This window comes from Baaleninema sp. (genome assembly GCF_049974805.1).
In the GTDB taxonomy this organism is placed as follows: Bacteria; Cyanobacteriota; Cyanobacteriia; order Cyanobacteriales; family Geitlerinemataceae; genus Baaleninema.
Genome location: NZ_JBNGCO010000001.1, coordinates 90,008 through 147,678, shown reverse-complemented (window position 1 = coordinate 147,678; position 57,671 = coordinate 90,008). Strand labels below are relative to the sequence as shown.

At 53.7% G+C, this 57,671-nt stretch carries 50 protein-coding genes and 1 pseudogene (1 of these 51 cut by a window edge); 23 read left to right on the top strand and 28 right to left on the bottom strand.

The genetic code is table 11. From position 1 onward, the window contains the following. Nucleotides 1-393, bottom strand: the start of a protein-coding gene (gene csaB, locus ACP5D4_RS00600; RefSeq protein WP_428009667.1) for a polysaccharide pyruvyl transferase CsaB. 654 nt of this gene lie to the left of the window's left edge; the window shows 393 of its 1,047 coding nt (coding positions 1-393); it begins with the start codon at nt 391-393; its stop codon lies beyond the left edge, outside the window. Nucleotides 394-832: 439 nt separating this feature from the next. Here csaB and ACP5D4_RS00595 point away from each other — a divergent pair, with 439 nt between their 5' ends. From ACP5D4_RS00595 to ACP5D4_RS00585, 3 genes are all read left to right on the top strand, one after another. Continuing rightward, a complete protein-coding gene (locus ACP5D4_RS00595) occupies nt 833-1,144 on the top strand; it encodes a DUF2499 domain-containing protein (RefSeq protein WP_428009666.1) in 312 nt (103 codons plus the stop codon). Nucleotides 1,145-1,232: 88 nt separating this feature from the next. Next, nucleotides 1,233-3,038, top strand: a complete 1,806-nt coding sequence (locus ACP5D4_RS00590) for a hypothetical protein (protein ID WP_428009665.1) — start codon at nt 1,233-1,235, stop codon at nt 3,036-3,038. Nucleotides 3,039-3,040: 2 nt separating this feature from the next. After that, nucleotides 3,041-3,319, top strand: coding sequence for a Precorrin-3B methylase (locus ACP5D4_RS00585; protein WP_428009664.1), 279 nt, complete (start codon nt 3,041-3,043; stop codon nt 3,317-3,319). 338 nt (nt 3,320-3,657) lie between these two features. Here ACP5D4_RS00585 and ACP5D4_RS00580 read toward each other — a convergent pair whose 3' ends face one another. The 9 genes from ACP5D4_RS00580 to ACP5D4_RS00540 all read right to left on the bottom strand — a co-directional run bounded on the left by ACP5D4_RS00580 (nt 3,658) and on the right by ACP5D4_RS00540 (nt 12,614). After that, on the bottom strand, nt 3,658-3,879 hold the full coding sequence (locus tag ACP5D4_RS00580; RefSeq protein ID WP_428009663.1) for a hypothetical protein: 222 nt from the start codon (nt 3,877-3,879) through the stop codon (nt 3,658-3,660). A gap of 151 nt (nt 3,880-4,030) precedes the next feature. Further along, on the bottom strand, nt 4,031-7,147 hold the full coding sequence (infB, locus tag ACP5D4_RS00575) for a translation initiation factor IF-2 (protein ID WP_428009662.1): 3,117 nt from the start codon (nt 7,145-7,147) through the stop codon (nt 4,031-4,033). A 5-nt stretch (nt 7,148-7,152) separates the two neighbouring features. Then, complete coding sequence (locus ACP5D4_RS00570; RefSeq protein ID WP_428009661.1) at nt 7,153-7,488, bottom strand: YlxR family protein; 336 nt, start codon at nt 7,486-7,488, stop codon at nt 7,153-7,155. Further along, entirely contained in the window at nt 7,485-8,795 is a 1,311-nt protein-coding gene (gene nusA, locus ACP5D4_RS00565; RefSeq protein ID WP_428009660.1) for a transcription termination factor NusA, read from the bottom strand. Before nusA ends, ACP5D4_RS00570 begins: the two co-directional genes overlap by 4 nt. A 100-nt stretch (nt 8,796-8,895) precedes the next feature. Further along, complete coding sequence (gene rimP, locus ACP5D4_RS00560) at nt 8,896-9,348, bottom strand: ribosome maturation factor RimP (protein WP_428009659.1); 453 nt, start codon at nt 9,346-9,348, stop codon at nt 8,896-8,898. A 401-nt stretch (nt 9,349-9,749) separates the two neighbouring features. Continuing rightward, on the bottom strand, nt 9,750-11,177 hold the full coding sequence (locus ACP5D4_RS00555; protein ID WP_428009658.1) for a hypothetical protein: 1,428 nt from the start codon (nt 11,175-11,177) through the stop codon (nt 9,750-9,752). 93 nt (nt 11,178-11,270) lie between these two features. Beyond that, nucleotides 11,271-11,777 (bottom strand): DUF948 domain-containing protein, encoded by a 507-nt coding sequence (locus tag ACP5D4_RS00550; RefSeq protein WP_428009657.1) that lies wholly within the window; start codon nt 11,775-11,777, stop codon nt 11,271-11,273. A 10-nt stretch (nt 11,778-11,787) separates the two neighbouring features. Beyond that, a complete protein-coding gene (locus tag ACP5D4_RS00545; RefSeq protein ID WP_428009656.1) occupies nt 11,788-12,153 on the bottom strand; it encodes a YtxH domain-containing protein in 366 nt (121 codons plus the stop codon). 77 nt (nt 12,154-12,230) lie between these two features. Beyond that, complete coding sequence (locus tag ACP5D4_RS00540) at nt 12,231-12,614, bottom strand: hypothetical protein (RefSeq protein WP_428009655.1); 384 nt, start codon at nt 12,612-12,614, stop codon at nt 12,231-12,233. Nucleotides 12,615-12,896: 282 nt separating this feature from the next. On the opposite strand from ACP5D4_RS00540, the gene ACP5D4_RS00535 reads away from it, so the two are divergent. The 8 genes from ACP5D4_RS00535 (at nt 12,897) to ACP5D4_RS00500 (ending at nt 26,567) form a co-directional block, all read left to right on the top strand. Further along, nucleotides 12,897-14,612, top strand: coding sequence for an ABC1 kinase family protein (locus tag ACP5D4_RS00535; protein WP_428009654.1), 1,716 nt, complete (start codon nt 12,897-12,899; stop codon nt 14,610-14,612). A gap of 84 nt (nt 14,613-14,696) precedes the next feature. Beyond that, nucleotides 14,697-15,104 carry a hypothetical protein gene (locus ACP5D4_RS00530; RefSeq protein WP_428009653.1) on the top strand — a complete coding sequence of 136 codons (408 nt, stop codon included), beginning with the start codon at nt 14,697-14,699 and terminating at the stop codon, nt 15,102-15,104. 396 nt (nt 15,105-15,500) lie between these two features. Then, a complete protein-coding gene (locus ACP5D4_RS00525) occupies nt 15,501-16,352 on the top strand; it encodes a hypothetical protein (RefSeq protein WP_428009652.1) in 852 nt (283 codons plus the stop codon). Nucleotides 16,353-16,464: 112 nt separating this feature from the next. Further along, nucleotides 16,465-18,495, top strand: coding sequence for an ATP-binding protein (locus tag ACP5D4_RS00520; RefSeq protein WP_428009651.1), 2,031 nt, complete (start codon nt 16,465-16,467; stop codon nt 18,493-18,495). A 26-nt stretch (nt 18,496-18,521) separates the two neighbouring features. After that, complete coding sequence (locus ACP5D4_RS00515) at nt 18,522-21,149, top strand: DNA translocase FtsK (protein WP_428009650.1); 2,628 nt, start codon at nt 18,522-18,524, stop codon at nt 21,147-21,149. 122 nt (nt 21,150-21,271) lie between these two features. After that, nucleotides 21,272-23,563, top strand: a complete 2,292-nt coding sequence (locus tag ACP5D4_RS00510) for an ATP-binding protein (RefSeq protein WP_428009649.1) — start codon at nt 21,272-21,274, stop codon at nt 23,561-23,563. Nucleotides 23,564-23,585: 22 nt separating this feature from the next. Beyond that, the gene (locus tag ACP5D4_RS00505) at nt 23,586-24,014 is read left to right on the top strand and encodes a response regulator (RefSeq protein ID WP_428009648.1); all 429 of its coding nucleotides are present in this window, start codon (nt 23,586-23,588) and stop codon (nt 24,012-24,014) included. A gap of 246 nt (nt 24,015-24,260) precedes the next feature. Then, complete coding sequence (locus tag ACP5D4_RS00500; protein WP_428009647.1) at nt 24,261-26,567, top strand: EAL domain-containing protein; 2,307 nt, start codon at nt 24,261-24,263, stop codon at nt 26,565-26,567. A 16-nt stretch (nt 26,568-26,583) separates the two neighbouring features. On the opposite strand, the gene clpX is transcribed toward ACP5D4_RS00500, so the two are convergent. The 3 genes from clpX to tig form a co-directional block, all read right to left on the bottom strand. Further along, nucleotides 26,584-27,912, bottom strand: coding sequence for an ATP-dependent protease ATP-binding subunit ClpX (gene clpX, locus ACP5D4_RS00495; protein ID WP_428009646.1), 1,329 nt, complete (start codon nt 27,910-27,912; stop codon nt 26,584-26,586). 160 nt (nt 27,913-28,072) lie between these two features. Continuing rightward, a complete protein-coding gene (gene clpP, locus ACP5D4_RS00490) occupies nt 28,073-28,705 on the bottom strand; it encodes an ATP-dependent Clp endopeptidase proteolytic subunit ClpP (protein WP_428009674.1) in 633 nt (210 codons plus the stop codon). 188 nt (nt 28,706-28,893) lie between these two features. Further along, nucleotides 28,894-30,294, bottom strand: coding sequence for a trigger factor (gene tig / locus ACP5D4_RS00485; protein WP_428009645.1), 1,401 nt, complete (start codon nt 30,292-30,294; stop codon nt 28,894-28,896). 553 nt (nt 30,295-30,847) lie between these two features. Between tig and ACP5D4_RS00480 the strand changes: the two genes are divergently transcribed. The 3 genes from ACP5D4_RS00480 to ACP5D4_RS00470 all read left to right on the top strand — a co-directional run bounded on the left by ACP5D4_RS00480 (nt 30,848) and on the right by ACP5D4_RS00470 (nt 34,936). Continuing rightward, on the top strand, nt 30,848-31,903 hold the full coding sequence (locus ACP5D4_RS00480) for an aspartate-semialdehyde dehydrogenase (protein ID WP_428009644.1): 1,056 nt from the start codon (nt 30,848-30,850) through the stop codon (nt 31,901-31,903). An 8-nt stretch (nt 31,904-31,911) separates the two neighbouring features. Beyond that, nucleotides 31,912-32,799 (top strand): 4-hydroxy-tetrahydrodipicolinate synthase, encoded by an 888-nt coding sequence (gene dapA / locus ACP5D4_RS00475; protein WP_428009643.1) that lies wholly within the window; start codon nt 31,912-31,914, stop codon nt 32,797-32,799. A gap of 304 nt (nt 32,800-33,103) precedes the next feature. Continuing rightward, a complete protein-coding gene (locus ACP5D4_RS00470) occupies nt 33,104-34,936 on the top strand; it encodes a ribonuclease J (RefSeq protein ID WP_428009642.1) in 1,833 nt (610 codons plus the stop codon). Nucleotides 34,937-35,049: 113 nt separating this feature from the next. Here ACP5D4_RS00470 and ACP5D4_RS00465 read toward each other — a convergent pair whose 3' ends face one another. Next, nucleotides 35,050-35,538: a hypothetical protein gene (locus ACP5D4_RS00465; protein ID WP_428009641.1), complete on the bottom strand. Its 489-nt coding sequence runs from the start codon at nt 35,536-35,538 to the stop codon at nt 35,050-35,052. A gap of 30 nt (nt 35,539-35,568) precedes the next feature. Between ACP5D4_RS00465 and ACP5D4_RS00460 the strand changes: the two genes are divergently transcribed. Further along, complete coding sequence (locus tag ACP5D4_RS00460) at nt 35,569-36,564, top strand: aspartate carbamoyltransferase catalytic subunit (protein ID WP_428009640.1); 996 nt, start codon at nt 35,569-35,571, stop codon at nt 36,562-36,564. 40 nt (nt 36,565-36,604) lie between these two features. Here ACP5D4_RS00460 and ACP5D4_RS00455 read toward each other — a convergent pair whose 3' ends face one another. Both ACP5D4_RS00455 and ACP5D4_RS00450 read right to left on the bottom strand, forming a co-directional pair. Next, the gene (locus ACP5D4_RS00455) at nt 36,605-37,852 is read right to left on the bottom strand and encodes a hybrid sensor histidine kinase/response regulator (RefSeq protein WP_428009639.1); all 1,248 of its coding nucleotides are present in this window, start codon (nt 37,850-37,852) and stop codon (nt 36,605-36,607) included. 537 nt (nt 37,853-38,389) lie between these two features. Beyond that, the gene (locus ACP5D4_RS00450) at nt 38,390-40,102 is read right to left on the bottom strand and encodes an alpha/beta hydrolase (RefSeq protein ID WP_428009638.1); all 1,713 of its coding nucleotides are present in this window, start codon (nt 40,100-40,102) and stop codon (nt 38,390-38,392) included. Between the two features lie 348 nt (nt 40,103-40,450). Here ACP5D4_RS00450 and ACP5D4_RS00445 point away from each other — a divergent pair, with 348 nt between their 5' ends. The 3 genes from ACP5D4_RS00445 to ACP5D4_RS00435 are packed head-to-tail and all read left to right on the top strand — an operon-like array spanning nt 40,451 to nt 43,267. Continuing rightward, the gene (locus tag ACP5D4_RS00445; protein WP_428009637.1) at nt 40,451-42,301 is read left to right on the top strand and encodes an ATP-binding protein; all 1,851 of its coding nucleotides are present in this window, start codon (nt 40,451-40,453) and stop codon (nt 42,299-42,301) included. Nucleotides 42,302-42,336: 35 nt separating this feature from the next. Continuing rightward, the gene (locus tag ACP5D4_RS00440) at nt 42,337-42,504 is read left to right on the top strand and encodes a hypothetical protein (protein ID WP_428009636.1); all 168 of its coding nucleotides are present in this window, start codon (nt 42,337-42,339) and stop codon (nt 42,502-42,504) included. A 55-nt stretch (nt 42,505-42,559) separates the two neighbouring features. Further along, nucleotides 42,560-43,267 (top strand): DUF3318 domain-containing protein, encoded by a 708-nt coding sequence (locus ACP5D4_RS00435; protein WP_428009635.1) that lies wholly within the window; start codon nt 42,560-42,562, stop codon nt 43,265-43,267. Here ACP5D4_RS00435 and ACP5D4_RS00430 read toward each other — a convergent pair. The 10 genes from ACP5D4_RS00430 to hoxE all read right to left on the bottom strand — a co-directional run bounded on the left by ACP5D4_RS00430 (nt 43,264) and on the right by hoxE (nt 51,653). After that, a complete protein-coding gene (locus ACP5D4_RS00430; RefSeq protein WP_428009634.1) occupies nt 43,264-43,746 on the bottom strand; it encodes a hydrogenase maturation protease in 483 nt (160 codons plus the stop codon). The two genes, ACP5D4_RS00435 and ACP5D4_RS00430, sit on opposite strands and share 4 nt — an antisense overlap. Nucleotides 43,747-43,781: 35 nt before the next feature. Continuing rightward, the gene (locus tag ACP5D4_RS00425) at nt 43,782-44,981 is read right to left on the bottom strand and encodes a SpoIIE family protein phosphatase (RefSeq protein ID WP_428009633.1); all 1,200 of its coding nucleotides are present in this window, start codon (nt 44,979-44,981) and stop codon (nt 43,782-43,784) included. A gap of 105 nt (nt 44,982-45,086) precedes the next feature. Continuing rightward, nucleotides 45,087-45,605: a PAS domain S-box protein gene (locus ACP5D4_RS00420; protein WP_428009632.1), complete on the bottom strand. Its 519-nt coding sequence runs from the start codon at nt 45,603-45,605 to the stop codon at nt 45,087-45,089. Nucleotides 45,606-45,698: 93 nt separating this feature from the next. After that, nucleotides 45,699-45,977, bottom strand: a complete 279-nt coding sequence (locus ACP5D4_RS00415) for a (2Fe-2S) ferredoxin domain-containing protein (protein ID WP_428009631.1) — start codon at nt 45,975-45,977, stop codon at nt 45,699-45,701. A gap of 141 nt (nt 45,978-46,118) precedes the next feature. Beyond that, complete coding sequence (locus ACP5D4_RS00410) at nt 46,119-47,549, bottom strand: Ni/Fe hydrogenase subunit alpha (RefSeq protein ID WP_428009630.1); 1,431 nt, start codon at nt 47,547-47,549, stop codon at nt 46,119-46,121. Between the two features lie 138 nt (nt 47,550-47,687). Continuing rightward, on the bottom strand, nt 47,688-48,236 hold the full coding sequence (locus ACP5D4_RS00405; protein ID WP_428009629.1) for an oxidoreductase: 549 nt from the start codon (nt 48,234-48,236) through the stop codon (nt 47,688-47,690). Beyond that, a complete protein-coding gene (hoxU, locus tag ACP5D4_RS00400; protein WP_428009628.1) occupies nt 48,224-48,940 on the bottom strand; it encodes a bidirectional hydrogenase complex protein HoxU in 717 nt (238 codons plus the stop codon). The genes ACP5D4_RS00405 and hoxU overlap by 13 nt, the downstream gene beginning before the upstream one ends. Nucleotides 48,941-48,995: 55 nt before the next feature. After that, entirely contained in the window at nt 48,996-49,358 is a 363-nt protein-coding gene (locus ACP5D4_RS00395) for an antibiotic biosynthesis monooxygenase family protein (RefSeq protein WP_428009627.1), read from the bottom strand. Beyond that, nucleotides 49,355-50,992, bottom strand: coding sequence for an NADH-ubiquinone oxidoreductase-F iron-sulfur binding region domain-containing protein (locus ACP5D4_RS00390; protein ID WP_428009626.1), 1,638 nt, complete (start codon nt 50,990-50,992; stop codon nt 49,355-49,357). Before ACP5D4_RS00390 ends, ACP5D4_RS00395 begins: the two co-directional genes overlap by 4 nt. A 109-nt stretch (nt 50,993-51,101) precedes the next feature. Next, nucleotides 51,102-51,653 carry a bidirectional hydrogenase complex protein HoxE gene (gene hoxE / locus ACP5D4_RS00385; protein WP_428009625.1) on the bottom strand — a complete coding sequence of 184 codons (552 nt, stop codon included), beginning with the start codon at nt 51,651-51,653 and terminating at the stop codon, nt 51,102-51,104. Nucleotides 51,654-51,970: 317 nt separating this feature from the next. Between hoxE and hypE the strand changes: the two genes are divergently transcribed. The 5 genes from hypE to folE all read left to right on the top strand — a co-directional run bounded on the left by hypE (nt 51,971) and on the right by folE (nt 56,058). Beyond that, nucleotides 51,971-53,008: a hydrogenase expression/formation protein HypE gene (gene hypE / locus ACP5D4_RS00380; protein ID WP_428009624.1), complete on the top strand. Its 1,038-nt coding sequence runs from the start codon at nt 51,971-51,973 to the stop codon at nt 53,006-53,008. Between the two features lie 159 nt (nt 53,009-53,167). Further along, a complete protein-coding gene (locus ACP5D4_RS00375; protein WP_428009623.1) occupies nt 53,168-53,641 on the top strand; it encodes a 6-pyruvoyl trahydropterin synthase family protein in 474 nt (157 codons plus the stop codon). A 224-nt stretch (nt 53,642-53,865) separates the two neighbouring features. Next, nucleotides 53,866-54,324, top strand: coding sequence for a SufE family protein (locus ACP5D4_RS00370; RefSeq protein ID WP_428009622.1), 459 nt, complete (start codon nt 53,866-53,868; stop codon nt 54,322-54,324). An 8-nt stretch (nt 54,325-54,332) separates the two neighbouring features. Beyond that, nucleotides 54,333-55,310 carry a CobW family GTP-binding protein gene (locus ACP5D4_RS00365; RefSeq protein ID WP_428009621.1) on the top strand — a complete coding sequence of 326 codons (978 nt, stop codon included), beginning with the start codon at nt 54,333-54,335 and terminating at the stop codon, nt 55,308-55,310. Between the two features lie 85 nt (nt 55,311-55,395). Then, nucleotides 55,396-56,058, top strand: a complete 663-nt coding sequence (gene folE / locus ACP5D4_RS00360; RefSeq protein WP_428009620.1) for a GTP cyclohydrolase I FolE — start codon at nt 55,396-55,398, stop codon at nt 56,056-56,058. A 107-nt stretch (nt 56,059-56,165) separates the two neighbouring features. On the opposite strand, the gene ACP5D4_RS00355 is transcribed toward folE, so the two are convergent. Next, entirely contained in the window at nt 56,166-56,975 is an 810-nt protein-coding gene (locus ACP5D4_RS00355; protein WP_428009619.1) for an MORN repeat-containing protein, read from the bottom strand. A gap of 51 nt (nt 56,976-57,026) precedes the next feature. Then, nucleotides 57,027-57,671: pseudogene (locus tag ACP5D4_RS00350) on the bottom strand (hypothetical protein); the annotation flags it as partial.

Genomic DNA, 57,671 nt, shown 5'->3' with positions numbered 1-57,671 from the left:
GCTGAAACATTCTCGGGCAACCCACCGGGTCAGCGATCGATTCAACGGACCGATGCCTTGCGCCCAAGCGACGGTGGTCAGTCCCAGTTGTTGGGCGACTCCCATTAAACCGCCATAATACAGGGGGTTGAGGGCGCTGGTGGCGTCTTGCATGAGGCTGCCGCCGCCCCAAATGAAAATGTCGGCTTGACGCAGGGCGTTCCACACGCTTGGGGTGGATTTGCGGGGTACGGCGTCGATATTGTGGCGTTTTCGCGTCTGTTGGGGATTTCCGGACAGGGCGATGGCTTCGATGCTAGGGGGGAGCGCATCGACGAGAGACGCGAGTAACGCCTCGTCGCCGCCGTTGCCCATACCGTAGTAACCACACAGGATCGCTCGTCGTTTGGTCATGATGCTCGATTGTGGTTCGCGTCGTGCCGTCGCTGAGACAGAATTCGATCTAGAGGGTCTAGATGGGAGGTGACGGAGAACCTTCGCCAGGTTTTTCGTCAGAAATCGCCTCCGGCAACCCTAGAATAGACGAAAGTGGCGGTCGTTTTTTTCGGACTCTTCTGTCGAACTCGGTGTTCTCAGAGTCGATCGATGGGGATCGATCGACTCTCGGGTTGGGCTGGACTCTACAGGTGGAAAGCCTGATTTCTGGGAATGCCTCAGTTGTGGGGGTTCCGTCTCTCGGAGATAGGGCGTTTCTGAGGGTGTATCTTTTTGAGAGGTGGTTCGATCGCGCTCCGTCGTTCGATTCGAGTTGTGAAATGTGACCGATGCGATCGATTCGTCTGATGCGGCCGGTCGATCGCCCCCTTTGCAGTTTCTAAACGAGAAAGTTTCTATGCACGCTCTTTCTATTCCAACTTGGATGATTCACATTTCGAGCGTTATCGAGTGGATTGCTGCCATTTGGCTGGTGTGGCGTTACGGTGAAGTGACGGGAAACCGCGCTTGGCATTGGCTTTCGGTGGGAATGTTACCCGCCCTCGTCAGTGCTATGTGCGCTTGTACTTGGCACTTTTTCGATAACACGGAGACGTTAGAATGGCTGGTGATGGTGCAGGCGACAACAACGGTCGTTGGAAACTGCACGCTCTGTCTGGCGGCGTGGTGGATTTGGCGTCGCGCTCGTATAACGTCGGCAGAGCGGTAACGAGCCTGCGCGAGCTAATTCCTAGAGAATTCTTCTCCAGCGAAATCAAAACTGCGACGAGATTGGGACGCGAGGCGCGAGGTGTCACATGCAAGATTGGGAATTTTTGATTCAGCGCGAGGGCGAGCGAGTCTGGCGCCCGGTGCCGTCGGACGGGAACGCGATCGCGCCAGGGCAATATCGTATTGTGGCGAGAACTCCCCTGAGAAACGCTCTGGCTGAAATTCGGGTGTTCCATAGACCCCCCAAGACATCTCAACCGGGGCAAACGTCCCCTTCTGCACCGCAGCTGTTCGATTCCCGCGTTCGCCAAACGGAGGAGGACGGTTCGCTTTTGATTCTGCCTCCGACAGGGTTACAACCGGGCGGTTGGGACTTCAGTTGTGCGGCTCCCGTGACAGCAGAACGTCCGGAACCCGCCCGCCAAGTGACAGTCTCTTTACGGGTGGAAGGGGAAGCGGTGACGCCTTCCCCCACAGCGGAATCCCCGACGGAAGAGCCTTCTTCGGTGTCGCCCCCCTCGGAGTTGCCGATGCGATCGAGTCGCTTGCAGTTGAAGCTCGATCGAGAAGCGCTGACGGTAAAATCGGGGGAACCTCTCACCGTCTCGGGAACGATAATCGCCCCTGACGGCGCAGCGAACGACACCCCGATTCGAGGCTTGCATTTACGAATTCGACTGCGAGAACCGCAAAGTTTGCGGGTGGTATCGGCAGCGCAACGGTTGCTGTCGGGGCAGATACTACCCCTGTCGTTTTCCTACGAGATGGAGATTCCTGACAGTTGCACGAGTCGCTTGATTTTGGGCGAGGTGTTGCTGTGCGACGCGGTTCCCAACGTGCTGTCGAAGCAGTCGTTTACGGTGACGGCTCGTTTGGACGCGCTACTCGAGGCGATCGCCGGAGGACAGTTCGACGAGTCGATCCTACAGCGATCGAGCCTTGCCCCGGAACCCTATCACTCTCCCAAACGACCGCAACCGCCTCCGCCTCCGACTCCCCTAGACGAGAAAACTGCGGAAGCTTTGCCCCCGCAGTTAAGCACCCCCTCCTCGAAATCGGGTAAGGGCATCGATTTACCCAGTTTCGGCAACCGGATACCCTCTGCAAATTCGCCTTGGCCCACCTCGGATACAGCGTCCCCGGACATCCCTGAAAATCCCTTTGGCAGCTTCGACGCGGAACCGATAAGGACACCGCCGGAACATCCCGCACTGCCCCCCGATCTCTCTTCGACGCCCTCGGAACCGCCTCCGACACCGCCTCAACTCTCTCCGGTCGATCGGGCGTTTCAAGCTCTGGATTTGCCCAATCGCTTTGCTTCCCGCCTCAACGACTTCGCCAGAGACGATGATTTGTCGGCCTGGCTGGCGTCGGGGGTCGATCGTCGCCACAATCCCTTTGACAGCGAAGAGAACGCTTCGGAACTCTCGCAATGGGAAGCTCAAGAGGTGGTGGTCGAGGACGATTTGGAACTGGCGTTGCCCGACTTCGGACAAGCGGAACTGTCCGCCCAGACCGATTTGGACGCGCCGCCTCTGCCTACGCCGGAATTAGATCTGCCGATAGGGGATTTGACGGTGGGACGCCCCCTCGTGGTGCGGGTGCGACTGCCAGAATCCTCGGAAGGGGTGGTGGTGAAACTCTGGATTCGCGATTTGCAGAACCAAGCCCTCGTGGACGGACCGCGCTGGCTCACGGATTTTTTCCCCCTCGGCGACGGACAGTTGGAATCGTCGATTCAGCTTTCGATCCCTCGCGGCGGTTTGGACGTTCAGTTTGAGGCGATTGCGGTGGAATTGGATACGGAACGGGAAAGTTATAAGGCGACGGTATCGCGCCGCGTCTTGTCCTCGGGTTCGCCGACGTTACCGTTGACGCAAGGGGAGGGTTAGCGATGGCTAAGCCGGACAAACCCCTGACGGGAGAGGCGCTGGTGAAGGAAGTCTGTCGCCGGATTCGCGTCGCCCGCAGCTATTGGGACGCTCACAATAACGCCGCCTGTCGCGGGGAACGGGAACGGGCGCTGGCGCTGTACAACCAGCTTTCTAAGGAGCAGAAAGACCAAATCCCGCAACAGTTGCGGGTTTGGTTGCGCTATCGAAGTGAAAAATATTTTGGGGCGCACCGCACGCCGCCGAAGTCGAAACGGAAGGGAAAACGCCGTAAGTCTTGAGGTGCAAGGTTAAGGGGGGTTTCAACACACCAGAGCTTGAGGACGCGGCGAAAAAAATTTTTTATACTCCTTGACAAATACAGATTTTTGTGGTAATAATCGATTCCTATCGACTGCCCAGGGTGGGCTGTAGCGAGAACGGGAGACGGAGTTGGCGTCGAGAGAAATCTGAGAAATTCCTGAGCCAGAAATCTGAGAAATTCCTGATAAAAGGTTGAGAAATATCTCGAAACTGAGAAAGAAAACGGGCGAAGCCGGGGGAACGCCACCGGGAAAAGAGCCGTGAGCGGAGGTCGCGATCGCTACCCGTGCATCGCCGTCAGTGGAACTGGTATCGGTTAGTACGCTAGGGTTTCCAGGGTTTCGCGAAGGTAATCGCAAACTTGACTGTCGAGATTTTGTCGGTCGATCGAACGGCGCTCTTGTCGTTCGAGTTTCCAGCGTTGGAATCCAGAACTGGCGGCGATCGCAGTTTTCAGGTTTTCCCAAACTCGAGTTGGGCGTTCGCCGTTGGGAGTCGCCGATGCAGAACCGTTATAGGCCGATGCAGAACTGGCCATATTGCACCTCACTTGGAACGCTAATTGTTTCGCTCTGTTAATTTTCAGTCTAACACTGACTTCGAGTTCGCTGCCATTTCACCGGAGACGCCCCCAACGACAAGAGGCGCGTGAGCCGCGCCTCTGTCTGACCTTGACGGATTTTTAGCAATTAACGGGACGAGGACGAGAGCGTCCGACGCTTGGTCGCCATGCGGAAGGCGTAGATAATATCGCCTTCCTTCCAGTTGTTGAAGTTATCGAGGCGAATTCCGCACTCGTAACCACTGTTAACTTCCTTCACGTCGTCGCGAACCCGGCGCAAGGAGTCGAGGATACCTTCGTACACCACGTTGGAGCCTCGCAGGATGCGAACCTTGCAGTTGCGCACCACCTGACCGGAAAGCACGTAGCATCCCGCCACCTGACCGCGTCCGGAGGGGAAGATGGCGCGAACTTCGGCTTGACCGAGTTCTTCTTCGACCAGTTCCGGTTCGAGGAGACCTTCCATCGCCCCTTCGATGTCGTCGAGCAGCTTGTAAATCACGCTGTACTCGCGCACGTCCACCCCTTCGCGATCGGCCGCTTGACGCGCACCGCTGGCTAAGGTGGTGTTAAACCCGAGGATAACGGCGCTACTGGCGGCCGCTAAGTCGATGTCAGTTTCGGTGACTTCGCCGGGAGCGGCCAACAACACCCGCAATTGAACTTCGTCTTGAGGGAGTTGGTTCAACGCCCCGAGAATCGCTTCAACAGACCCCTGTACGTCAGCTTTGAGAACCAAGTTGAGTTCCTTGAGTTCCCCTTCGCTGGCGCGAGCCGAGAGGCTGTTGAGGGTGACGCGGCGAGAGGCCATGGTCTGCTGCAAGCGAGACTGACGTTTCGCTTCGTTGCGTCGGTCGGCTTCGGACCGGGCTTCTTTTTCGTTGGTGAAGACCTCGAACTCGTCGCCGGCCTCGGGAACGTCGTTCATCCCCAACACTTCTACGGCGAAAGACGGTTTGGCTTCTTCGACGCGATCGCCGCGATCGTCGAGCATGGCGCGGACTTTGGCGAATACAGAACCCGCCACGAGAACGTCGCCGACGCGCAGCGTCCCGTTTTGCACCAGCAGGGTCGCCACCGGACCGCGCGCTTTGTCCAAGTGCGCTTCGATGACGGTTCCTTTGGCCGGACGGTCGGGGTTGGCCGAAAGTTCTTCAATTTCGGCCACGAGCAGCAGCGTTTCGAGCAGCGTATCCAGGTTTTCGCCGCTAATGGCGCTCACTTCCACCATTTCACAATCGCCGCCCCATTCGACGGGAACGAGATTGTGTTCCATCAACTCCTGTTTGACGCGATCGGGGTTGGACTCTTCTTTATCGATCTTGTTGACGGCCACCACCATCGGGACGCCTGCGGCTTTCGCGTGGCTAATGGCTTCGAGGGTTTGCGGTTGCACGCCGTCGTCGGCGGCCACCACCAGAATGGCGATATCCGTCACGCGAGCGCCTCGAGCCCGCATCGCGGTAAAGGCTTCGTGACCCGGCGTATCGAGGAAAACGATCTGTTGCGTTTTTCCTTCTCGTTCCACGTCCACGTGGTACGCCCCAGTATGTTGGGTAATGCCTCCGGCTTCCCCTTGGGCTACCTTGGTCTTGCGAATGGAGTCCAACAGGGTGGTTTTCCCGTGGTCGACGTGACCCATGATGGTGACGACGGGCGGACGCAGTTGCAGGTTTTCCAAATCTTCTGCGTCGAGCATTTCGGTCGTCTTGCGGGCTTCCGATTCGGCTTCGGGGGTGCTGACTTCCACGCCGAGTTCTTCGGCCACCATGCTGGCAGTGGGAACGTCCAGGGTTTGGGTGACGTTGACGGCAATTCCTTGCATGAACAGCCGTTTGACGATTTCCGTTTCGGGAACGCACAGCACGTCTGCTAGTTCCCGCACGGTCAAGCTGTTGGTCAGCTCCACTTCCGAGGGACGCTCCGGCTTGACGGCTCGCTCTCGGCGATCGCGTCGCTGGCTCCGTTGAGAGCCGCCGTCGCCACCGCCACCGCGAGAGGGGGTCGGTCGCTTGCGGGCGCTGGGGGTCGGCCGGCTTTCCGATTTGGGTTTCGGCGCTTTAGGCGGCCGGGCGATCGATCGACTGACCTCGACAGCCCCTTGACTGGCGTCCTGTAGGTCGGCCTCGAAATCTTCGTCGTCGTCTTCGATGGGACGGGTACGACGCTTCGATTTGGACGGTTTGCTGGGTTTTTCGGGAAACTCGACGGTTTCGTCCTCGTCGCTGCGGCGTTTTTTGGTTTTCGCCTTGCGAGGGGGTTTCGGACGTTTGAGGGTGAGGCTGTCCACCTCGTCCTCGTCGTCGCCGCTCTGGTCTTTGGCCTTGCCTTTGGTATCTTCTTCCTCGCTGCTCTCGCCCTTGTCGGCTTTGGCGTTCAGGCGCACCAATTCCGGCGGACGTTTGAGTTTGGGAACGGGGCGTTTGGGTTCTGTATCGTCCTCGCCCTGTTTTTTGGCCGCCGGCCTCGAGGGTTTCGCTTTGGGTTTCGGCGGTGTCGGAGCCTCTTGTTCTTGGGGAGGCTGAGGTTTTTCGACCCGTTTTCGAGGTCGCGACGATTCCGAAGCGCCTCCTCGGGCGGGCGTGGTTTTTTCCGTCTTGGGTTTGCGAGGCTGCGGCCGGGGCGGCGGACCGATGAGTTTCGGCACTTCTGCCTCGTTGTCTGAAGCGTCTGACGGCGACTCCGAAGACGGCTCGGGAGACGGCTCGGGAGACGACTCGGGAGACGACTCCGAAGACGGCTCTGAGGGGGGTTCTGAAGACGACTCTGAAGCGATCGCTTCCGGTTCGGGCGTCGGTTGGCTCGGACGCTTGGGCGGCGCGACGACCTCCGGCTCGGAAGAGGCGGCCGGCGCGTTCGCGTCGTTGGGGGACGAAGGCGATTGAGGTCGCACGGGTTTGTCAACCAATTCAGGCGTTACCTTGTTGGGGGAAGTAGCGTTAGCAGCCGGTCGCTCGGTGTCGTCCGACTCGATCGGTTGGGAGTTACGCGGTTTGTGCTCGATTTTCAAGATTTGCTGCTTTTTGCGATTCGGTTTGGGGGAGGATTTGGGTTGACGGGGAGGTGGAGCATTGACAACGGCATTTCCGGCCGCTTGGCGAATTCGATCGGCGTCTGCCTCCGTGATGGTACTACTATGACTTTTATAGGCAATGTCGAGTCGATCGCAAAACGCTAATATCTGTTTGTTGTCTACGTTTAACTCCCGAGATAAATCGTACAGTCTCACTTTGCCGTTGTTCATCCAATCTAACCTCTTATGTCATCATTTGCTTGTCCCTGGCGAATGGTGGATTCGTCTTGTGGTTGGTCGTGGTTGGGCGGGCATGGTTCCCGTGTCTCTGACAGACGCTGCCAAAGGGCTTCATAAACCGATGGGGGTACACTGGCTCTGAGCGTGCGTCCGAGTCTGTTCTTTTTCTGGGCGGCTTTTAGGCAGTCGGCTCGGGGACAAATATACGCCGACCGCCCCATCCCTCGATCTAATTGTAGCTGATGGGATGGATGGACTCGAACGACCCGCCAAAAGGCATCTTTAGGGGCGACTTTTCCACAACTGATACACCGCCGAAGGTTGGGTTTCATGCTGGAGATTCGGTCAGGGGTTCTCGATCGTTTTCCTCAACTTCAGGGTCGGCCTCGGGTACGGTTTCCTCGACAAGGTTCTCGTCTTCCACGGGGGCTTCCGCCACGGAAACGGCTTCCGATTCGGGGGTTTCGTCGGTTTCTGGAGTCGCCTCGTGAGAGGCTTCGAGGTCGCGCAGGTACTTGGCCGTATCTTTAATATCGATTTTCCATCCTGTCAACCGTGCGGCCAGGCGCACGTTTTGTCCTTCTTTCCCGATCGCGAGGCTGAGTTGGTTCTCGGGGACGAGGACGTGAGCTTGTCGGGCTTCTGGATCGACGAGGCGCACTTCGTCTACGCGAGCCGGAGATAGGGCGTTGGCGATGTAGGTGGCGGGGTCGGGCGACCAGCGAATGACGTCGATTTTTTCGCCTCGCAGTTCGTTCACCACTACTTGAATGCGCGATCCCCGCGCCCCGATGCAAGCGCCGACGGGATCGACATCTCGCTCGAGGGTATCGACGGCGATTTTGGTGCGCGGTCCGACGTAGCGAGAGGGGGGATTGGCTTCTCTGGCTACGGCCACGATGCGCACCACTTCGTCTTCGATTTCGGGGACTTCGTTCTCGAACAGGTACACGACCAGTCCGGCGTCCGCCCGAGATACTTGCAGTTGAGGACCGCGATGGGGACCTTCGCAAACCCGCTTGAGTAACACTTTAAAGGTGGCGTTGGCGCGGTAGTTGTCGTTGGGGAGTTGTTCCCGTTTGGAAAGTTCGGCTTCGACTTCGGGACGGCCGAAGCCGCTGCTGACGGCGACGATGGCCGATTGACGCTCGAAGCGCAACACTCGGGCTTGTAAGATGTCCCCTTCGAGGTCTTGGAATTCTTCTTGAATGAGTTTTCGTTGTTGGTCGCGCAGTTTTTGGGCGAGGACTTGTTTGGTTTGGATGGCGGCCATGCGCCCGAAGTCGTCTCGTTCGGGGGTTACGTCGAGGACGACGGTATCGCCGAGTTGGGCTTCGGCGGCGACTTCTCGCACTTCTTTGAGGGAAATTTCGCGATCGGAAACGCTGACTTCTTCGACGATGGTTTTGGTGGCCAGGACGCGAAAGCCTTCTTCTTCGATGTCGAGTTCGACTTCGACGTGGTCGAAATAGGTATCGTCGAATTGGGTGCCGTCGAGGCGTTGGGTGCGGCGAAAGCGTTCGTAGCCTTTGAGGAGGGCTTCTCGCAGTGCGGCTTGGACGGCAGGTTTGGGCAGGTTGCGCTCTTGGCTGATGTTGTCGATCATATCTGCCAGTCCGGGCAAGCTAACCATAGACATAGTGGATATCCTCCAGGTTTTAAGGGTACGAGCGATCGCGCGTTAACTGGGGTTAACGCACGGCGGTTGGGAAACGAGTGATGTACGGGAGCGCGTCGCTTCAGTCGAGACGGACTTCGACGATCGACTCTCGGGGAACGGATACGATCCGGCCTTTACAACTTAGCTGAACGCTGGTGTCGTCTCGCCGGACGAGTTGGCCGTTCCATTGGGTGTGACCTTTGTAGGGTTCGGTGGTGGTAACGGTCACGGAAAATCCTTTGAAGGCGACGAAGTCTCGATCGCTGGTCAGGGTATCGGACAAACCGGGACTCGAAATTTCTAGCACGTAAGCGTCGGGAATGACTTCGCTGGCGTCTAGGGCGGCTTCGAGGGCGCGGCTCATGGCTTCGCAGTTGTCGAGACTTGTATCGCCGTCGGGGTTGCGAATGTCGACGCGCAGCACGGGCGGCCGCTGGTTCGTTTGGAAAACCGCCCCGACGAGTTCTAAGCCTAAATCTTCGGCTACGGGGGTTGCTAATTCTAGGATTTTGGGGATCGGGGATTGGGTCATAAAGCGAACTGCAACAAAAAAAGTGGGTACGCACCCACTTCACCAAATTTCGGCGACTTCGAGGGGTTCCCGACCTCGAGACCGAGGAATTCCTTCGACCTGTCACACCGGACAAAGGAAGACGATCGATCCGGCGGCCGTCTTTTGACCTCGCCTGCCGACCGCCTGCGGTCAGCCCGACCGTCTGGGTTGTTGAATACCTGGTGTCTCGCACGGACGCCGTCGGTTTCGCGGCTCGATCGCCAGTGCGGCAGACTGGCCGACGTACTTCAACTCACGGGTGAACCCACAATTAGTTCTAGCTTATCAAAAAGTTTGCGGCAACGGAGATGAGATGATTGGTAATTGGCAATTGATAATTGACAATTTCTCTCTATCCCATCACCTCATCATCCCATCATCTATTTCTGTGCGGCTTCCCGCAATCGCTTGCTTTCTTGGACGATCGCTTCGATATCCTCGATTTCCGCTCGACGCACGTAATTTATCTTGACTTCTTCGAGGAAATCTGATAAAAGAACCTGGATTTCGTCGATGTTCTCGGGTTTACCCACTTCGCTGCCCAAGGAGTCGGCGAATTTCTGCACGAGATTCTCGAACAATTTCGCCCCGACGGGATCTTCGATCGCCCCTCGGACGATACTGTACAGGGTATCGGTGATTTGTTCGACCAGTTCTTTGGCGATGCGATCGGGGGCATCTTTCAACCCCGGAACGCTTTGAATACTGGTATAAAACGCCGTCCCTTTCAACCCCACGGTGATACTGTGATGCAACAAGGCTTCGAGATCGGGTTTGATGCGCGGTAAGACTTCGTACACGCTGAGATTGACGAAGCGGTTGGATAGTACCTCAATTTCGTTGACGTTGTTGAGGTCGATATATTGTGGCTTGGGGGACTGCAAGAAGTTCGCGATCGCGTCTTCTTCAATGGCGTCCTGTAACTGGTCGATAATGCGAATAACGACGGTTTCTGTAATCTCTCCAGCGAGCGCGGCGACGATACCTTGATTGATTTGGGCGCGAAGGGGTTTGAGATTGACTAATTCAGATTGGTCGAGACGGAAAACCAGGGGAACGATTCGCGACAATCCTAACAGAGGAACCCCCAAGCCGGAGAAGGGAACTAACCAGAAAATATCGTACCAGCGAAACAGCCACGCTTCTTTCCACGGAATACCGACTCGTCTGGAAATCAGCCAGGTGCGGGCGATAAATTCTAAGCCGAACAAGCCGATAAACCAAATGTCGATCAGCCAAAAGCGATCGGTAAAGGTTCCACGAACGCTGAGAGACCGATAGTAATTGGTCTCCATTTTTCGGGCGATTTCTTTGTTGAAAAACTGGATTTCTTGTCGCCAAGTTTGTGGGGTTAAATGGTCTTGGCTCCAAAATTGGCGAAAGGCATCTTTGGCGGACTCTTCGTCCATGCGATCGCGCATTTCGTTTTTGATTTTTTCGAGGGTTCCGGTTTTATTGGCAATTTGAAAGGGGTTTTCGTCGATGGTGGCAACGCTTTGCTGTCTCAGTTCTTGGAGAATCGGCTCGACTTGGGGAGACTGTACGCCCGTTGCGGCCACTTGTTCTTCGAGGTTCTCGACGAGTTCGAGATATTGTTGGGTATCGCGATGGGGTTCGATCCCTTTAATTTTGTCGTAAGTTTCGTGGAACGCCTCGGGCAAGTAACGGTAATAGACATCTCGCCAGGGAACGTAACTGAGATCGAAAAGTACGAAGCCCACATCGAGAATTGCCACGATCGCCATGAGTTTTTCAAACCAGAGCGATCGAGGTTTGCGCTTTCGAGAAAGACGCGATCGAGAAGCCATAATGAGAGTTGATAATTGATAATTGATAATTGATAACGGGTTTCAGGAGGGTTGGCAAGGGAGCCGCCCCCATGTCCTGACCTCATCATCACATCATCTCATCATCTCCTCATCCACGTGCGTCTCGGCTTCGGAGACGGTCTGGGAATTGCCGTTTGGTGGATCGTCGGAACGTTCGGTGAAGGAGATAGGGGAAGTGGAAGGGGAAGACGATTCGCTAGGGGAGACAGGTCGATCGCCGTTTCGCCAAACTTGCCATGCGGCTTTGACGCCAGCCACGAGACCTCGCGTCGTTCCGCGCACGCGCTGGGTTTGCTGTTTGACGCTAGAAACGCTCTGGTTGACGTGACCGACGACTTCGCCAGCGTTTTTGACCCCCGTACTCACTTCGTCGGTCAGTTCGCCGAGTTCTAATCCAGTTAGGCGAAAGACTTCGAGGGTTGGGGGCAGTTCTCGCGAAAGGGTATCGGCGAGTTTTTCAATGCTGTTGGCGGCGCGTTGGAGTTCGCGGACGGCGGGAATTAAGGTCAGGCTTACAGCGACGAGGCTGAAGGCGACCATTCCCAGGGACAATCCTAGCCAGAATACGGGTTCGGTCACGGGTTTGCGGTTAGGTCGATCGATCGCTGAGGACGGAGGATTGGGAATTCTGAGCGTCTGCGGGGGGGTCTGAAATCTCGGCTTCAGCTGCTTGAGCGGCGGCTTGGGATGCGGCGATTCCGGCGGCGACGGCCTCGCGCAGTCTGCCCAGGGTGTCTTCCCAGTTCCGCAGGGCCGATTCGGAAAGGCGATCGGCTTTCAGTTGGACGTTGGAGGTCAGGTCTTCGGCGAGTTCGGGCATGGCTTGGGCGGATTTTTTCAGGATTTTCCGCGTTTCGCGTCCCGATCGCGGTGCGAGTAATACGCCAGTGACAGCGCCGACGACGCTACCGAGTAACATTCCCCCGATGAACGTGCCTGTTTGGTTGTTCGGCATGGGTTTCGATCGAATGAGTCTCGCTCTTTATTGTACGTGGATTTTCCTGGCTTTTCTGGGGCTGGAAGTTTGGACGGCTATCGATGGGAGGAGTCTGTGGAGGGGTTGAGGCGGTTGTTTGGGCGCGTCAGGCGCAGCAGCCAACGGCTTAATTTCAGCAGTTGTTGGAGGAGGGAGAGGTATTCGAGAAGGCGGCGGTAGCGATCGCGGGTGTGGTGGATTTGCTGGTGTTGCTGGCGCAGCAAGTGGGGAACTTGGGGCAAGTTTTCGGCGGCGCGACGTTCGGCGTCGGATACGGTGTCGGCCAACTGCGACAGGCGCGATCGCACTTGCCAGAGAGAGACGGCCAGGGCAAAGCCAATAAGCGACAGGGAAAGGTTAATGCTGACAACGGTAACGAGTTCGGGGGTAACGAGTTCGGGGGTAACGAGTTCGGGGCGATCGAACGGCAGGGAAAGCATTGCGGAAACTCGGTGGGGATCGATCGAGAAACGATGCGAGATCGTTGCGATCCTAGCGAAGTCGCCGGGTTCCAGCAATAGGAAACCCCCTCGCTTCGAGAGTTTGACGCCCCGTCGTCGAGGCCGATTTCGCTCCCAAAGATTCTGTAGTTTTGTATACTTTAATTAAGGAACTGTTATATCGATCTCCAAATTCCTTAATGTGAAGACACTTCTTAGCAACAGGAGTTTCGTCCCTTCAGTTCCCGACCGTCGTTCGTTTTTTAAGAGGCAAAAGTTAGCGTGAATCCTCACCCTTTAGCTGAGTTACGGTGCTATAACGCCAAAGCGATCGCCCGTTACTACCAGCGTCGTCCCTGGGAAGCGATTTGGCGTGCGATCGTAGTTCTCTGGCTCTTAGCTGGATTTTTCATGGGCTTAAAATTAGATGAATGGTTCGATCGCACCGAGCGTAACAAAGCCAAACGCGCCAAACAACTGCGAGAAACCCTCACCCATCTCGGCCCCACCTTCATCAAAGTCGGCCAAGCCCTTTCGACACGACCGGATTTAGTCCGCAAAGACTTTCTCGAAGAACTCGTCAAACTTCAAGACCAACTTCCGCCCTTTGATAACAACACCGCCTTACGGATTATCGAAGCGGATTTGGATTTGACGCCGGAAGAGATTTTCCGCGAACTCTCGCCTTCTCCCATCGCGGCGGCCAGTTTGGCGCAAGTGTACCGCGCCCGTCTCCACAGTGGGGAAGAAGTGGCGCTGAAGGTTCAACGTCCCAATCTCCTCCCCATTCTCACCCGCGATTTATACCTGATTCGCTGGGCGGCCACCTGGATCGATCGATTTTTACCCTTAAACTTGGGTCACGATTTAGTTTTAGTTGTTGATGAATTCGGCACGAAACTGTTTGAAGAAATCGACTATATCAACGAAGGTCACAACGCCGAAAAATTCGCCCACAATTTCCGCAACAACCCCCGCGTCAAAGTTCCCGATATTTACTGGCGCTATTGCAGCAAACGGGTTTTAGTTCTTGAGTGGATTCACGGATACAAACTCACCGAAACCACCAATTTAGAACAGGCGGGAATCGACCCCCAAGCCATTATTGAAGTGGGCGTGACCAGCGGCTTACAACAACTGCTCGAACATGGGTTTTTTCACGCCGATCCCCATCCTGGGAACCTGTTCGCTACGAAGGACAATCAAATGGCGTACATCGACTTCGGGATGATGGATCAACTCGAAGAATGGATGAAAGAAACCCTCGTCGATGCCTTGGTTCACCTGCTGAATAAAGATTACGAAGACCTCGCCAAAGATTTTGTAAAACTGGGATTTCTCGCCCCAGAAACAGACATTCAACCTATCGTTCCGGCGTTGGAAGAAGTCCTCGGGGACATTTTGGGGAAAAGCGTTCGAGATTTCAATATTAAGACGGTCACCGATCGCTTCTCGGAATTGATGTACGAGTATCCGTTCCGCATTCCCGCGAAGTTCGCATTAATTATTCGATCGGTGGTGACTCAAGAAGGTTTAGCCTTGAGTCTCAATCCCAACTTTAAAATCGTCGATATCGGCTATCCCTATTTAGCCCAGCGTTTGTTACGGGGAGAATCGCCCCAGTTACGTCGCCGTTTGTTAGAGGTGTTGTTTAAAGACGGACAGTTCCAATGGCACCGATTGGAAAACTTAATTCAAATCGCCCAAACGGACGGAAATTTCGATATCGTTCCCACGGCGCAATTGGGATTGCAATATCTATTATCCGACGAAGGGAAGTTTTTGCGGCGTCAGTTGTTGGTGGCGTTGACGGAAGACGATCGCCTTCACACGGAAGAGGTACAGCGTCTTTGGAATTTGGTGAAAGAAGACGTGAAACCGGAAAAATTGTGGGATGTGGCGGTTGAAGCGATTTCAGAGTTTTCTATGCGCCGCGTCTCGGAGGTGGCGCCAGATTGGTTTCCGGAGGCTGCTTTTGCTGCTTTTCAACAACGTTAAGCCCGTTTAAGGTATAACTTGGGAAAGTTCGCGAGTCTTTCCCATTTTTTTTTGGTCAATTTTACATTTAGGCGGTTTGTGACGATGTTTTATTCCGATCCTCCTTACGTTTTGATGGCGGTTAGCTTGGTAGCGGCGGCGATTTGCGGGTATACGTTCTATGTGACGTTGGTGGGTACGTTGAAGCAATGGTCGAAGTCGCGATCGAGTCGCTTGTTGGCGTCCCTGCGCGGTTCGCAGTTGTTGTTCCCGTTTACTGGGATGGCGATCGCGGCGGTGGGGTTTTTGTCGGCGGCGTTGCTGTTTTTTGCGATTCCCGATCGCGTTGCTTACGGCTTTTCGGCGGTGGTTTCGCTGCTGTCGGCGGTGTTGGTGTGGAATCAACTGATGACGTTGTTAGGTCGTTTGGAAAAAGGCGGGACGAAAGCCTTGAAACTCGAGGAGTTTAGTTTGGGAGAAATTCGCATTCTCGGCGGAGATTCGGACAGTTAACGGACGGTTTTCAGAGGACGCGCGATAAGACCCCCGGTATCTTCTAGATACTGGGGGTCTGGTTTTGAGGAATAGCTTTGAGTAGCCACTCAATCGAGTAGGTCAGCTTGTCTCCGAGGAATTTACCTTTTTGAAATCCCCTCCCATTTTGTTAATCTGACTGACGATTTTTTAAAAATTTTAAATAATTGCAAATAATCGTAAATAAAGCTCAAATTTTATTGCATAATTCAGGATTTTATGTGTCACTTCGGTAAAAGCACAGGAGACTCGAGTTAAGTCTATAGGGAGTTCCCCAAAATTACGGAATTTGGAAAATTGACGTTGCACGATGGCGATCGATCCGTTTAGTATAAAAGGATAGATAAAAAAAATAGAGCATAGAGGAATTCGCGTATGGAAACGAAAGAACTGAAGGTTTTACTCAAAATCTTAGGTCATAAAGGATATCAAGCAAAAATAAGCGAAATTAAGCCCACGTCTAAAGCCACAGTTAAAGAGACGATTTCTCTGTGTAAAAAACTGGGCGATCGCGAACTTCTGGAATTACAGTCGGAAATTACTCGCTTCAAAATCGAAGCCGCTGGAAAAACGTTATTGGAGTCCGACATCGAGAATTTACCCTTATCGCAAGACAGCGTAAAAGCCCTCAAAGCTTGTGCGGAAAAAACGGCGAAACCGGGAGATATTAGAATCGCAGCGGCGAAGCGTCAGGCGGTTCTTCACGATTTGGTCGATCGCGGGTTTGTAAAAGCGGTTGAAACCAAGATTATCGGCGCGAGGTTAAGCGAGCGCGGTAAGGTTTTCTTGCGGGATGAATACGCCGACACGAGTACCCGGAGAAACTTGCAACTGATGGCGTCGCAGTTGACAAACTATATTCAGTTTATGCGGAGTTGTCTGACAGAATCAACGCCCGTTGTTTATGCTACGGGCGAGAAAATGGCTGAGGCGAAACCAGCGGCGAGACTGACGGAAAAACCCAGCGATGAGGAGATTTTAGCGTGGATTCGCAAGCTCGATCGCGAACTGAATACCGATAATTATCTCCCCATTTATCACCTTCGCGAAAAGTTAGAACCTCCCCTGACGCGAGACGAGTTTGAAAACGCCTTGTATCGCTTGGAACGCCACGATAAAATCCAGTTGAGTTCGCTACAAGAAAGTCGCAATTACACCCCCGAACAAGTGGCTGCGGGAATTCATCAGCCCGTCGGTGGAATTTTGTTTTTTATTGTTCTCAATTGATGGGGCTTGAGATGGTTGTTTTAAAGCCATTTCAATTTATCTCAATTCAGTCCCTGTGACTTGAACTGTCGCACTCCGATTTCCTAAATTTACGTGAAACTCAAAAATTGTTATGTCTTCAATAGTCGAGCTTGTTAAGCAGGAATTTAACCCTTTTGACCCCGTTACGTCTTATAGTGGTAACTTTTGGGAAGAAAACCAAGAAAAAGCATTAACGGTTGATTCGATTCACGAAAAAGAACTCGCCTCGATTATTGACGTGATTCGACGAGTTGCTCGCGATCGCATGACGCGGACGGTTCTCGTTCGGGGGGATAAAGCCTCGGGAAAAAGTTATTTATTAGGACGCCTAAAAAAGCAGGTCAATCGCGAGGCGTTTTTCGCCTATATTGGCCCTTGGTCTCACGAAGATTATATTTGGAGACATTTTTTACGCCATATTGTCGATAGCTTAATGCACGTTCCGGAAGGAGAGACGGAATCTCAGTTAAGTCTGTGGCTAAAAAGTTTATCGGCGTTTCACGATAACAGTTTGACCAAAAAAATCCTCGGAGAACGAAAACTTTTTATTCAAAACCAAAAAAGTACGCATCCGACGGGAATTTATAGACCTAACGAGTTTTTTGGCGTTCTCTACCACCTTACCAATCCCGATTTGTACGATCTCGCCTGCGATTGGTTGAAGGGGGAAGATTTAGACAAGTCAGATTTAAAACAACTGAACGTTAGAAGTTCCATCGATAGTGAAGATGCGGCTCAAAATATCATTGCGAATATCGGGCGAGTCGCGGCGAAATCTCCGTATCCCATCGCGATTTGTGTCGATCAGGTCGATGGACCTTTCAGTAAAAATCCTAACGGTTTGATGACGCTGTTGGATTTAAATACGACGATTCACAACGAGCGGCTGAAGAACTTTTGTATTATTATCAGCTTGATTAACGATACGTGGAACAGCAAAAAGCATCAAGCGGCTGTGGAAGCCATGCTCGATCGCATTGATGGGGAAATCCAGCTAAAACGCATTACCACCGAACAAGCAGCGCAAATTTGGGAAAAACGACTGGCTCCCCTTCATGGAAAAGCCAACCCCAAACCGAAATATTCTCTCGAACCGCTCGATCGCAACAGCCTCGAACAAAGTTTTCCCAGTGGAAAAACGACACCTCGGGCGACGATTCAGCTTGGCTATAAACTGATTCAAGCGATAAACAATGACGGAAATATAGTTCCCACTGATTTAACGGCCGCATTTGTACAGGTTTGGGACAAAAAATTTGGAAAAACACAGCATCGAATCGAAAAAATTCGCCATCTGTCTTCGCCAGACTTGGCTTTTGCGCTGCAACGCATCCTGAATACGCTCGAAATTCCGGACGTGACACGGGGATATTTACAAAGTCCCACCTATCGCAATTACTCCTTTACATTCACCCATCCGAAAACGAAAAAGAAAGTGGCGGTATTTTGGGATGAAAACCCCAATCTGAGGAGTTTTTGCAATGCGATGAAGGCTTGTCAAAAACAACTCAATAAAGGGGATTGCGATTCGCTGATTTTGATTCGCGCAGAAACGATGGGAGATGCACGAAATCAGGGATATAAGCTGTTTCAAAAAATATTCGGACAGGAGAACAGCCATCGCCATATTACACCCCATCTGGATTCGGTGCATTATCTCGATACCCACAGTTCGCTGTTGAACGCTGCGTCTTCGGGAGATTTGACAGTGGGCGATCGATCTCCGAACGAAGACGAACTCAAAGCCTTATTTCGGGATTCAAATATTTTAGAACAATGTACGTTACTCCAAGAACTTGGGGTGGTGACGACATCCCCTGAAAATGGCACAAAACCCGATCCCAAGCCGAATCTTGGGCTTCAGCAGGCGAAAGCCAAAATCATCAACATCATGAAAACCCAGAATTTGATGGGGTTGAAAGTCGTGAGTCAGGAAGTTCGGGAAAAATTCGATCGTCTCACTGAAGAAGATTTTCAAACTCTGATTCAAGAATTAGTCCAAGAAGACTGCATCGATATCATCGGAAAAGACACCCAACCCGAAGGTCAGTTTTTACGCTGGATTCCCGAATCACAACGAAAATCACAACGAAAATCACAACCCAAATCACAACAAAAATAAACCCCAAAATCTCAGGAGATGTTCTCGTGTACCTCTCCCAACGGAGTGAAATTCAATCCGCCATAAAAAAACTCTCCCACTTCTCTCGTTTGTGGGTAGACACCGAGACGGCGGATTGGAACACCAAACACCCCAAACTCTCCCTCATTCAAGTCTCCGCGACTCCCGACGACACCACGGGAGAGTCGGTTTATCTGTTCGACGTTCTTCACCAACCCGAAAGCGTCGAACAGTTCGTTCGTCAAATTATGGCGAACCCCAATATCGAAAAAGTCTTCCACAACGCCAGTTACGACTTGCGATTTCTCGGGAAATCTCAATCTCAAAACGTCACCTGTACCTATCAACTGGCGCGAAAACTGGCCAAACTAGACCGCCTCAAACTCGACAGAAACGGCGGTTCGAGATTGCAGCGTCTACCGAATCTCAAACTTAAAACCCTCGCCAGAGAACTCTGTCACTTCACCGACATCGACACCGACTCCCAAAGCAGCGATTGGCGACGGCGTCCCTTAACCGCCGAACAACTGCGATATGCCAAACTCGATGTAGTGTACCTGTCCCACGTTCATCGTTCTTTGTTAGATTTGTCTTCGCCGATGTCTCCTCATTTCACCGCTACCGATGTTCGAGTCGCTTTGGAATGTCCGCGTTTGTTTTACCTCGGACATCGCTTGAACCGTAAAACCCTCTTTCTCCCCGATACGCAATACGCCGGAATTGGAAACCCGTTTCATCGGTTGGCGCATCAGTTTATTAATTTGGCGTTGGAGGATTCGCGATTTCAGGCGCTTCTGTCACCGTCAGCGGAAAATCTCAACGCTGACGATTTGGCGCAACAGATGCAACACCTGTTTTACGATCGCGTGTTTTACGACTATACCAACGCCGAAATCGCGAAAAATCCCGATTTCGTGGGGACGTTACCACAGATTTGGCTGGGTTTACAGGGGTTAATTCGTCATTACGCTGAACTTTTGATTCGCAATCGCTACCACTGTCACGGAGATTCGGTGTTGGCGGAAACCTTCATTGGAAGCGAGTTAAAGTTACACGGAACTTATCGGCTTCCCGATGGTACTCAGCAGGAAATTCGGGGACAGTTTGATAATTTAATTTACGATTTCGATGGCCAGCGGCTTCGGGTGGTGGAGTACAAAACCTATCAAGGCGCCGATCCTTCGGCGCAAGTGTTACAGGTGGGATTGTACGCTGATTTGCTACACCAGCAGAAGCAACAACCCATCGACGCGGCGGTGTATTGCGTCCTTCCGCAGTTCCAAGCCTATCGCTATGACTGGGAGGAATTGCGGAGAGTGGTTCGGAATTTCCTTCCTCAACGGTTACAGGAGATGCGGGAGTGGGTGCGCTGGGAGTTCGATTCCCCCAATCCCCCGCCGAAAACGGCGAATCGCCATTTGTGTGAAATTTGTCCGCAGCAAAAATCTTGTCAAAACGATTTCGGAGTGGAGGAGGTGAGAGACTCTGAAGTTTTGCGGGATATTTCTTCTGAAAATATATCGAAATCCCCCTCAGCGGTTTCATCTACGTCTTCAGAGAAACCCTCGTCCGAAGTAACACTGACGCCGAAACCCGAACCGACTCCCGAACCGGATGCGGATGAATGGGGAACGCGGCTTGTGGAGGTGTTTCGCGCTTTTGGTGTTGATGTTTCTTATCAGGGTTCGGCGGTGGGGCCTTCGTTTGTGCGGGTGAAGTTGAAGCCTCAGTTGGGGGTGAAGGTGTCGTCGTTGTTGAGACTGTCGAACGATTTGCAGGTGCAGTTGGGTATTGAGTCGCCGCCGATGATTTCTCCGCAGGCGGGTTTCGTGAGTGTGGATTTACCCCGCAGCGATCGACAATTTGCGTTGTTCGAGCAGTATATCCGACGGGAAAGCTTTTTGCCGACTGCGCCAGTTCGCATCGCCATTGGCGTGAATTTAGAGGGGAAACTGGTCGAGGCGGATTTGTCCGATCCCAATACTTGTCATTTTTTGGTGGGGGGAACTACGGGAAGCGGAAAAAGTGAGTTTTTACGGGCGATGTTGTTGAGTTTGATTCAGCGTCGATCGCCCCAATATTTGAAAATTGCGCTGGTCGATCCGAAGCGGGTCACGTTTCCGGAATTCGAGAAAATGCCTTGGCTGTTATCTCCTGTTGTTAAAGATAGCGATCGAGCGGTGGAATTGATGTCGGAACTGGTGGACGAGATGGAGTCTCGCTATCAAAAATTCGAGGCAAGCGGCTGTAACGATTTGCCGAAATACAATCAATATCGATTGAAAACAGGGAAAGAACCGGAGCCGCCGATTGTTTGTATTTTTGATGAATATGCTGATTTTATGGCGGATTTGGAAGTTCGGAAAACTCTCGAATATTCTATTAAACGCTTGGGCGCAATGGCACGGGCGGCGGGAATTCATTTGATTATTACCACACAACGACCGGAAGCGCAAGTGGTTACACCGATTATTCGATCGAATTTACCGGGTCGCGTGGCGTTGAGAACCTCCAGCGAAGCGGATTCTGATATTATTTTAGGGGCAAAAAAAACGCAGGCGAACAATCTTCTCGGTAAAGGCGATTTGCTGTATTCAAGAGGTTCAAAGTTTTATCGGCTTCAAAGTTTGTTTGCTCGGAAAGTTGAGTTTTAGCTTATATAATAATAGTGGCTATTTTATCTAAAATATGAATTTTTGAGTACAATTGAAGAGATTTAGCCGGGTCGCTCGAAGAATTTGAGTGACTTGAATTCGCAGGAGGAGCGATCGATCGCGTGAGTTCAACGCCCAACCCCCCACAACCCCGTTCGTATTCCGATGTCGATCTTGAAGATGTCGATCTTGAAGATAATTCACCCATCGAATATTACGATCGCGTCGGATCTCACGGCGTTCTCGTGGTCGTAGACGAAGCAAACTGGACGGTCGTACAGGTGAGTGAGGCGATCGAGTCGTTTTTCGGCGTCCCTCCCGAAGCGATGGTGGCGCAACCCCTGTCCCAACTGCTGAACGCTTCCCAAATCGAACGGCTCCAAAACGAGCTTCCCGAACTGACGCCCTACACTCCCCTCGTCCTCGATTTCGAGATTCCCAGTCCCGAGAAACCTCGCAACTACCACGCCCGCGTTCACCGCAACAGCGAGGGCTTTCTCCTGTTGGAATTCGAGCCAAACGGAACCAGCAGTCAAGGGATGAATTTTTCCCGTTTTTACCAACAGGTGCGATCGATCGTCAGCCAACTCCAACAGTCGGCCACCCTCGAAGATCTTTGTCAAACCACCGTCAACGCCGTGCGCCAGTTGACCGGGTTCGATCGCGTCATGGCCTACCAATTCGACGAAGAGGGTCACGGTTGCGTCATCGCCGAAGCCAAACACCCCGACCTCGAGTCTTACGTAGGACTCCATTTCCCCGACGCCGATACTCGTTCCTGTCGCCACCTCTTTGCGGCGAACTATCTGCGGTGGATTCCTGACGTTCGCGCCCCGGAATCCGCCCTCGTTCCGCCAACGCCCCAGGGAACGGACAAACCCCTGAATAATGGTCAATCTTGGCTGCGCGGCGTCGTTCCCTGTCACCAAGTCTATTTGGAAAATATGGGAAGTCGATCGACCTTGGTGATGTCTTTGACGAAACAAAAACGGTTGTGGGGGTTGATTTCCTGTCACCACCGAGAACCCACGCAACTGTCTCCGGAAATCCGCGACGCTTGCGAGTTTATCGCCCGCACCACCTCCATCGAACTGTCCGTTAAAGAAGACCGCAGCGCCTACGACGACCGGGTTTCGGCTCAAATCAAGCTCTCGCAACTCGTCGAAGCCATGTCGGAGGCGAAAGATTGGGTGCGGGGCGCGACGGATAACGCCAGCGTTCTGTTGGGAATCGTTAAGGCGTCGGGGGCGGCGATTTACCTTAGCGGAACCTGTCAGATGGTGGGGGATACTCCCTCTCATGAGCAGATTCGCGAGATCGTTGCTCAACTGGAGCCTCATTTTCAACAGGATTTGTTTTACAGCGATCGCCTCTCGGCTTGGATTCCCCAAGCCGAAGAGTTCCGTAACGTCGCCAGCGGGATTTTGGCGGTGGCTATTTCCCAAAACTTGGGTCATTATTTGCTCTGGTTTCGCCCCGAAACCTTACAAACCGTGCGCTGGGCGGGAAATCCCCACGATGTCGTGGAGGAAACGCGAGAGGGTGACGGAACGGTATACCTGTCCCCTCGGCGATCGTTTGCAGAATGGCGGGAGTTGGTGCGCGGAAAATCCCTTCCTTGGCGATCGAGTTCCATTGAAGCGGCCTTAGCCTTGCGAGATGCTATTTTTAAAATTGTTTTGCGTCAGGCGGAAGAATTGGCGAAACTCACGCGAGAACTGGAGCGATCGAACGCAGAATTGGAAAAATTTGCCTATGTCGCCTCTCACGACCTCCAAGAACCGCTAAACTTGGTTTCGAGTTACGTGCAACTGTTAGAGATGCGCTACGGCGATCGCCTCGACGACGACGCCAAGGAATTTATCGATTTTGCGGTGCAGGGCGTCACCCACATGCAGCGCCTGATCGAAGATTTATTAGCCTATTCGCGGGTTGGCTCTCGGGCTAAACCCTTCGCGGAAGTCTCTGTCGAAACGGTTTTAGAACGAGTGCAGATGAACCTGCGGAGTCGCATCCAAGAAACGGGAGCGCGATTTTCTTACGATGCCCTTCCGGTGGTTATGGCTGACGAAATCCAACTGACGCAGGTGTTTCAGAATTTGCTGGGAAACGCCCTCAAGTTCCGCAGCGATCGACCCTTAGAAATTCACGCCAGCGCCCAAGAGGAGAAGGACTGTTGGGTTTTTTCCCTACGCGATAACGGAATCGGTCTCGACCCGCAATTTGCCGATCGCATCTTCTCGATTTTCCAACGCCTGCACACGCGAGACGAATACCCCGGAACGGGTATCGGTTTGGCGATTTGCAAGCGGATTGTCGAGCGACATGGCGGACGGATTTGGGTCGTCTCCCAATTGGGAGAAGGGGCAACGTTTTATTTTACACTTCCAAAAAAACAAACCCCGACCGCTTGAGTTCGATTGGGACACCACCACCATGAAACGCCGAAACATTTTGCTGGTTGAAGACAATCAAGCCCACGTGCGCTTGATTCGCGAAGCCTTTCGGGAAAGCCAGCTTTTACACGAAACCATCGCCGTCAAAGACGGGATCGAGGCCATGGCCTATTTGCGTCGAGAGGGAGACTATGCCAACGTCCCGCTTCCCGATGCGATTTTACTGGATTTGAATTTACCTCGAAAAGACGGACGAGAGGTGTTAGCGGAACTCAAAAGCGACCCGACACTTCGACATATCCCGGTGTTGGTGTTGACCACTTCGGGAAACGAACAGGACGTTCGGGAAAGTTACGAGCTTCATGCCAACTGTTACATTAAGAAACCCCAAAATTTACGGCAACTGCTCTCGATCGTTGATAGAATTCAGCAATTTTGGCTCGAGACCGTAACGCTTCCCTCCGATTAACTCGAGTTAACAAATGACAAGTTGTCAGGGCAAATACTTTCTGGCTCTTTGCGATTCCGTGGTACTCAAAGCCCTTATCTGTCCGCGTTCGACGCCCGAACTTCCCCAGTAGTTAGGGTTCGGGCTGATGTTATGTATTTTTAACAAATACTAAGTTTTGTATTGTTTGAGGTGACTTTTTATACAAAGCGCGAAGTCAACTTGCATAATAGAAGGAAGACTTTAAGATACATAAACTTTTATATAATGTCCGAAAACTCTGTCACGATCTTGTTGGTCGAAGACAATCCCGCCCAGGCGAGATTGCTCCAAGAGCATCTAAAAAGCGTTCGTCACACGGCGTTCGAGTGGACGAGCGTTTCTCGTTTAGAGGGGGCGATCGAGGCGTTAAACGCCCGTCGTTTCGAGGTGATGTTGCTAGACTTGACGTTACCCGACAGTCAGGGGTTGGAGTCCCTCGATCGCATCGTGGCGGTGGCGCCGGAACTGCCCGTAGTGGTGTTGACCAACGCCGACGACGACAGCCTTGCCTTAGACGCTGTGCGTTTGGGCGCTCAGGATTACTTGGTCAAGCGCCACGTTAACAGCGAACTGCTGGCGAAATCCCTTCGCTATGCCATCGAACGCAAACAAGCCTCGGAAGCGCTGCGCCAGGCCAACAACGCCTTAGAAGAACGGGTGCGGGAACGCACCTTAGAACTGGCCCGGGCCAACGAACAGTTAAAACGAGAAATTCACGAGCGACAGGGCATCGAACAAGCCCTGATTCACGAAAAAGAACTGGCGCAAGTCACCCTGCATTCCATTGGTGACGCTGCCATTTCCACGGACGCCGAAGGGCGGGTGCAGTCTCTCAACCCCGTGGCGGAAACCCTGACGGGGTGGACGTCGGAGGCGGCGAAGGGGCAGGCTCTCGAAACGGTGCTGCGTCTGTGGGACGAAGTGACGCGCAATCCCGTGGAAAACCTGCTCGATCGTGTGTTGCGAGACGGCGCCTATCTCGATCCCTTAGACCATCGCTTGGTGGGCAGCAACGACACGCAAGAGTTTTGCGTGGAACTGTCAGCGGCGCCGATTCGCCTCCACAACGGCGAAACCCTGGGAGATATCGTCGGGGCGGTGTTGGTCTGTCGAGACGTGACCCCGGCGCGATCGCTGGCCCGCCAACTGTCTTGGCAAGCCAGCCACGACCCCCTGACGGGATTGGTCAACCGCCGGGAGTTCGAGCGTCGGTTGGAACGGGCGATCGAAGACGGACGCAGCAGCGAGGAAAGTCACGTGATGTGCTATCTCGACCTCGATCGCTTCAAAATCGTCAACGACACCTGCGGTCATTCGGCGGGGGACGAACTGCTTCGTCAAATCAGCGTCCTGTTGCACAGCAACGTCCGCAAAACTGACCTGCTGGCGAGATTGGGCGGCGACGAGTTCGGACTGTTGTTGTATCGGTGTTCCCTCAAAGAAGCGCGATCGGTGGTGGAAAAACTGATCGATCGCGTGCGGGCGTTCCGCTTCCTCTGGCAAGATAAAACCTTCACCATCGGTGTCAGCATCGGCTTAGTGGAAATCGACAACCGCGCCGAAAGCCGCGCTAAAGTGCTGAGCGCCGCCGATACCGCCATGTACGCCGCCAAAGAGGGCGGCCGCAACCGCTTCCACGTTTATCAACGGGACGATCGCGACATCGTGCGGCGTCACGGCGATATGGAATGGGTCTCGCGCATCGTCAAAGCCCTGGAAGAAGACCGTTTTTGCTTGTACGCCCAGCGCATCGCGCCGAGCGACCTCCAACGTCGATCGCGCGATCGATACGAACTGTTACTGCGGATGCAGGACGAAGACGGCAACCTCGTCTCTCCCGGCGAGTTCATGCCCGCCGCCGAAGCCTACGACTTGATGCCGGCCATCGATCGCTGGGTGGTGCGGACGCTCTTTGCCAAACTGGCGATCGCCGGAGAGTCCCCCAGCGACCTCAAACCCCTGTACATGGTGAACCTGTCCGGAGCGAGTTTCAACGACGAACAGTTTTTAGCCTTTCTGCGAGAGCAGTTTTGGCTGCACCACGTTTCCCCGGCCACCATTTGCTTCGAGATTACCGAAACCGTCGCCATTCGCAACCTCAACCAAGCGGCGCAGTTTATCTACCAACTCAAACAACTCGGCTGTTGCTTCGCCCTCGACGACTTCGGAAGCGGGATGTCATCGTTGAACTACCTGAAAAACCTACCCGTAGATTATCTGAAAATCGACGGTCACTTCATTAAAAATATCGAACACGACGTCATCGACGCCGCCACCATCGAAGCCATCAACCACATCGGCCACGTCATGGGCTTGCAGACGATCGCCGAATTCGTCGAAAACGATGCCATTCTCGAAAAAGTGAGACTGCTAGGGGTCGATTTCGTCCAAGGGTACGGCATCGACAAACCCAAACCCTTCGAGTGTCAGTATGCTACCCCTCGCAAAACGCGATCGCTAAAGTCCCCCCTTCGATCGAGTAAAAAAAGACCCGCGCTCGTGGCGCGGGCCGAACCGGCTATCGATGTGTGAGTGCTTAAGCCAACCCCTAAGCCGATTCGGGTTTCGGTAAAGAAGACGGGTGCATCAACACTTCCGAAGTCGATCGTTTCTCCACCATTTCCCGCGTAATCGTACAGCGAGTCACGTCCTTGCGGGAGGGGAGTTCGTACATAATATCGAGCATCAACTCTTCCACGATGCTGCGTAACGCCCGCGCCCCCGTCTTGCGGCGATAAGCCTCCTTAGCGATCGCCCGCAGCGCCTCCGGACGGAATTCCAACTTCACGTTGTCCATTTCCATCAACTTCTGATACTGCTTGATCAGCGCGTTGCGCGGTTGCGTCAAAATCGCCACCAGAGCTTCCTCATCTAACGGTTCCAGAACCGCTTCAATGGGAACCCGACCGATGAACTCCGGAATCAGACCGAACTTCACCAAATCTTCCGGTTCTAGGTGTTTCAGCAAATCAGAAGCTCGCTTGTCGCGGCCTTTGCCATCTCCGGGTTGAACGAAGCCGATACTTTTCTTCCCGAGGCGCTGTTCGACGATTTTTTCCAACCCGACAAACGCACCGCCGCAAACAAACAGGATGTTGCGCGTGTCGATTTGGATACAATCTTGATAGGGATGCTTGCGTCCCCCTTGGGGCGGCACGTTGGCCACCGTGCCCTCGAGCATTTTCAACAGAGCTTGCTGAACCCCTTCCCCCGAAACATCGCGGGTAATGGAAGGATTTTCGCTCTTGCGGGCGACCTTATCGAGTTCGTCAATGTAGATAATGCCCCGCTGGGCTTCTTCCACGTCCAAATCGGCCACTTGCAGCAGGCGCAGTAAGATGTTTTCCACATCTTCGCCCACGTATCCCGCTTCCGTGAGGGTTGTGGCGTCAGCCACCGCAAAAGGAACGTCGAGGATGTTCGCCAAGGTTTGCGCCAACAGGGTTTTACCGCAGCCCGTCGGTCCAATGAGTAGAATGTTCGACTTTTGAAGTTCGATATCCTCGCTGCCCTGCGCCGCTTGATTGACGCTGAGGCGCTTATAGTGGTTGTAAACTGCCACCGACAGAACCTTTTTCGCTTCGTCCTGGCCGATGGCGTGTTCGTCAAGATACCGCTTGATTTCCATCGGCTTGGGAATCTGCCCCAAAGACAGCTTCGCCGAACGCGGCCTCCGTCGTTCGGGGGGTTCCGAGCGTGGCGTCGGTTGGGGCGCGGCCGCCCCGGAATCGTACAGCTCCTCATCGAGGATTTCGTTGCACAAGTCCACGCATTCATCGCAAATGTACACGCCGGGTCCTGCGATTAACTTGCGAACCTGCTCCTGGGACTTGCCACAGAAGGAGCATTTGAGGTGGGAATCGTACTTATTCGGCATAAGCTGTCTCGTGCGAGAATTCGGCCAGGATCGGTGAGCGTGTTGTTCAAACAAAAGCGAACGTGACGTTCGGAGAAGAGCGAGACGAGACACATCGGCTGAAGGCGCTTCAGCTTATGCCCGACGGTTCGATCCGCGCCGCGTCCGTAGGGATCGAGCCTCAAGCAACAGCGAGGGCGGGTTGGGAAATGACCTGGTCGATCAAACCGTAGTCTTTCGCCTCGTCTGCCGACATGAAGAAATCCCGTTCGGTGTCCGCCTCGATGCGTTCGAGGGGTTTGCCCGTATGGTGGGCCAGCAGGCGGTTGAGGGTGTTTTTGTGGTAGAGGATTTCTTTCGCCTGAATTTCGATATCGACCGCTTGCCCTTGGGCGCCGCCGAGGGGTTGGTGAATCATGATGCGGGAATTGGGCAGGGACATCCGTTTGCCCGCCGCACCCGAGGCCAGCAAGAACGCCCCCATACTCGCCGCCAGTCCGAAGCAGATGGTGACGACATCAGGGCGAATTTGCTGCATCGTGTCGTAAATCGCCATACCAGCAGTTACGGAACCGCCGGGGGAGTTGATGTAAAGCTGAACGTCTTTTTCGGGGTCTTCGGCGTCGAGATAGAGCAGTTGGGCGACAATCGAATCGGCCACCGCGTCATCGACGGGAGTTCCGAGGAAGATAATTCGCTCTCGCAACAGTCGGGAGTAAATATCGAAGGCACGTTCGCCCATCCCCGACTGCTCGACCACCATTGGGATCGTCCCTTGGGCGCTAGAGTAAATTTGAGGGTGGGACAAACTCATCAAGTCGCGATCGAAGGGTTGGGATTTCAGCATAGACTCTCGGCTGTGATGGCGTGGGTTCGAGGGTCGGAACGGGGAACCGCCCCGAGGACACGATCGGTGTTCCTTACATTATGCCTTAGATAGTTGGCGACTGGCAGCGCCAATACACCGCTACTGCCGCCGCCGACCTCGGCATTTTCGAGGAATTACTCGGCAGATTCAGACGCTTCAGCGTCAGGATCTGCGGCGTCGGTGTCTGCCTCGGCTTCGTCCTCCTCAGATTCGGACAGAGTTCCTTCGGGGACTAATTCGATCTTAGCGCGTTCTCGCAGCCAGTCGAGGGCTTTTTGGGAAACCAATTCGTCTTCGACGAAGCTATGCAGGCGGGTTTCGTCGATGTCGCGATCGCTGAGTTGGTCGCGCACTTCCGCCATGCGGGTTTTAATCTCCTCGTCGCTGGGCTGGAGTTGCTCGACTTCGGCGATTTTTTTGAGCGCCAAGTCTTGTTTGAGTTTTTCGATCGCTTCGGGACGAGAGCGTTCGCGTAATTGCGGCAGGTTTTCCGGGGTGTAGAAGCTTTGAACGTCCAAGCCATACTGCTGTAATTGCATGGCCGTTTGCGTCAACATCACGTCAACTTCCTGTTTGACCATGGTTTCGGGCAGTTCCACCTCGACGCGATCGATCAGGGCTTCGACGATGGCTTTTTCGATGTTGGCCGTCGTTTGGCTTTCGGCTTCCTCTTTGAACTGCTTTTCGATGGACTCGCGCAACTCCTGCATGGTGTCGTAGTCACTCAGGGTTTGAGCAAAGTCATCGTCGAGTTCGGGCAGTTCTTTTTCCTTGATGTCTTTGACCGTGACCGTAAACCGCGCGTGTTCGCCAGCGAGGTCTTCATTAGGATAGTCTTCAGGGAAGGTGACATCGAAGGTTTTGGTTTCGCCGGCGTTGAGACCCACGAGGTTTTCCACGAAGCCAGCGATGAAGCGACCTTCGCTCAGTTCCACTTGGGTGTCTTCGGCCGAACCGCCGGGGAAGGGTTCGGATTCTTCGCCTTCGGGGGAAACCGTTTTTCCTTCATAATCGACGGTTAGCACGTCGCCCATTTGGGAGGGACGGCCTTCCACCGGGATGACGTTGGCGTGTTCGGAGCGTCGCTCTTCAAAGAACGCCTCGACTTTTTCCGGGTCGTAGGGGATTTCTTCGGCTTGGATTTCCAGTCCCGTGTAGTCGTTGACGTTGACTTCCGGCGGTACGTCCACCGTCGCCGAAAAGGTCAGGGTTTGGCCGGGGGTGTAGTTGGCCACGAGTTCCTCGAAGGAATTGCTCAGTTGATAGTTACCCAAAGCGTCGATCTGTTCTTGTTCGATCGCCTTTTCGAGACTCGATTGAATCATTTCTTCGAGTGCTGCCGCTTTCAGGCGATCGGCGCCCAACCGACGCACGAGAATTTGTTGGGGGACCTTGCCCTTACGAAATCCGGGGATGTTGGCCGATTGCTTGAATTTGGCCAGGGTGCGATCGTAGGTCTGTTGCGATACGTCAGAGGGGATTTCGATTTCCAGGCTGAGTTGAGACGCGGGCAGCTTTTGCTGGGTAACTTTCATGCTGTGCTTCGATGTTGGACGACTGAATTGAAACCGTTCGGTACGGACATCTCTCGCAACGGTTTTCTGTTATTGCCGTTGTGAGGCTTGCGAGTCCAATCTATCATTGTTGCATCGATCGCTGGGTTCGATCGAGCCTTTGGGTGAGGAGATGATGGGGTGAGGAGATGATGGGATGATGAGGTAAGGGGATAATTGACAATTGGAAATTTCTCCCCATCTCCCCATCTCCCCGGCTCCCCGGCTCCCCGGCGCCAGAAGCTCCGGATCGAAAGCGGCCGCTTCTGTGGTAAATTGAGTCAGCGAGAGTAAATTCGTTAGAATATTAAGGACGAATTGCATCCGTGCTGTTAAAGCGCATCCTAACCTGGTAAGATTCAAGACGCTCAGCTTGCTATTTGACTGACCTTACACAATCGTCATATCAGTTTCTAACTATCGAAGCCGTCTTCGGCGCCCTCATGGGGGTTCACCTTATAAATACCGTTAAGTCCGAACCGTTGGAAAACGTTCGACATTCGATCGCTAACAGAAGGTAGTGGAGGAAAACAACTTGCCCAAATCTTATCGAGTTGCCATCTTGGGAGCGACGGGAGCGGTAGGAACCGAACTCCTGAAACTCCTCGAAAGCCGGAACTTCCCCGTTTCGGATCTCAAACTGCTGGCCTCGTCCCGTTCGGCGGGACGCACCCTGTCGTTTAAGGGCGAATCGATTCCCGTTGAAGCTGTCGCCGACGGGTGTTTTAAAGATGTCGATCTGGTGTTGGCCTCGGCGGGAGGCTCGACCTCCCGCGCCTGGTTGCCGCAAGCCGTGGAAGCGGGAGCCGTTTGCATCGACAACTCGAGCGCCTATCGTCTCGATCCCACGGTGCCGCTGGTGGTGCCGGAAGTCAATCCCGAGGCCGCCCAAAACCATCAAGGCATCATCGCCAACCCCAACTGCACGACGATTCTGATGGCGGTGGCAATTTGGCCGCTGCATCAAGTGCAACCGATTCGCCGAATCGTCGTGGCCACGTACCAATCTGCCAGCGGTGCGGGCGCTCGGGCGATGGAAGAGTTAAAACGCCAAGCTCGGGCGATTTTAGAAGGCGATACGCCGACGCCGGAAGTGCTGCCCTATCCCTTGGCGTTCAACCTGTTTCCTCACAATTCCCCGATAGGCGATGGGGGATATTGCGAGGAAGAAATGAAGATGGTCAACGAAACGCGCAAAATTTTCGGAGCGCCCGAGTTGCGGGTGACGGCCACTTGCGTGCGCGTTCCCGTGTTGCGAGCCCACTCCGAAGCCATCAATCTGGAGTTCGATCGACCCTTCGATCGCGCTCGCGCTCGCGAGATCCTCAGCCGCGCCCCCGGCGTGAAACTCGTGGAAAACTGGCAATCGAACTACTTCCCCATGCCCATCGAAGCCACCGATGGCGATCCGGTTCTGGTGGGGCGCATCCGCCAAGACATTTCCCATGCCAACGGGCTGGAACTCTGGCTCAGCGGCGATCAAATTCGTAAGGGCGCAGCCCTCAACGCCGTACAGATCGCCGAACTGCTGGCGTCCGAGGCGCAAACCGCGCAACAGACGCCTCTGTCTTCGACAACCTCGACGAATTAGGGGGTTGCGTGGTCGATTTCGGACGAGTGATTACAGCAACGGTCGTCCCGTTTGACGAAAACGGGAACGTGAACTACGCCGTGATGGAAAAACTGGCGGTTCACCTGGCCGAACGGGGCAGCGATACGCTGCTCGTGTGCGGCACGACGGGAGAATCTCCCACCTTGACTTGGGAAGAAGAATACGAGCTGTTTCGCGTGGTGAAAAACGCAGTGTCCGGCCGCGCCAAAGTGATGGCAGGAACGGGGTCGAACTGTACCCGCGAAGCCATCGAAGCCACGAGTAAAGCCGCTGCGCTAGGGCTAGACGGTTCGTTGCAAGTGGTGCCGTACTACAACAAACCCCCTCAAGAGGGGCTGTATCGACATTTCCGCGCCATTGCCGAAGCCTGCCCGGACTTCCCCTTGATGCTGTACAACGTTCCCGGTCGCACGGGGGCCAACCTCGCCCCGGAAACGGTGGCGCGACTGGCAGAACTCTCGAACGTGGTGGCGATTAAAGAAGCCAGTGGCAGCACCGAACAAGCGGCCCAAATCCGCCGTCAGACGCCCCCGGAATTTGCCATCTACTCGGGAGACGACGCCATGACCCTGCCCCTGTTGGCGGTAGGCGGTTGCGGTGTCGTCAGCGTGGCCAGCCACCTCGTTGGCGATCGATTGCAAGAGATGATTCGCGCCTTTGAAGCCGGCCGTCATCAAGAGGCTACAGAAATTCACGTGGATTTGCTGCCGTTGTTTAAGGCGCTGTTTTTGACCACCAACCCGATTCCCGTCAAATGCGCCCTCGAGCATTGCGGTTGGAACGTGGGAACGCCGCGTTTGCCCCTGTGCGAAGCGCCGGAAGCGGTCAGTCAAGCCATCGCAGAGGTTCTCGATCGATTGGGGTTGCGAGCTTGACCCGGAATCGAAATCCTATTCGAGGCCACCTCTGTGGAAGCGTCGCCTCACCCCTGCCGTTGGGGCATCGAAACCTTCGTCGAGATTAAACGGGAGATTAAAGGAGAAAGGAGAACTGGCACGGTCGATCGCGTCGATCGCGACGTCCGAGGACACCGCAGGCCGTGCCGCCGACCTCGACAGGTTTGCCGAAATTGAATTGAAATCCAGTTCTGAAACCCGCTCCGATTCGAGCTTCACTGCGAGTTTCGATCGAAAAAATTTCTTAAGAAAACCCATTCACTAAAGGACAACAAGGACAACTATGCCTAGAACCACCAACAACACTCGTAAAGTCCGGACCAAGAAAAAACAAGCCACCTCCTCAGAGCCGACATTGCGCGTCATTCCTTTAGGAGGACTGCACGAAATCGGGAAAAACACCTGCGTGTTTGAATACGACGACGAAATGGTTCTCGTCGATGGCGGACTGGCCTTTCCCACGGACGCCATGCACGGGGTCAATATCGTACTGCCCGATATGGAGTACCTCAAGGCCAACAGCCACAAAATCAAAGGGGCGATCGTCACCCACGGTCACGAAGACCATATCGGCGGCATTCCCTACCACCTCAAACAGTTCGAGATTCCCGTCATCCACGGTCCGAGACTGGCCATGGCACTGCTCGGAGGCAAACTAGAAGAAGCCGGCGTCGCCGATCGCACCGAACTCAAAACCGTACAACCGCGCGACGTGGTGCGCCTGGGCAAACATTTTTCCTTTGAATTCATCCGCAACACCCACTCGATGGCGGACAGCTTCACCCTGGCGGTGACGACTCCCGTAGGGGTGGTTATTTTCACCGGAGACTTCAAATTCGACCATACCCCCGTTGACGGCGAACGGTTCGACATCCAAAAACTGGCCGAATACGGCGAAAAAGGCGTGTTGTGCCTGTTCAGCGACTCCACCAACGCCGAAACCCCCGGTTTTTGCCCCTCCGAACGGTCGGTGTATCCCAACTTAGACCGCGCCTTCAGCCAAGCCAAAGGGCGCATCCTGGTAACGACCTTTGCTTCCTCCGTGCATCGGGTGAACATGATTTTGGAGTTGGCGAAACAACACGATCGATACGTGGCTGTATTGGGTCGATCGATGCTCAACGTCATCGCCCACGCCCGCAACCTGGGATATGTCAAATGCGAAGACAGCCAGTTCAAATCGATTCAAGAAGCCCAAGGCTTACCGGACGATAAAGTTTTGATTCTGACCACGGGTTCCCAAGGCGAACCTTTGGCGGCCTTGAGTCGCATCGCCCGCTGCGAACACCGTCAAATTAAAATTCGCCAAGGGGATACGGTGGTGTTTTCTGCCAACCCGATTCCCGGTAACACCCTGGCCGTGGTGGATACCATCGATCGCCTGATGATGCAAGGTGCCAACGTCGTTTACGGCCGTCACCAAGGCATTCACGTTTCCGGCCACGGCTGTCAAGAAGACCACAAACTGATGTTGGCCTTGACCCGCCCCAAATTCTTCGTTCCGGTTCACGGCGAACACCGGATGCTGGTCAAACATGGTAAAACCGCTGAAAGCATGGGGATTCCCTCCGAAAACATCCTCATCGTGGATAACGGCGACGTGGTGGAACTGACCCCCGACAGCATTCGCTTGGGCGATCGCGTTCAGTCCGGTATCGAACTGGTGGACTCCTCCCACGCTGGAACCGTCCACGATCGCGTCCTCAAAGAACGCCAACAACTGGCCGAAGACGGCGTGGTGACGGTCGCCGCCACTATTGGCCTCGATGGCTCGCTGCTGACTCAACCCGATGTTTGCGTCCGGGGTGTGGCCGCCAGCGTCAACGGAGAGCGATTGAACGAAGAAACCGCTGCGACTCTCGAAGGAGTCTTGCGAAATCGTTGGTCTGACTACAGCCGCACTGAAAAGGGTAAAGTCGAAGTGGACTGGGCGGGTTTGGAATCCCACATCGAGCGGAACTTACAACGGATGCTCCGTCGCGAACTGCGCTGCGACCCGCTGTTGGTGATTTTGCTGCAAAAACCCGACACTTCGGGCGCCGTGGCGTCTTCTTCCAACGGTTCGACCCGGCCGGGACGCCGCCGCACGCGATCGACCGCTCGCGTTGCCTCGTAGAAGGGTCGTCGATGGCTCTGAAGTGGTGAAAATCCCCTCTTAAAAACTCTCGTAGGGACGTTGTATCAACGTCCCTACGTTTTTGCCGGCGTTGTTGGGTTTTGAGAAAATCTCTAAAACGCCAACGGTTCCCCTTGGCTGACGAACTCCACGGTCTGAGTTTGCAGGCGAGAATTTTGCATGAGGGTCGATCGCAAACTGCCGAAGAGGGCAAACTGTTCGCAAGTCGAGAGCGAAGTCCACTGACGGGGAGCATCTGGGGCAACGCGCAAATCTACCGTGACGATTCCCGTTTCAGCATCGCGAGAGGTGCGATATCCAGCAATGCGGAACTCGCCTCGCGCCCAGTCTTTCAAAATATGACCCACTGCCCCCTCTAGGGCATTACCTCGCGGCACTTCCACCGTTTCCGGCAACAGGGTTTCGCAGAACAAATCGGGACGGTATACCGTGAGTTCGACGGTATCTCGCGTCATCTCCGAGGCGGTTGTGGAAGAGGGTAACGAGGTGAGCGTCGGTTCGGCCAGGGCCGACCCCGAGACGCCGAAACAGAGGGCTGTCCCCGTAACGACCGATAACAGATATGATTGGATACTGTGCATGAGACGACCTCCGCAATTGATTTTTCGGCAATGGCTACAACCCCTTGGACGCGACGCCATATCCTTTCGTTAGAAGATTTTTCGGTGTCGGAATACGACATCGTGTTGAGAACCGCCGCGAGTTTTCGGGAGGTGTTATCCCGACGCACGAAGAAAGTCCCCACGCTTCAAGGACGAGTGGTGACGAACTTGTTTTTCGAGCCGTCTACCCGGACGCGCAGCAGTTTCGAGTTAGCGGCGAAACGCCTTTCTGCCGATACTCTTAATTTTGCCCCCGGTTCTTCGTCTTTGACGAAGGGAGAGACCATTTTAGATACTGCCAAGACCTATCTTGCGATGGGGACTGACATGATGGTAATTCGCCATCGGGAGGCTGGGGTTCCCCAGGCCATCGCGCGGGAGATGGAACGCCTCGGGACTCACGTGGGGGTTCTCAACGCGGGAGACGGACAACACGAGCATCCGTCACAGGGGTTGTTAGATCTGTTTACGATCTGTCGGTTTCTCGATCCCGAACAGCCGCGAACGGAGTTGTTGCTGGGGAAGAAGATCGCCATCGTCGGGGATATTTTGCATTCGCGGGTGGCTCGATCGAATATTTGGAGTTTGACGGAAAGCGGGGCTGAGGTACATTTGGCAGCACCGCCGACGTTGTTGCCGAAGTTGTTGGTCGAGGCCATGGGAGTGCATCATCCGGAACGGCTGCATTTACATTGGACGATCGAACCGGCTTTGGAAAACGCCGATTTCGTGATGACGCTGCGCCTGCAACAGGAACGGATGACGGAACATTTGCTCCCCAGTTTGCGGGAGTATCACCATCATTTCGGGATTACGCGAGAGCGCCTGAAAGCCTGTCGTCCGGAGGTGCGCCTTCTCCATCCGGGGCCGGTGAATCGCGGCGTGGAACTGAGTTCGGAGGTGATGGACGACGCAGCGTTGAGTTTGATTCAAACTCAGGTGACGAGCGGGGTCGCGGTTCGTATGGCTCTGCTGTATTTGATGGGAGGCGGGGGGAGTTCGTGAAGATGATGGGATGAGGGGATGATGAGAGGGGGAGAAATTTTCAATTATCGACGATCGTCGCCTCGTTGGAGCGGGGGAGGGTAACGGTGAAGGTGGTGCCGCGATCGATTTCGCTCTCGACTTCGATCGAACCGTTACAGAGATCGACGCACTTTTTCACGATCGTGAGTCCTAAGCCAGTTCCGCGAATGTTTTGCGAGTTTTTGCCGCGATAAAACAGCTCGAACAAACGTTCTAAATTTTCGGGAGCGATTCCTACTCCTTTATCGCGAATCGCGAATTGAATTGAGTCTTCTTTTTCGATTAAATTCAATTCAATAATTTTGTTTTCTGAGGAAAATTTAATAGCATTTAAAAGTAAATTGTTTAGGATTTGGAGTAAAATATGTTTGTCCCAATAGTTGGATATTTTATCTGAAATAGTTTCGGCTTTGTGACGCGAAAATTTTAAGGTTTGTCCGGATTTAAGTGTGGTTTGCAGCCGATCTATTAGGTCGTAACATAACTGCTCTAAGTCAATGGGTTCGCAGTTCAGCTCGAGTTGGCCGACTTGCATTCGATCGACAAACATCACATCGTTGAACAGCGAAGTTAGATATTTCACCGACTCTTGTATGCGTTTTAAATACTTAACAAACTTTTCTTCGCTCAATTTGTGACGATAATGTTCGAGAAGTTCTGATGTTGAAAAAATAGTTGTAAGAGGCGTTCGATATTCGTGGGAAATTGTCGTAATAATATTACTTTTAAACTCGTTGATTTCCTTTTCTTTGACGAGGGAGCGGCGCAATTCTTCTTCGACAGCGATCAACCGTTCCGTTTTTCGCTGAAGTTCGGCGGTGCGTTCGGCGACTCGTTCCTCGAGTTGAGTGTTTAACTGTTGTAAATATTCGTTTTGACGTTGGGTTTCCCGCTTGAGAGATTGCAGGGTTAATTGGTGTTCGATGCGGGCTAAAACTTCTGCAAATTGAAAGGGTTTTGTAATATAATCTACGCCGCCCACTTCAAAGGCTTTGACCTTTTCTGTTACGTCCCCGAGGGCGCTGAGAAAGATAATCGGAATCTCGCGCGTGCGCTCGTTGTCCTTTAACTTTTCACAGACTTCGTAGCCGCTCATTTGGGGCATCATGATATCGAGCAGAATCAAAACTGGCGGCTCGGCTTCGGCGGCGTTCAGGGCAATTTGTCCGTGAATGGCACGGCGAACGCTATAGCCTTGTTGTTCGAGTAGGCTCGATAAAACTCGTAAATTGTCCGGTTGGTCGTCTACGATTAGGATATCTTCCATTTTATATCCTCGGGGTTCGGGTCAGTGAGTTCGAGCGCCTGGCCGATGAGGGAAATCGCCAAGTTCGGGGGGCGATGGCATCACAGAAAGTTCGATCGATCGTATGGAAGGTTTGGCGCTCGATCGCGATCGATATTCAACCTAGAAAACCGTTGATAGACAACCGTTTTCGGAATAGGCGAACGGGATAGCCCGCAACGGCGAAAATTCCAGTTTTAATTCTCTAATGTCTACGAGCAGTTCTTCTTCGATTTTCCCGGCTGGCGTTGGAGTATTAAACAATTGTTATGGTTCTTTTAACATTCGACAAGATTTCTCGAAAATCGATATTGTAATCGCTCGTGATTTGACGTTCTCCCGCGATCCCTATTTTCATGTCGTTGCTGTGAACCCTGGCGTCGAACAAGTTTTGTCTGTGGCGATCGCCACGCACCCTACTTGGAATATTGTCGCATTTTCTGGAAAAATCCAAGTCTCGCTACCCAGATCGAGGAGAATTTCCAGACGGAGTTCGAGATTCGATCGATGGCGCTCCGCTCAGGGACAACCGGAGACCGCTGCACAGGACGCCTCGACGGTGCTGGCGTCCAGTTGGCGGACTCCGTACAAGGGGAGGGAGGCGCGGCTGAGGCTTCGGACGTAAGCGGGGCTGAGATAGTCCCGAAACGCTGGGTTATCGACCACGTAGGTTTGGAAAAAGGCCAGACTCAAGATTTTGACGTAATCGCGAGCGAGATCCGGCGCCGGACCGACAACCGCTGACGGGAGGGGAACGGCTTCTTCTCCTGACTCGCCGATGGTAGAAAAATGAGTACCGCCTTCTAATAAAAACAGATAGCGTTGGGAGAGGGTCAACCAGGTAAAGGGTTGAATTTGCTCGGGAAGGGCGGGGGCGACGGTATCGGCGCCGCCAGCGATGACAGCCAGAGGAATCTCGATCTGTTGATAGCCCGTTTCGCCAAAGAGGGCGCTTCCGACGGGATTGATGGCGATGGCGCCTCGGATGCGGGGGTCGCGAAACTGTTGCTGCTGGCTCGAGATGGCTTGCGCCCGACATTGCAGCAAAAGCGAGACGTTCCACGACTGCTCTTCGCGGGCGAGAGCGCAGGCTCGGGCCAGATGGGTTAAATCCAGTTCCGCCCCGGCTAAGGTCAAGGCGGTATAGCCGCCAAAAGACTGACCGACGACGCCGACGCGATCGAAATCGAAACGGTTTTCCAGTTGGGGGTCAGTGCGGGAGAGGACGGTGAGGGTATCGAGAAGAAAGGTCACGTCCAACGGGCGATCGATAAATTCTTGGGGTTTGGCGATTTCCTGTTCCTGACCCGCCAGCAGGGCTTCCATGTGTTTGGCGTTGCTGCCAGAATGTTCGGGAACGAAGACGGCGAAGCCGTGAGAGGCCAAATGTTCGGCCAGATAGCGAAACGCAGATCGATCGGAGCCTAAGCCGTGGGAAATGACGATAATGGGCGCGGGGTCGGGGGTCTGCGGGACGTACAAATCGACGGGGAACCGATGACCCCAGGGAGGATTGCGATTGGGGTCTCGTAACGTCATTGACAGTTTGTCCCAGGATAGTTTTCCCGGTTGGCTCAAATCGGCGACGGGGCTGGGGGAAATGTCCTCGCGATCGGCTTCCCGTTCCGACTGTTCTCGGACTTCGGATAAGGCGGTTTCGCTGGCGTTGACTAGGGTTTGCAACTGTTGCGCCATGCGAAAGGTTTGGTTGAAATTCACCCGCAGGGTGGGGGTGGGAAAGTGGCGCAGTACGTTGAGCAAGGTCAAGCCGTCTTCGTCGGCGGCGGCCAGAATTAACGCCGATCGCAGCCCTTTAAAGCCGGAGACGCCGGAACCGGACTGAATCGCCTGTCCGAGCCGTTGTAACAGCACTTCTCCTTGGGGGGTGTACAAAAACTGCGAGACGGCTACCGGGTCGAGTTCGGCGCGGGCTAATAGTACGTTCCGCAGGGTATCGCGACTGTTGCGGGGGGCGAAGTTGAGATAGGGAGCGAGTTCGCCATCGACCTGGCCGGTTTTGGCGTAGGCTTCTAGGGCGTCGATGGAGAGGGTACGCTCGAACAGGCCGTAAGTGGCGGCTATCTCTTGGGCGCCGAGGCTCGGTTGTCCCCAGGCCATCGAAAAGCCGATCGACAAAATTCCCCACAGTCGCCAACGGTTTGGGACAGATGGGGAGAAACCTCTGTGGCGCGATCGCGCAAAAAACGCCAGGGGGCGGAGAAACGGAACCATTAAAACTCCGAAACAGAGCAGTTGTCGAACAAGTGAACTCGTGGGGCGAACAGTGGTCTTGACTCCCACTTTAACAAGGTTTTTCGCGAAGAATCTCGATCGCGACGGGGGCGGTTCTCGGGGGGAATATCCAGGGACGTTAACGGTATTGAGTTCCACAGACCCAAAGAGTTCGAGTATCATCGAAACATTCCCTGGCTGGCTGTGGTTGTCGTCGAGGGCAACCGATCGCACCTGCGATCGCGAACTTCGACATTCGGGAGTGTCCACTTCAAATCGTCGAAACTCAACGCGATCGCCTATCGTGAGATATGTCCTGACCGGTCAACGGTTCTCGCACGCTTTTTAATGCTTTGGCTCGCTCGGATTCCTTTGCAACCCCACGAGATACAAACTAAACTTCCCAAACTGTCGATCGTTCTTGTCGTCCTAGTTTGTACGATACCCACGCTTTTCAACTGGCTGGGTGTCGATTTCGGGACTCCCCAAGATTTCCTCGACCTCGCGGGACTTGAAGAATTGTCTCCCAACCAGCTCGACGACAGGCTTCACCACAGTCTAGCCGGTAGCTTTACTCATACGTTACTCGAATGGAGCGCCTTTTGTACGGCGATTTTCACGGTGGTGATGGCGTTCGCCCACTTCGCCATCGTGCGAGACGTCACCACCCCGACCATCGGCGTCGCCCTGTTTTTCGCCGGGGTCATGGATGCGTTTCACACCCTGGCGGCCGACCGTCTCATCGAAACGGTCGCCGACAATCAAAACCTGATTCCCTTTACCTGGGCGATTTGTCGCTTGAGTAACGCTTTGCTGACGGCGGTGGGGGTCGCGATTTTTCTCGTCGCCAAACCTAAAAAATGGCAACATGGCATCGGATTGGTGGTCGCCATCAGTCTCGGGTTCGGGATGCTGGCTTACGGCTTGGTTCACTGGTGCGCCACTAGTTCGGTGCTTCCAGAAACGCAGTTTCCCAACGCTTTTGTGACGCGACCTTGGGACGTGGCGCCGTTGTTGCTGTTTCTTTTTTCAGGAATCTTCCTCTACCCACGGTTTTACCGAACCTATCCCAGTTTGTTTTCCCACGCCCTGATCGTCAGTACGATTCCCAACGCCGCAACGCAGCTACATATGGCGTTCGGGTCGCAGATGCTGTTCGACAACCACTTCAATATCGCCCATTTTCTCAAAATCGCCGCCTATGCGGTGCCGCTGTTGGGGTTGATTTTGGATTACATTTACACCCATCGAACGGTGGAACGGACGAACGTGGAACTCAATCGGGAAATTGGGGAACGCAAGCAGGCGATCGAGGGACTCCATCGCCTGCAAAGGCTGCTTCAACAGAAAAATCGAGACCTGGAAGAGGCCCTCAGCCACCTGCAAACGACTCAAGCTCAACTGATTCAAACGGAGAAGATGTCCAGTTTGGGACAGTTAGTCGGCGGCGTCGCCCATGAAATTAACAATCCGGTGAATTTTATTTACGGTAACGTCATCCATACGAGGGAGTACGTCGAGGATATTTTACGCTTGTTGCGGCTGTACCAAGAGGAGTTTCCCGACGCGACGCCGAACCTGCGCGTGGAAATTGAAGAAATTGAGTTAGAGTATCTGTTTGAGGATTTACCGAAGGCGCTGGATTCGATTCAACATGGTGCGGAACGGATTCGTCAAATCGTGCGATCGCTGCGGAATTTTTCGCGACTGGACGAGTCGGCGTTGAAGACGGTGGATTTACATGAGGGACTTGACAGTACTTTGGTGTTGTTAGACCGCCGTCTGAAAAACCGGGTGCGTCTGGTGAAGATGTACGGTGAGTTGCTGATCGTTGAATGTTATCCGTCGGAGTTGAATCAGGTGTGGATGGGTTTGTTGGCTAACGCCATCGATGCGGTGATGGAGGGAGATTTGGAAGATCCCACCATTGTCGTCGCCACCGATCGACTGAACCCGGAGATGGTTCGGGTGACGATCGCCGACAATGGTAGCGGGATGTCTCCTGAAATTCGTCAGAAGGTGTTCGACCCGTTTTTTACGACGAAACCCGTCGGAAAAGGGACGGGGTTGGGGCTGTCGATTTGTTTTCGGATTGTGGAAAAACACGGCGGTTCGATCGAGCTTCAGTCTCAATCCGGTGAGGGAACTCAGGTGACGGTGACGCTTCCGCTGCGGCGATCGTCGGCGAAAAAACGGTAACCTCGATGGCGATTTCAAGAGGGGTTGAGAATTTTATGATGTTTCGTATTTTTTTGAGTTTGGTGGGTTTGACCTTCGTGGTTTGGATTCTACGCGGTTTTCAGGTGTTGGGTTTTATTCCCGGCGGCGTATTGTGGGTGGGGGTGTTGGTTTCGATCACGGCGGGTATCCTCACAGCTTGGGAAAACTCAAAACGGTGGTGATTTGCTACGATCGAGGTATCTTCGTCTTTTGTCGTCTATTGCCTGAATCCGTTCTATGACCTCCTACGCTACGTCTGCTGCTAAGGCTGAAATTAACGAACTCCGTCGTCTGAGAGGGTTGCTTCCTCCGGAACTGCAAAGCTGGGTTACGGTGGAAAAAACCACGGAAATTGACCCGCCTTTGATTCGCTGCGAAGAACTCAGTAAGGACGAAGTTGAAATTGCGATCGATTTGGTGAAGTGGGACAATCTCGCCCTCGACCAACGGAATTTACTGTTTTGGCACGAAGTCGCCCGCATTCAAAACGATACGATTCCCCGGGAAGGGTGGGAAATGGCGGCGTTGGCGATCGGTCTCGGCGGTGCAGTCGGCGAACTCTGGGTTCAAGACGGGGTGTTGTTGTTGCTGGCGTTGGCGTTGTGCGGCGTTTCGGGATATCGCCTGTATCAGAAGAACAACAGTGAAAAAGCCCTCAAGGAGTCGATCGAGGCGGACGAAAAAGCGGTGGCTTTAGCGTCTCGGTTCGGGTATACGTTACCGAACGCTTATAAGAGTTTGGGAAGTGCGCTGAAGACGCTCATCGAACAAACGCCGAAGAAACGCCTTCGCAAGCAGTACGAAACGCGGTTGGATGCGTTGCGCCGCAGCGCCTCGAAAGCGAAAGCGCAAGCGAAAGCGAAACGCAGCCGTCAATCTCCTCCGGCTTCGCCGAATCCGATTCCCAATCCCACGATGCCGAAATCGAATCCTTACGAATATTAATCGGTTCGACTCGATGGTTTTGAGGTATCTGACCCCGGTTTCTTTGAGGAATCGGGGTTTTGGGTTAGCAAGTCTCGAACGAGAGCGAGAATTTCTGTGACGTAACCTTCGGCGGTGGGGGAGAGTCGATCGCTAAACTCGAAGGTTTCGCCGGGAACGGATATCAACCAGGCTTCGGGGGTTCGATCGTACAGCCATTGTGCCATCCCCAGCAGCGATCGCGGCGTCAGGGAATGTCCGAGAACTTGAGTCTCGGCGTCTGCTTCGACGGGTTCGATGCGGATGCTGTGGCTGTCGATGCAAGCATCGATAAATACGGCGCGATCGACCCTAGAGAGTTCTTCGGCCAGTTCTGGGGTGAGTTGGTGCAGGCTGAGCGATCGCACGTGGGGAAGGTTCCAATCCGCCACCTGTTCGGCGACGACTCGTCCGATTCCGTCGTCTCCTCGCAGTGAGTTTCCGTATCCGATGACTAGCATTTAGATCGTTGGGGGTTGAAAATCCACGTTAAAACTTAGCAATATTCGAGATCGACTTCTTTTTGATGGTCGCGCAGCAACTGCACCAGTTCTTCAACGAGGTTGCGGCGAATGGAAATGTTTTTAGGAAGTAAGGGGTTTTGATAGAATTCGTTGATTTGCTGGCCGATGAGGAAGAAAATTGAATCGGCTTCGAGGATTTCTCGCGCTAACAGAATTGCGCCGTTGCGATCGAACGGAAGGCGATCGATATCGCAGTCGCATTTTCGCAGGATTTCCGTGGCTTTGGAAATGGTTAAAATCCCTTCTGTCACGAGGTCGATTTCGCTGAGTTTCCCAATCGGCGGTAACTCTTTTCGCATGGTGGAAATGTCCATTTCTACGGTTTCTCCCATGTAGTTGGCGACGATATTCCCCGTGGTACCGCCACAAATGGCTTTTCTACCGGGAAAACTCAGCAACCGTTCGGCGTAAACTTCGTCTTTGGTCATGTCCAGCGGCGGCCCGGTAAATACCATTAACGGGTTGCGCCGACGAACGTAAACCCCCACTAAAGACGCATCGTCGCCGATGTGTCCCCGGTAGAGCGATCGCGTTTCGTTGAGGACGCTTTGGATGATACTTCGCGCCGTGGGAACTTGATGGACGAAGAGGTTTTCCATGTATTTGGCGATGTTGTCCCATCCCCAACCGAAATTCATGGTATCGCCGAGTCCGGCGTAGAGAACTCCGTCGCTAATGGCGCCCAGAAAATCGCCCCGTTCTAGAGTCCCTTCGGCGACTTTAACTTTCCGTTCTAGGATGCGATCGACCCGTTCTTCGAGTTTGATAATTCGCCCTTTTTTAAAATAAAAAACAGGCGGGTTGTCGAAGTTTATAATTTTAAATTGATTCGAGAAATGGTCGATTTGGATAATCGTAAACGTCGCGTAGGCGATTTTACGAACCTGACAAATTGGCAGGGTTCCAATTACCGTTTCCATCACCTGTTCGAGGGGAACGTCGGCGTTTAACATGGTAATCAGAATTTCGCTGGTTAAGGTCGCCAAAATATTGGCTTTCACGCCGCTTCCCAACCCGTCTGAGAGGACGATGGTACTTTTTCGTTCGGTTTTGATAAATTTAACTTTGTCGCCGCAAAGTTCTTCGCCTTTTTTGTTCAGGCTGAGATTGCAAATGTCGAAGAAATTGTCGGCTTTTTGGGATTCCGTTTTGGGAGGCGTGACTGTAACCATTTTGCGTGTGTTTCAATTCACAGGATTCGATAATTTGAGTCTTCGGTTGGGTTAAACCTCGCAAAACCCAACCGACAAGAACAGAAACAATGACAAGAATTGAACTTAACCGCCGCCAATGACTTCTTTCTCAACCGCTTCAATAATTTTGAGCAAACTTACTTTGGTTTCGGCGGTGGTTTCTCCCAGCAATCCCGCGATTTCTTGAGCGACTTTCATTTGATTGTCTACCACCTCTTTCACTTTCAAAACCGTATCGTTTTTCAGGCTCTGCAACTCTTTGCGCTGCTCGTATTCGTGGGATAAATCCACTAAAATGCACGCAATAATCTCCTCGTCAGGAATGGGGAAAATAACTTCCTTAACGTAGAGTTTTTTATCGGAATATTCCCGTTCAGAACCTCGCATGACTTCGTGAGTTTCCCAGACTTTTTGGAATCGATCGACATTTCCCAAAATATCGATCGCCGCTTCTCCGATAACGTCATCTTGTTCGACTCCGAACATTTTACAAAAAGCGGGATTGACGAGTTTAATTGTCATTTCGGGATCGACGGCGATGAGTCCGTTGGGATCGTATTCCCAAAGCAGTCGCCAAAGGTGGTTTTGGCTTTGTTCTAACATTGCGAGACGAGGATTCGAGACCTGAATGAATTTACACGGAGAAGAAGAGCGCGATCGCCGCGAAGGAAGCAACTCCAAAAAAAACGAGTTGGATTAGGCTTCTCGTTCGACTTTTGCGCTCTGAATGGCGGGTAAAATTTCTTGCAGAAACTTATCTTCGATATTTTGCGGGTTGATGTTGATGAAATGCTGGTCTTTGAACTTCATTACGATGCCGTAACTACAAGTTTCGAGGCAAAAAGAACCTTTTAATTCTACGGTTTCTTCGAGATTGTACTCGCTCATCAGCGATTGCAGTTTTGGCAAAACTTCGTAAACACCGAGTTGGTGACAGGCTGACCCCATACAGAGGTAGAGGTTTTCTTTAGACATCAGTTTGTCGAGGAACGAACGACATTCCCCCCAACCCCCCTTTGAAAGGGGGGCGATGGGGAGATAGGGAGATAGGGAGATGGGGAGATAGGAAGATTTCACCTCATCATCTCATCATCCCATCATCTCCTCATCTCCTGATTACTCCCGATATACTTCGTCGATCACTTGGCGATCGCTCGAGAGTAATTGGACGTGCAGGGGCATTTGTCCGACGGCGTGGGTCGAACAACTCAAACAGGGGTCGAAGTTGCGGATTCCGGCTTCGACGCGGTTCAGCATCCCTTCGGGGATTTCGTTGGTGTGGATGTAATGTTGGGCGATTTGTTTGACGGTTTCGTTCATCGCCAGGTTGTTTTGTCCGGTGGCGATGATGAGGTTGACTTTTTTAATCAAGCCGTTTTCGTCCACATTGTAATGGTGGAACAAAGTGCCGCGAGGGGCTTCGCTGACGCCGATGCCCTCGAGGGCGTTAATATCGGCTTTGGCGCGACAGCGGGGAGAGAGTAAATCGGGGTCTTCCATGTACTGTTCGATGCGTTCGATCGCCGCCAAAATTTCGATCAGTCGCGCGTAGTGGTACATAAAGGAAGAGGTGGCGCAGCGTCCCCCGGCGCGATCGCGGAATTCTTGCAGTTCGCGATCGGCGTCTGGCGTCCCCATGCGATCGCAGACGTTCAACCGCGCCAAGGGGCCGACGCGATACATCCCGTCGGGATATCCCATCGGTTTGTAATAGGGAAATTTCAAGTAAGACCACCGTTCGACGGCTTCGCCGAGATAGTCTTGATAGTCTTCTTCCCGCAGTCCGTCGGCGACGATGTTCCCCTGGCTGTCCACAAAACGGATATGTCCGCCGTAGTGTTCCCAAGTCCCATCAGGAGCGACCAAACTCATAAACAGGGAATCGAATTTCCCGAAAATGTCGATTTCGCTTTTGAGGGTGTCGTCGATGAGGTTTTTGAACAGTCCGAGGGCGGTTTCGATGGTTTGTCGGGATTCGGGGAGTCGATCGACAATCCATTGACGGCCTTCTTCGGAGAGGGGCGATCGAACTCCCCCAGGAACCGCCCAAGCCGCATGAATTTTCTTCGCCCCCAACAGTTCGATGATGGTTTGTCCGAACTGACGCAGCCGAATTCCCGCCCTCGCCAACTCAGGATCGGCCGCCATCAACCCGAAAACATTGCGCTTGGCGGGGTCGCTGTCCCACCCGAGGAGAAAATCGGGACTACTCAGGTGAAAGAAACTCAGGGCGTGGGATTGGGTAATCTGCGCCAAGTTCATCAGACGGCGCAGTTTTTCCCCCGCTGGCGGCACCTGAACGGCGAGGATTTTGTCGCCAGTTTTCGCCGAAGCGAGAAGGTGACTGACGGGGCAAATGCCGCAAATGCGGGCGGTAATTCCCGCCATCTCGAACATGGGGCGACCTTCGCAGAATTTTTCAAATCCCCGAAACTCAACCACATGAAAACGAGCGTCGTCAACATCTCCGGCGTCGTTGAGAAAAATCGAGATTTTCGCGTGACCCTCAATGCGGGTGACGGGATCGATAACAACTGTCTTAGCCATGATTTACGGATTCACGATTAGGGCTTCACGGTTTGGGATGAGGAGGTGATGAGGTGAGGGGAGGATGAGGTGAGGGGATGATGGGGTGATGGGATGAAATCTCCCCCTCTCCCCCTCTTCCAATCTCCCCCTCTGGAATTAGCCGAACTTCAACATTTCCCGCCCTTCCATTGCGGGTTTTTCGCCTTTGAGGAGGGGTTCGATCGCCGCTTGGATGCGGGGCGCAGAGGGCGGACATCCGGGGATAAACAGATCGACCGTGACCAGTTCGTGAACCGGACGCACGCGATCGAGCAGTTCGGGGACGATGCCCGGTTCTTTCGGTAACTGGGCTTGGGCGTCACCGAGTTCCAGGTAACAGCGTTTGAGAACCGGTTCGGTACTCCCCAGCATATTTCGCATCGCCGGAACGTTGGCCGTCACCGCGCAATCTCCGAAGGAAATCAAAAACTTGGTGCGTTCGCGAACCGTATAAATCAATTCCAAGTTTTCTTCGTTGGCCACTGCCCCTTCCACGAGGCAAACATCCACATCTTCAGGATAGTCTTTTAAATCGGAACCGACCGGGCTGTAGACGATATCGGCGAATTTAGCCACTTCAAACAGCCATTCGTCCAAATCGAGAAACGACATATGACAGCCGGAACAGCCAGCCAGCCAGACGGTTGCGAGTTTTACCTTGTCCATTTTTTCTCCTCTCGGGCAGTTACCAAAAAGTCCAATTTGCCGCGATCGCGATCGATCTCGGCAACGGTCGTCCCTTTACGGAAAATCGCCCCCGTCGGGCAGGCATCGACGCATTTTCCGCAGGCGGTACAGGCATCGACGTCGCCCCAAGGTTGATTCATCCCGGTGACGACTTTCGCCGCCGGACCACGTCCGGATACATCCCAAACATGGGCGCCTTCGATTTCATCGCAGACGCGGACGCAGCGGGTGCAGAGAATACAGCGGTTGTGGTCGATGCCGAATTGGGGGTGAGAAATATCCACATCCCGTTCCGGGAAACGGTAAGTAAAGCGGGTGTGGTCCATCCCCACCTCGATGGCCACATCTTGCAGTTCGCAGTTTTCATTGGCCACGCAGACAGCACAGACGTGGTTTCCCTCAGCGAAGAGCATTTCCACCACCATGCGGCGATACTCTTGCAACTCCGGCGTTTCGGTGGTCACGGTCATGCCTTCGGTGGCTTCGGTGACGCAGGCCGGCAACAGTTTGGGAATGCCTTCGATTTGCACCAAACACAAGCGACAGGCGCCCACGTCGGACACGCCGTCGAGGTGACAGAGGGTCGGGATGCGAACTCCCGCTTCTTTGGCCGCTTCGAGAACAGTGGTTCCCGCTTCTACGGCCACATCGATATCGTTAATCTTGAGAGTGACAACTGACATAGCAGATCGTCCTTAACTATCCTGGCGTACTAGCTGGTTTCGTCGAATTGAAAGTTCAGTCCTTGGGTTCGTCTTGGGGTTCGTCCGAAGGGAGTTGGGAAGTGCGTTCGTCCTCGATTTCGTAAAACACTTCGTGAGACATCAGGTGACTGAGGGCGTCGAGGCGGGCGAAGGCTCTCGGATTCGGAGGCGGCTTCGCCTGGAAACGCTCCCAGTCTTCGAGACTGTCCCAACGGGCGATGGCGATAAACAATTGGGGATCGGCTTGGCAACGCAGCAGCAAGCTGCCTCGCCCGCCGGGAACGCGATCGCGAATCGCCTGCGTCGCTTGCATCCACGCCCGCACGAACTCCTCTTCGCACTGGCTGCGCACGCGCCAGCGATAAACTACGCGAACCGAGGACTGACCGGATGTCATGACGAACGGGCGGGAACTTTACCGTTATTCGGACGAACGGCGGCCGGTTGCAGCAACTCCAAATACTCGTTCTCAAAGTAGTGCAGGGTACTCATGACCGGGTTCGGTGCCGTTTGTCCCAAACCACAGAGACTCGTTGCGGCCACCATGCCGCAGAGTTGTTTGAGTTTTTCCAAATCCGCTTCGGTGGCTTGTTGATTGAGGATTTTGGTCAGCATTTGGTACATCTGTACGGTGCCAGCCCGGCAGGGAATACATTTACCGCAGGTTTCGCCGCGACAGAATTCCATGTAAAACTGCGCCACCTGTACCATGCTGGTGCTGTCGTCCATGACCACCATGCCCCCAGACCCCATAATCGAACCCAGTTTTTTCAAAGAGTCGTAATCGACAGAGGTATCGAGAAGCCGTTCGGGAATGCAGCCCCCCGAAGGGCCTCCGGTTTGGATGGCTTTAACATGGCCGCCGCCGGGAACGCCGCCCCCCATGTCCTCGACGATTTCCCGCAGGGAAATCCCCATCGGGACTTCAATCAGTCCAGTGTTGCGAATCTTCCCGGTGACGGAAAAGATTTTCGTACCTTTGCTTTTGTCCGTGCCGATGTTGGAGAACCAGTCGGCGCCTTTGCGGAGAATGGCGGGAACGTTGGCCAAGGTTTCGACGTTGTTAATCAGCGTCGGACAGTCTTTTAAGCCGGACACGGCCGGGTAGGGCGGCCGGGGTCGGGGCGTGCCGCGTCCGCCTTCGACGGAGGCGATGAGGGCGGTTTCTTCGCCGCAGACGAACGCCCCCGCCCCTACGCGAATTTCGATGGTGAAATCGACGGGAGAGCCGAAGATTTGCGCCCCCAGGATGCCTTTTCGTTTGGCTTGTTGGATGGCTTTGTGCAGGCGAGAGATGGCGAGGGGATATTCGGCGCGAACGTAGATGTAGCCTTGGGTGGCGCCGACGGCGTATCCGGCGATGGCCATGCCTTCGAGTACCCGGTGGGGATCGCTTTCGAGGACGCTGCGGTCCATGAACGCGCCGGGGTCGCCTTCGTCGGCGTTACAGATGACGTATTTTTGACCCTGGGGCATTTTGGCCACGGTCGCCCATTTCAAGCCGGTGGGATATCCGGCGCCGCCGCGACCCCGCAATCCGGATTTGGTGATTTCTTGGACGACTTCGGCGGGGGTCATTTCGTAGATGGCGTGGTGCAAGCCTTGGTAGCCGTCCGCCATCAGGTATTCTTCGATCCGTTCGGGGTCGATTTTGCCGCTGTTTTCTTGGACGATGCGGACTTGACGGCTGAAGAAGGGATGGTTGGGGTCGCCTTGCAGGGCGTCGGCTTCTCCGCCGTTTTGGATGGCGGCTACGATCGATTCGGCTTGGTCGGGGGTGACTTTCTGATATTGCAGTCCTTCTGAGGGGATTTCTACGATGGGACCTTGACCGCACAAGCCGGGACAACCGACGCCCACCACCTGCACTTCGGCGTTGAGTCCGGCTTCTTTGACGGCGGCGATGAGGCGTTTTTTGACTTCGATCGAATTCGTGGCTTGACATCCGGTGGAGGTGCAGCAGTGAACGCGAATCGCTTTCTGGGCGGTGCGCTCTTGTTCTGCAATTTCAACGAGTTCGCTCCAATCCATAGCAATGCTCCTTGGGTGTTGCGCGTTTGCGGGAGAGTTCGAGGGAGAGAGTTCGAGGGAGAGAGGGGGGAAGGGGGAGATTTCACTTCATCACCTCATCATCACCTCATCACTCTTTCTCTCCCTCTTGCCATTCGGCGATATGTTCGCAGGCGGTTTCGGCGGTTTGTTGTCCCGATACTTTGCCGTCGTAGACGACGGCGGGGGCAATGCCGCAAGCGCCGATACAACGCACGGTGACGAGGGATACTTGCCCGTCGGCGGTGGTTTCTCCGGCTTCGACGCCGGTTTTTTCTTCGAGGGCTTTGAGTACTTCGCCGCCGCCTTTGACGTAACAGGCGGTTCCCAAGCAAACCACGCAGGTATGGGCGCCGCTGGGTTTGAGGGAAAACAGGTGGTAGAAGGTGGCGACGCCGTACACTCGGCTCAGAGGCAGTTTCAGGTGGTGGGCGATGTATTCGAGTACGTCTTCTTCGAGGTAGCCGAAGGCTTCTTGGGCTTTGTGGAGAATTTCAATTAGGGCGTCTTGGCGATACTGGTTGCGCTTCATGGTGATGTCGAGGACTTTGAAGCGCTTGTCTGGGGCGGATGCCCCTTTTTCTGTGGCGGGTTTTCCTGCAGGTTTGGAGGCGGGTTTGGATGATGGGGTTACAGAGGCCATAGGTTGAGTATCCTGTCGCTTCAGCAAAAAACGGGCGACTCGAGCGTGACTTTCGGTCGTCGGTTTGAGGCATTTTGGGGAGAGACGAACGGGTTGAAAACCTCGAACGGGTTGGAGATTTTATAACGACAGTTCGGGGAAATTTTTAAGAAAAAATTAAAGTAATCGAACTGTTGTTTTTCTCCTTCGATCGATAATATTCCTGCTAGGATCTATTGTGATAATTGAAGGCAATAAAATCAACTCAATTTACAGAAATTACGATTTGTTTTTTGTTAAGATAATATAAAGAAGTTTTCATAACTTGATTAAAAACTGTGAATAAGTTTGACCTGTCGAACTTGTCTTGTCCGGTACCGTTGCAGCAGTACCCCCACGTTCTGTTGGCTCACGGGGGTGGGGGCAAGCTGATGCAGCAACTCATCCATCAGGTGTTCGTTCCGGCGTTTGGCTCTCCGGAAACGGTGTTACACGATGCGGCGACGCTAAGGTTAAAGGGCGATCGCATTGCGATGACAACGGACTCTTATGTGGTGCATCCGCTGTTTTTTCCGGGGGGCGATATCGGGTCGATGGCGGTGTACGGTACTGTGAACGATTTGGCCATGGCGGGGGCGCGTCCTTTATATTTAACGGCCGGTTTTATTCTCGAGGAAGGGTTGCCCATGTCGGTGTTGTGGCAGGTGGTGCAGTCGATGCGCCAAGCGGCTGACCGCGTGGGGGTCAAGATTGTAACGGGCGATACGAAAGTGGTCGATCGCGGCAAAGGCGACGGTATTTTTATTAACACGGCTGGGGTGGGACAGGTGGAGTTCGATGGCACCATTTCCCCGAAAGCGATTCGTCCCGGTGATGCGATTCTCCTCAACGGCGACATCGGCCGCCACGGTATCGCCATTATGGCCGTGCGAGAGGGGTTGATGTTCGAGACGGCCATCGAAAGCGATCTTGCTCCCCTCTCCGAAACGGTGTTGGCGTTGTTGGAAGCCGATATCGAGGTTCGCTGTTTGCGAGACCTCACTCGAGGCGGTTTAGCCAGCGCCCTTCACGAACTGGCGACGGCGGCGAAGGTGGGAATTCATATTGACGAACGGGCGATTACGGTACGGGAAGACGTACAGGGGGCTTGTGAAATTTTGGGCTTCGATCCGTTGTATTTAGCCAACGAAGGGCGTTTCGTCACCTTCGTTCCCGAGTCCGATGTCGATCGCGCCTTGGCGATTTTGGGTCCCCAAGCGCAGAAAATCGGTGTTGTTACGGAATCCACCTCGCCTCCGGTAACGATGACCAGTCAAATCGGTTCCACGCGGGCGATCGATCTCCTCTGCGGCGAACAGTTACCCCGTATTTGTTAAGAAGACAAGGGTTGGAAGGGTTGAGATCCCCGGCATCTCGAAGATGCCGGGGATCTGGCTGCATCCCCTCACTTCATCCCCCCCTCATTTGCTAACAATTGGCGATAAGATGGGATAATAAGTAAAGTTTTGTATCGTCAGCCGAGCGAAAACTTCATCATGCAAGCAAGTCTGACTGTTAGCACCCACTTCAGCGCCGCTCATCGTCTCGCCCGTCCCGATCTGGACTACGATACGAATTGCGGGATTTACGGGAAGTGCGCCCGTCCCCACGGCCACGGTCACGATTACCATTTAGATGTGACGGTTCGGGGCGAAATCGACCCTCGCACGGGAATGGTGGTCGAACTCGGGGCGTTACATGGGGTGTTACAGGAGGTCATCGTTGAACCTCTCGACCATCGCTTTTTAAATAAAGATATTCCCTATTTTGCCGATCGCGTCCCGACGGCGGAAAATATCGCCATTTACATTCGAGACATTCTGCGAGAGCCGTTACGTCAGTTGGGCGTGACCCTAGATAAGGTGAAACTGTACGAGAGTCCGAACAATTCTTGTGAGGTATTGGGTACGACTTCGATCGATTCTGCTACCTCGACGACAACGGCGAAACCCAAATTAGTTTTAGCTTAGGTTTGTTCGATGGGCTGCGATCGCTCCTCCGGTGTCGTTTCTGACGGCTGAGGCGTTTTCGCCATCGCTCGATCGCTTCTCAGCCATCGATCGCACTCTCGGGAAACTGACCGAAAACTGACCCCGAAGCCAATGGGGATCGCGCGATCGCGGTTTCTTAACCCAACGGCAACCCAAGGTTACGATTTGTATAGTAGTATGAGGACTGTCCTCGAACCGTAACGATGACTACCCCGGCTAACGCATTACCGCCCGCCCTCGATAAGATGGTTCAGCGTTTCAAACGCGCCAGCGATCCCAAACGACGCTACGAACAACTGTTGTGGCTGGCCAAAAAACTTCCTGACTTTCCCGACTCCGAAAAAGTCCCTGACAATAAGGTTCAGGGCTGCGTCTCCCAAGTGTACGTAATCGCCCACTTGGACGACGAGGGAAAAGTCCTGTTTGAGGGCGATTCGGACGCGCAACTGACGAAAGGACTGCTGGCGTTCTTGATTCAAGGTACTAACGGTTTGACGCCGGAAGAAGTGGTGCAACTAGCGCCGGATTTTATTGAGGAAACGGGGTTGCGAACCAGTTTGACCCCCTCTCGCGCCAACGGGTTTTACAACATTTTCAAAACCATGAAGCAAAAGGCGCTGTTGTTAGCATCCGGCGAGATATCTAACGCTGAGGCGAACTAACCGCAGATATGTCAACCCCGACGGTTACCGGAAGCGCCAGCGCCGAACTTTCCTTCAACAGGATTCCCGTTACGGTGGTGACTGGATTTCTCGGAAGCGGGAAAACGACTCTTCTTAATTATATTCTCGACAGTCGCCCGGAGATGAGGGTGGCGGTTTTGGTGAACGAACTCGGTCAGATTAATATCGATCGACAGCTTCTGGTGTCGGAAACCTTGGAGATGATGGAGTTGAGTAACGGCTGTATTTGCTGTTCGATTAACGAGGATTTAGTCGAATCGATCGAACGGGTTTTAGATCGATCGCCGTCTGTCGAGTCGATCGTCATCGAAACCACAGGCGTCGCCGATCCCCGTCCGCTACTCGTCACCTTCTCCGGTACGAGATTGCGCGATCGCACCCGCTTAGACGCCATCGTGACTGTCGTAGACGCCGAACATTTCGAGACGACAAACCGTCAAAGTGAAGTCGCCTTCCACCAAATTCTCTACGGCGATATTCTCGTATTAAATAAGGTGGATCTCGTTTCTTCCGAAAAACTTAAAAATCTCGAGGATTTTCTGCGATCGCTCAAAAAAAGTGCTAGAATTTTAAAGGCGAGTTTCGCACGAGTGCCGTTACAGTTTATTCTAGATAAAGCGGCGTCTCTGACTCGCAACACCAATTTTAAAAAATCCAAAACCGAGAATTCTGACGCTCTAGCAGACGGATTTACGACCGTCTCCTTCCAGAGCGATCGACCCTTTTCCGTCAGTAAATTTCAAGCCTTTTTATCCAACCAACTTAACGACAACATCTTTCGAGCCAAAGGTATTCTCTGGTTTAAAGAAAGTCAACGCTGCCACGTCTTTCAGCTTTGTGGCGAGCGTTACGGCATGGCGACCGAGCCGTGGCAAAGCCCCCCGAAAAACCAGCTCGTTTTAATAGGGAGAAATCTCGATGTCCTCCAGATTCAACAGCAGTTAAATAACTGCTTAGCTCAATGAGGGATTTTTTTTGCCCGCTGCATTGAGAACGAATCTAATTTCCGCTTTGATTTCCTAGCAACAGTAAAGATAGACCGACAGCGTAATGACTTTACCCAATTCCTCCGACTTAATCGGTACAGACAAACTCGAACAGCAACTTCTCGCCAACGGAAACGGAAACGGCCGCAAAGCCGTCACCAACGACGAGATGCAGAAAGCAGTGCGTACCCTGCTGACAGAACTCGGAGAAGATCCCGATCGCGAAGGATTGCGCGATACCCCCAAACGAGTCAGCAAGGCGTGGCAGTTTCTGACCTCCGGTTACAACCAGTCTCTCGAAGAACTCCTCAACGGTGCGATTTTCACCGAGGACTCTCACGAGATGGTCTTGGTGCGGGATATCACCCTGTTTAGCACCTGCGAACACCACATGCTACCGATTATCGGACACGCTCACGTGGCGTACATCCCCAACGGGAAAGTCATCGGTTTGTCGAAAATCGCCCGGATTTGCGATATGTTCGGTCGCCGCTTGCAAGTCCAAGAGCGGTTGACGGGACAAATCGCTAACGCGCTGCAAGAAGTGTTGCAACCGGAAGGGGTGGCGGTTGTCGTGGAAGCCACCCATATGTGTATGGTGATGCGCGGGGTTCAGAAACCCGGTTCTTGGACGACTACCTCGGCGATGCGCGGCGTCTTTGCAGACGATCCGAAAACTCGCCACGAGTTCATGAGTCTGATTCGTCACAATCCCCAATTCCATTAATTGACTGACGTTCGGGCTATCTCATAACTCGAGAGTTGGGCGAGTCAAAAACCCCTGGCTTCTCCCATAAGCCAGGGGTTTGGCGTGAATGCCAGTTTGACGCGGTTTTATTGATAACCGCTGAAGCTGACGGGTTGGCCGGCGCGAAACGCACCTGAAATCACCGTTCCGTCCGCCAGCGTCATCGTTCCCGTACCGTGGGGGCGAGCTTGTCTCAACTCTCCCACGTAACGGCGACCGTCCGTATAATTACAAGTGGCATTTTCCGCGTCGAAATTGCGCGTGTAGAAATACCCCTCACATACCGTTCCCGTCGAGTGATAAAACGTTCCTCGTCCGAAGGGTTGTCCGGCGAAAAACTCCCCCACAAAACGATTTCCGTTCGAGAAGCTGTAGCTTCCCTCCCCATCCGGTTGGCTGCTATCAAACCGTCGCGTCGTTTCCCGAGGTTCGAGAAGGGGTCGTCCGTTAACGCTCAAAGAAACAACCACGTTTTCCGTCACGATTTCCGTTCGGGAGGTGATGCCGAATTCCCCTTCGTAGCGATCGCCGTTCGGATAAAATGCCACGCCTTGGCGAATCGCCCCGTTGCGAAACATCCCTTCATAACGAGCGTCGTTGGGCAGAATCAGCCGTCCCTGACCTTCCGGAGTGCCGTCTACAAACTCACCTTCGTAGCGGGTGCCATCGCTCAACGTATAAATCCCGCGACCGTTGGGAAGATAGTTACTGTAAGTTCCGATATAACTAATTCCCGGCCCGTAGTTACACCGTCCGTACCCCGAACCGGTTTCCAGAATCGATTCCGGAAGACATTGAGGGTTGCGAACGTCCTCCTGGGCGTAAGCGGAGAAGGTAACGGCGATCGCACTGATTCCAGATAACCCCGCTGCAACTGTACGAACGATGTTCAACATAGCCACTCCTCTACTGGCGTCCCAATTGTCTTGGCAAGATACCATTCAAAATTAACGACTTGACATCAACGACTGTACCTGACCGAACTTCTGAGGATTGGGAAGGTTGCGACGGTTGACCAACCCTGCCGTTTCGTTCTCGCCCACGGGCGAAACCCCCGGTTGACCGATTTCTCGGGCAACTTCTACACCGTTTTCTTCCAAAATCACGATCGGTTCCCCTTGCAAGCGTTCGACGCGCACCACGCGAACTCGTCCGTTGGCGATAACGTCGCCCACCCGCACGTAACGACCGAAGGGACTGTCTGGGGTTCTGACAATCACTTGAATTTCATTGTCCACCTGCATCACGCCGGTCACTTCAATCGCCTGGGCTAAATCTGTTGAAGGTGGGGGCGGCGCGAGAGGTTCTGCTGGCATTTCTTCGCCATCCGTATCCCCCGGCGCTCCCGTCCCGTCCGTAACGGCAGGCGGTAGGTTTCCAGGCGTCATCCCCGGAGGCGCTCCCTCAGCGGCTGTCGTGTCTTCCCCTTCTTCGCGAATTTCCGCACCGGGAGGCTGCAAGCGAGGCAGTCGGAAATCTTGAGGGTTAATATCGGGCAAAGGTTCCATGGTTTGTGCCGTCAGTGGCGGTAGCGGCGGACCGACGGCGACGGCTTCTCCGTCGGCGGCTTCTCCGTCGGCGGCTTCTCCGTC

Excerpts from the sequence above, each read along its gene's own strand:
- ACP5D4_RS00540 (WP_428009655.1), bottom strand. The coding sequence starts at position 12,614 with ATGCTTTCCCTGCCGTTCGATCGCCCCGAACTCGTTACCCCCGAACTC.
- ACP5D4_RS00595 (WP_428009666.1), top strand. The coding sequence starts at position 833 with ATGCACGCTCTTTCTATTCCAACTTGGATGATTCACATTTCGAGCGTT.
- ACP5D4_RS00555 (WP_428009658.1), bottom strand. The coding sequence starts at position 11,177 with ATGGCTTCTCGATCGCGTCTTTCTCGAAAGCGCAAACCTCGATCGCTC.
- ACP5D4_RS00545 (WP_428009656.1), bottom strand. The coding sequence starts at position 12,153 with ATGCCGAACAACCAAACAGGCACGTTCATCGGGGGAATGTTACTCGGT.
- ACP5D4_RS00530 (WP_428009653.1), top strand. The coding sequence starts at position 14,697 with ATGTTTTATTCCGATCCTCCTTACGTTTTGATGGCGGTTAGCTTGGTA.
- ACP5D4_RS00370 (WP_428009622.1), top strand. The coding sequence starts at position 53,866 with ATGACTACCCCGGCTAACGCATTACCGCCCGCCCTCGATAAGATGGTT.
- ACP5D4_RS00410 (WP_428009630.1), bottom strand. The coding sequence starts at position 47,549 with ATGGCTAAGACAGTTGTTATCGATCCCGTCACCCGCATTGAGGGTCAC.
- clpX (WP_428009646.1), bottom strand. The coding sequence starts at position 27,912 with ATGCCGAATAAGTACGATTCCCACCTCAAATGCTCCTTCTGTGGCAAG.
- hoxU (WP_428009628.1), bottom strand. The coding sequence starts at position 48,940 with ATGTCAGTTGTCACTCTCAAGATTAACGATATCGATGTGGCCGTAGAA.
- ACP5D4_RS00450 (WP_428009638.1), bottom strand. The coding sequence starts at position 40,102 with ATGGTTCCGTTTCTCCGCCCCCTGGCGTTTTTTGCGCGATCGCGCCAC.
- clpP (WP_428009674.1), bottom strand. The coding sequence starts at position 28,705 with ATGAGTTTGTCCCACCCTCAAATTTACTCTAGCGCCCAAGGGACGATC.
- nusA (WP_428009660.1), bottom strand. The coding sequence starts at position 8,795 with ATGTCTATGGTTAGCTTGCCCGGACTGGCAGATATGATCGACAACATC.
- ACP5D4_RS00505 (WP_428009648.1), top strand. The coding sequence starts at position 23,586 with ATGAAACGCCGAAACATTTTGCTGGTTGAAGACAATCAAGCCCACGTG.
- ACP5D4_RS00470 (WP_428009642.1), top strand. The coding sequence starts at position 33,104 with ATGCCTAGAACCACCAACAACACTCGTAAAGTCCGGACCAAGAAAAAA.
- ACP5D4_RS00445 (WP_428009637.1), top strand. The coding sequence starts at position 40,451 with ATGCTTTGGCTCGCTCGGATTCCTTTGCAACCCCACGAGATACAAACT.
- ACP5D4_RS00440 (WP_428009636.1), top strand. The coding sequence starts at position 42,337 with ATGATGTTTCGTATTTTTTTGAGTTTGGTGGGTTTGACCTTCGTGGTT.
- ACP5D4_RS00405 (WP_428009629.1), bottom strand. The coding sequence starts at position 48,236 with ATGGACAAGGTAAAACTCGCAACCGTCTGGCTGGCTGGCTGTTCCGGC.
- ACP5D4_RS00355 (WP_428009619.1), bottom strand. The coding sequence starts at position 56,975 with ATGTTGAACATCGTTCGTACAGTTGCAGCGGGGTTATCTGGAATCAGT.
- ACP5D4_RS00465 (WP_428009641.1), bottom strand. The coding sequence starts at position 35,538 with ATGCACAGTATCCAATCATATCTGTTATCGGTCGTTACGGGGACAGCC.
- ACP5D4_RS00580 (WP_428009663.1), bottom strand. The coding sequence starts at position 3,879 with ATGGCCAGTTCTGCATCGGCCTATAACGGTTCTGCATCGGCGACTCCC.
- ACP5D4_RS00430 (WP_428009634.1), bottom strand. The coding sequence starts at position 43,746 with ATGCTAGTCATCGGATACGGAAACTCACTGCGAGGAGACGACGGAATC.
- ACP5D4_RS00590 (WP_428009665.1), top strand. The coding sequence starts at position 1,233 with ATGCAAGATTGGGAATTTTTGATTCAGCGCGAGGGCGAGCGAGTCTGG.
- hoxE (WP_428009625.1), bottom strand. The coding sequence starts at position 51,653 with ATGGCCTCTGTAACCCCATCATCCAAACCCGCCTCCAAACCTGCAGGA.
- ACP5D4_RS00520 (WP_428009651.1), top strand. The coding sequence starts at position 16,465 with ATGTCTTCAATAGTCGAGCTTGTTAAGCAGGAATTTAACCCTTTTGAC.
- ACP5D4_RS00390 (WP_428009626.1), bottom strand. The coding sequence starts at position 50,992 with ATGGATTGGAGCGAACTCGTTGAAATTGCAGAACAAGAGCGCACCGCC.
- ACP5D4_RS00415 (WP_428009631.1), bottom strand. The coding sequence starts at position 45,977 with ATGTCTAAAGAAAACCTCTACCTCTGTATGGGGTCAGCCTGTCACCAA.
- ACP5D4_RS00435 (WP_428009635.1), top strand. The coding sequence starts at position 42,560 with ATGACCTCCTACGCTACGTCTGCTGCTAAGGCTGAAATTAACGAACTC.
- infB (WP_428009662.1), bottom strand. The coding sequence starts at position 7,147 with ATGAACAACGGCAAAGTGAGACTGTACGATTTATCTCGGGAGTTAAAC.
- folE (WP_428009620.1), top strand. The coding sequence starts at position 55,396 with ATGACTTTACCCAATTCCTCCGACTTAATCGGTACAGACAAACTCGAA.
- ACP5D4_RS00500 (WP_428009647.1), top strand. The coding sequence starts at position 24,261 with ATGTCCGAAAACTCTGTCACGATCTTGTTGGTCGAAGACAATCCCGCC.
- tig (WP_428009645.1), bottom strand. The coding sequence starts at position 30,294 with ATGAAAGTTACCCAGCAAAAGCTGCCCGCGTCTCAACTCAGCCTGGAA.
- ACP5D4_RS00395 (WP_428009627.1), bottom strand. The coding sequence starts at position 49,358 with ATGACATCCGGTCAGTCCTCGGTTCGCGTAGTTTATCGCTGGCGCGTG.
- ACP5D4_RS00420 (WP_428009632.1), bottom strand. The coding sequence starts at position 45,605 with ATGTTAGAACAAAGCCAAAACCACCTTTGGCGACTGCTTTGGGAATAC.
- ACP5D4_RS00570 (WP_428009661.1), bottom strand. The coding sequence starts at position 7,488 with ATGAAACCCAACCTTCGGCGGTGTATCAGTTGTGGAAAAGTCGCCCCT.
- ACP5D4_RS00425 (WP_428009633.1), bottom strand. The coding sequence starts at position 44,981 with ATGGTTACAGTCACGCCTCCCAAAACGGAATCCCAAAAAGCCGACAAT.
- ACP5D4_RS00455 (WP_428009639.1), bottom strand. The coding sequence starts at position 37,852 with ATGGAAGATATCCTAATCGTAGACGACCAACCGGACAATTTACGAGTT.
- ACP5D4_RS00585 (WP_428009664.1), top strand. The coding sequence starts at position 3,041 with ATGGCTAAGCCGGACAAACCCCTGACGGGAGAGGCGCTGGTGAAGGAA.
- ACP5D4_RS00525 (WP_428009652.1), top strand. The coding sequence starts at position 15,501 with ATGGAAACGAAAGAACTGAAGGTTTTACTCAAAATCTTAGGTCATAAA.
- ACP5D4_RS00375 (WP_428009623.1), top strand. The coding sequence starts at position 53,168 with ATGCAAGCAAGTCTGACTGTTAGCACCCACTTCAGCGCCGCTCATCGT.
- rimP (WP_428009659.1), bottom strand. The coding sequence starts at position 9,348 with ATGACCCAATCCCCGATCCCCAAAATCCTAGAATTAGCAACCCCCGTA.
- ACP5D4_RS00460 (WP_428009640.1), top strand. The coding sequence starts at position 35,569 with ATGGCTACAACCCCTTGGACGCGACGCCATATCCTTTCGTTAGAAGAT.
- ACP5D4_RS00365 (WP_428009621.1), top strand. The coding sequence starts at position 54,333 with ATGTCAACCCCGACGGTTACCGGAAGCGCCAGCGCCGAACTTTCCTTC.